The following is a 56,340-nucleotide window of genomic DNA, read 5'->3' as shown; positions in this document are numbered from 1 at the left end:
GCGCTGATCGCAGGCGCGGCAATGGTGTCCTGGCCGTTCATCCGTTTGGGCGTTCCTCTCGCGCCGGCCCTTCTGCACCGGCTTAGGGGGAGCCTGGACCCGATCGCACACTGGCCCAAGGTCGGGATTGGCGGCCTGCCCAAACCAGAGGTTAGACTTACCGCGATGGCCGAGCGCCTTCCGCCCCTCCCTGCCCTGCACGCCTTCGTCCTGGTGGCGGAGACGGGCAGCCTGTCGGCCGCCGCGGCGCGCCTGAACGTGACGCAGCCCGCCGTGGGCAAGCGCATCCGCGCGCTGGAAGCGGCCCTGGGCCGCCGGCTTCTGCTGCGCGGCGCCAACAGCGCGACGCTGACCGAAGACGGGGCGCGCTACGCCGAGGCCCTCCGCGCCGCCTTCGCCCGCATGGAAGAGGCAACGGCGGAACTGCGTCAGCCCAGCGGGCCGTTGCGCGTGCGCGCCTACACCACCTGGGCGATGCGCTGGCTAATCCCCCGGCTTCCCCGTTTTCGCGTCCTTCATCCCGGCGTGGAGATCGAGGTGAGCGCCTCGACCGCGCCGGTGGACTTCGCCCGGGATGCGGTGGACGCCGCCATCCGGACCGGCCGTCAGTTGCCAGGCGCGATCCGCCTCCAGCCCCTCGCGATCCAGCCTTTCGCGGCGCCCGCACTCGCCCGCGCCGTGCGACGCGTCGGGCTGGCGCCGCACTCGCTCCTCGGCAGCCGGGTCCGACCGAGGGACTGGGCCACCTGGGCGGACACGGCCGGGATCACGCTCCCGGGGACGCCGCTGCTGTTCGAAAGCACCTCCCTTGCCGTGCAGGCGGCGCTGGAGGGGCTGGGGATCGTGATCGTCTCGCCGGAACTCGTCGCGGAGGATGTGCGGCGCCGCCGCCTCCTCGCCATCTCAGGGCCGGCAGTCGGGACGGGCGATCACTACTGGCTCCTGATGCCGAGCGGCATCCAGCACCCTGGCGCGTCGGCCTTCCGCGACTGGCTGCTGGAGGAGATGAGGGGCGACGGCGCAGCTTTCGCGCCGTCTTCTGTTCTGGCCTAGCGGCCCTTGAGGAGGTCGCGCGCGATCAGCCAGCGATGCACCTCGCTGGGTCCCTCGACGATGCGCCAGACCCGCACCACCCGCGCCATGTACTCGAGCGGAAGCAGCTTCGAGAGCCCCATCCCGCCGAAGAGCTGGATGGCCCGGTCCACCACCCGTGTCGCCATCTCCGTGCACTGCACCTTGGCCATGGCCCCCTCGCGCCGGATCTCCAGGCTGTCCTCCTCGCGGCCGCGGTCCATCCGCCACGCCAGGCGGTGGACCACGAGCCGGCACATCTCCAGCTCCTGCCAGCTGTCGGAGATCCAGAACTGCACCGCCTGGCGATCCGCGAGCACGGTGCCGAAGGTCGAGCGCTGCTTCGCCTGCTCCAGCATCATCTCGATGCATCGCCCAGCCACGCCCAGGCAGCGCGCCGCGATCTCCATCCGCCGCACGCCCAGGCGGCGGGAAATGGGCACGAAGGCCTGCCCGACCTCGCCCAGCACCTGCTCGTCATCCAGCTCGACGTCGTCGAGGTTGACGGCATAGGGCGCGTACTCGCCGATCATCGGGTAGCAGGTCGGAACCGACAGGCCGCGCATCCCCTTGTCCACGAGGAAGGCCGTCATCCCGCCGCGCGTGCCCTGGGACGCATCGGTGACGGCCATGACGATGATAAAATCGGCATGCGCGGCGTTGCTGATCCAAATCTTCTGGCCGTTCAGCACCCACCTGCCGTTGCGGCGCTCGGCGCGCGTGCGGATGCCGCCCGCATCGGAGCCGGCCCCCGGCTCGCTGATCGCGATGCAGGATCGCTTCTCGCCCCTCGCGTAGGGAAGCAGGTAGCGATCGATCTGGGATCCCTTGCAGGTCTCGGCGAGCAGATGGAGGTTCGGGCTTTCGGGCGGCAGGACAAAGGGCACGATGCTGCGGCGCATCTGCTCGAAGACGATGGCCTTGGTCACGAGGCCGAGATCCTGCCCGCCGAAGCGCTCCGGCACGTCGATCCCGTAAAGGCCGGCCTCCTTGGCCGCCGCGCGAAGCCGGTCCTCCGCCTCGGGCGGGATCAAGGGGGCGTCGGTGAAGCCGCGCTCCGCCTCGCGCCGTATGACCGTCGGCTCGAGGGGAATCATTTCACGTTCCACGAAGCGGCGGGCGGTCTCCTGGACCGCGCGATATTCCTCGCCGATGTCGAAATCCATCCTTGCACTCCCGATTGGCGACCGTGGGCGTGGTGCGGCTACATGGACCCGGTGAAGTTCCTGGTCACCGGCACCCATTTCTCGCGCTCCGCGTCCATGAACCGCGCGAACTCGTCGATCGTCGTCGCCTGGACCTGAAGCGTCTGGTCGCGCATGCGGGCCACGAAATCCTCGTTGGTGAGGGCCAGCCGCAGCGCCTCGTTGAGGCGTTGCACGGCGGCGTCCGGCATGCTCGCCGGCGCGACCAGCCCATACCAGGCGGTGGCGACGAAGCCGGGAAAGCCCTGCTCCACCATCGTCGGGACGTTGGGCAGGACCGGGATGCGGGTCGCACCCGTCACCCCGACGGCATTCAGCCGGCCCTCGCGCACCGTGCTCGCACCAGATCCCGTCGTGACCAGCAGGCTCAGGCGCCCGCCCAGCATGTCCTGCAGCGCCGGCGCGCCGCCGCGATAGGGAATGTGGGTCATGCGGATGCCGGCCATCGCCTGGAGCATCTCACCGACAAGGTGCTGGGTGGTGCCGATGCCGGCGCTTCCGTAGGTCAGCTCGTCCGGCCGGGCGCGCGCCGCTGCCACCACGTCGCCGATCGTCGTCCATCCGGAATCGCTGCGGGTCGCGAAGATGTTCGGGGAATGCGCGACGAATCCGATCGGACGGAGCTGACGCTGCGCGTCGTAGGAGAGCGAGCGGAACAGGACCTGATGGTAGATCATGGGCCCCGTGCTTGCGAGGAGCACCGTATGGCCATCGGTGGAACGGGCCACGGAGTCCGTGCCGATATTGCCCGAGGCGCCGGTGCGGTTCTCCACCAGGACCGTCTGGCCGAGGTGCGGCCCCATCAGGGCCGCGATCCCGCGCGCCAGCTGATCCGCCGCCCCGCCAGGCTCGAAGGTGGAGACGATGCGGATGGGCCGGCTGGGCCATTCCTGGCCCCAGGCCCGACCCGGCAACAGGACGGCCGGTGCGGCCAGCATGGCGCGGCGACGAATGTGCATGCCCGTTTCCTCCCTTGATTTCAGCTCACGACGAGGCTCAGGACCTCGGCGACGCGCGCGTCCGGTTGCCGGAGCGCTGCCAGCAGGGCCTCGCCGGTCCCCGGCGGGGCGCCGCCGTGACGGAGGCAGCCTTCCGCCTTTTCAAGCAATTCCGCTTCGCTCAACGGTTCGTCCGCGGCGCCCCTCAGCGCGTCCTGCCTCCGCGAAAGCACCCGGCCATCCTGCAGCCGCAGCGTCACCTCCGCCCATCGCGGCAGAAGCTCGCCTCCCGCCTCGCTGGCGCTGACGCGGGGAAGGAAGCGCTGGACTTCTTCGCGCAGCACCGCGTCGTCCTCGAAGCTCGACAGGCGCACCGCCCCGTCCAACAGGGCCGCCGCCACCGCGTATTCCATGGAGAACTTAGCATCGAGCCCGGTTTGCGGCCGGTGATGGATCAGCGGCGCCAGGGAAGCGGCCGACGCCCTCACCTCCACCGACCGCACGTCGGAGAGCGAAAGCCCCTCCTCCCGCCGCAGCGCCAGCAGCGCGTCCAGCGCGCGGTGGGTGGCGTAGCACATCGGGTACTTCTTGACCTCCAGCCCGTGCCGTTCCAGCGCCCCGCCGAAGGGCGGAAGTTCATGCGCGTCTCCAGCGTGATAGAGGGCCAGGAAACCCATGGGTCCGCCGATGCCGTCGGGCGCGGCATCGAAGCCGATCTGCGCGAGCCGCGCGCTCCGCAGGCCGACGAGGTTGGCCTGGCCCGCCTGGAACGACTTGGCCATGGTGCCGAAGCTTGCCCGCGTCCCTGCTGCCTGGGCCGCAGCCAGCCCCAGCGCATGCGCCATTCGTGTCGCGTCCAGCCGCAGCAGCCACCCGCAGGCCGCTGCCGCACCGATCGCGCCGATGGTGGCCGTGCTGTGCCATCCGGCCACGTAGTGCGGCTGCGCCATGGCGACCGACAAGGCACAGATCACCTCGAAGCCGACGACATAGGCGGCTGTCGCCTCGCCGACGGTCCTTCCTTCCGTTTCCGACAAGGCCAGGACGCCCGGCAGCAAGGCGATGGACGGATGCCCGCGCATCGCGGAGGTGACGTCGTCGAAGTCCAGCACGTGGCCGATGACACCATTCGCCCAGGCCGCCCCTTCTTCCCCCACCCCGGGCGACGCTTGGGCCTTCCACAGCCGGCACGGCCCGGATCCGAGGGCGACCGCCCGCTTCTCCGCGAGGATCGCGGCTGGCTCCTTCCGCGCCGCGACCGCGACTGCGACGGTGTCGAGCATCGCTCGGAGCGTGAGGTCCCGCTCCGTCCCGCCGACCGAGCGCGCATCGAAGCCCGCGGCGAACTCGGCGATGCGCCGGGTCATGGTCATCGCAGCACGCCCGCCGCGGCCAGCTCGTCCACCTCGCTCGGGGCCAGTCCCAGCATGTTCTCCAGCACCTCCCGCGTGTGCTGGCCAAGCAGGGGCGCGGCGCGGGAGGGGTGGCGGGGCAGGCCGTCCATCACGATGGGAGACGCGTTGTAAACGGTCGGTCCTACCTCCTCGTGCGGCAGGCGCGCCCAATGGTCGCGCGCCGCCAACTGCGGATCCTCAAGAACGCCGCGCGCATCCAGCACCGGTCCCGCCGGCACGCCCTGTGCCTGCAGCGCCTCGGCCAGCGCGACCGCGTCCCAGTGCTGCGTGGCCCGCGCCAGGGCCTCAGCGGAAGCCTCGCTCAGGCCGAGCAGTGCTGCCGCCCTGGCTGCCTCGGCAGCGTCGCGGAGCGAGATCGCGATCCAGCGATCCGCGCCTTTGCACGGGAACACGCCTTGCAGCACCATGTCCGGATGGCTGTTGCCGCGCGGCAGCGGCCCGCCCCCGTTCACGGCGTGATCCAGCAGCAGAGGCGAGAGCAGCGCGATCGTTGGTTCGGTCTGGGCGATGTCGATGGCCTGGCCTTCCCCGGTCCGCCGGCGGTGCCGCAGCGCCGCCAGGACGGCGAAGGCCGCGTGCGACGGGTTGGGGATATGGTCTGGGTAGTTCGTCCCCGTCCCAGCCGGCAGCCGCCCCGGCAGGGAGGTGAAGTGCTGCACGCCCGTGAGCGCGCCGATGGTGAGCCCGTATCCGCGGCTGTCGCGCTCGGGACCGGTGGCGCCCTTCATCGACATGGCAAGGTAGATCGCGTCCGGGCGGAGCGCGCGGACGACGTCGTGGCCCAGGCCCAGCCTGTCCATGACGCCGGGAGCGAAGTTGTTGGCGACGATATCGCTCGCGGCGATGATCCGCTTCGCCAAGTCCAGGCCCTGCGGGTGCTTCAGATCCAGCGTGACGCTGCGCTTGCCGCAGTTCCGGTCCGCGAAGTAGCCGCTGCGGTTGAGGCCGGGAATGCCGTCCTTGAACGGCCTCGCGTCGCGCAGCGTGTCGAAGCGCGTGGCGCTCTCGATCTTGATGACCTCCGCACCGAGGTCGGCCAGCATTCGGGTGGTGTAGGCGCCGGCGCCGATCCAGGTGAAGTCGGCGATGCGGACGCCCGCGAGCGGGGCGCTCATGCCGCCTCCAGCAGGCGCAGGATGTCGTCACGATCCGCGTCGAGCCTCGGCGCGGGGTTCGGTGCCCGCCAGGGTGTCGCGGAGAGCTGATAGGGCGCACCCGCGAAGGGCAGGACCCGGCCATCGTCGATGGCCCGGTTCACGAAGAAGCCACGTGCCGCCAATTGCGCGGAGGCGAGGATGTCGCTGGCGGTGGAGATGGGCGCGAGCGGGATGCGCCGCGCTGAAGTCGCCGCGACCAGTTGCGCCTTGGTCCGGCGCTTGGCGAAGGGCTCGAAAATCTCCGCAAAGATCCGCTTCGCTTCCTCCTGGTTCAGCCACTTGCTGTCCAGCCACCGGGGATCCCGCAGCCCTTCCGAGCCATCGAGCCCCTCCTCAACGAGCCAGTCCACTGTCGCGCCCCAGAAGCGGTTGGAGGCGATCCCGCCGGCCATGAGGTAGACATGTCCGTCCCGGCAGGGGAACACGCCGGTCCCGGCCTGGCGCTGCCGCCCGCCGTCGCGCTTCCGGACGATGCCTTCCAGGTCCAGGAACTGGATGGCGTTCTCCTGGCCCATGGCCACGCATTCCTGCATGGAAACGTCGATGAACGCGCCCTCCCCGCCCGCCTCCGCGCGCAGGATGGCGGCGAGGGCAGCCGTCGCACCGAACAGGCTGGCGGCCGCAACCGCCTGTTCCCCGCAGGCGGCAAGCGGCGGTCCATCTGGATATCCCGCCAGGGTCAGCATGCCGCCCATGGCCAGCGCCGTGATGTCCTCGGCGAGCCACCCTGAGCGGGGCCCCTTCGACCCGAACGGGGACAAGGCAAGAGTGACCAGCCTGCTCGCCTGGCCAGCAAGGGCCTCATGCGCGAGGGCGGGCGGAAGGCTGCCCCCGGCGATCACGAGGTCCGCGCGCTCCGCCAGGACCTGGGCGCGCTCAATGTCGTCGCGATCCGACAGGTCGAGCGTGATGCTGCGCTTTCCGGCGTTGAAAGCCGCATGCAGAAGGCTGGCCTCCGCGTCGCGCCGCGACCCGATCCATGGCCCGCGGCGCCGCAACGGCCCGCCACCGGGTGGCTCAACGAGGATGACCTCTGCCCCAAGGCCGCCAAACAAAAGGCCGGCATAGGCGCCAAGTGGCGCCGCGAACTCGACCACGCGCAGCCCGGCCAAGGCTTGCCTGCCTGAATTATCTTGACTGATCATTCCGTATTCTGGACTTCGTTTCCGCCCCTTCGGACAGCGTGCCGCCCGATCCGAAGGGAGGCAACGGGATTGAGGCTCAGAGAGTCCACATTGTGAAAATCCATACCGAGCGGCCTCGGACGGCGTCAGGCACCCAGACCTTGGCCCGGGCCTTCAGCCTGCTTCGCGCCACTGCGTCACAACCGCGCGTGGGCCGTCGCCTTGTTGAGCTGGCGGAGGAATGCGGCCTTGAGCGGCCAACGGCCCATCGCATCCTGCAAGGGCTCGTCGCAGAGGGGGTCGTGGTCCAGGACCGCGAGACGCGGCGCTATAGGCTCGGGCCGCTGCTGCAGGAGCTTGGCTTGGCTGCCAAGCCGCAGACACCGGTCCTGGAAGCCTGGCGTCCCCTACTTGAGGGGGTCGCCCGCGACACCGGGCAGACCGCCTTCCTCACCGTCCGGTCCGGCTTCGATGGGGTCTGCCTGGATCGCCAAGAGGGGGCCTTTCCCGTGAAGGTTCTCGTGCTGGAACCGGGCCGGCGGAGGCCGCTCGGGATCGGCGCCGGCGGCATGGCCCTTTTTGCCTTCGAAGGTGCACCAGAGCGGGAACGCATCCTTGCCGCCAATGCGGACCGGCTCGCTCTCGACTGGCCCGGCTATTCGCCGGAGGAGATCGCACGACGCGCCAGGACCACGAGACGTCTCGGCCATGCCCTGCACGAGGTGCAGGAGATGCGTGGCATTCGCTCGGTCGCTGTGCCGATCCTCGCCCCCTCCCATCGGCCGCTTGGGGCCTTCTCCGTTTCCGCTCTTTCGAGCGTCCTCAAAGGCGAGCGTCTCGCCGCCACGATCGACATTCTGCGCCGTGCGGCAGAAAAGGCGGCGTTGATCGCGGTGGAGTCGTGAGGGCGGACGAGGAGGCTCGCGTGCCATCAGGACCATTCGGACTAGGCTCGATGGGACGCCCGATGGACCAAAACACGCCGGCCGCATCCGCCAGTCACCGGCACTGCGCGCCAAGTATCGGATCGCGTTCAGCACCTCACGGCAGCGGCTTGATGCGTGCCTATTCCTTGTCCATCAGGTCAGAGGGATAGCGCTTCGTCGTCCGGCTAAGCTCGGCCACCCGTCTTCGGGTCTCTTGGGGCCACATCCCTAGCGCGAACCACCCCCGGCCGCGCCGCACCAAGCCTTTCTCAAACGGCCCCTCAAGCTGAAAACGGCCCGCCCCGACTGGAACCACTTGTCGCGACGGTTCAAGAATTCCCGCGACGCGAGAACAGAGCCAGCCAGCGTGCAGCGCAATCGGGCACCGAGATACGGCCAAGTCGTCGATTTCAACGAAAGCAGGAAAGATCCGTGTGGCCGTTTGAGGGTCAGTGGACGACATCAACCAGCGCTAGCGTGAGGATGACATCGGCGTTCGGCCGATCGGGCGTCCCGCAGCGCCTTGGCAAGCTCTTCCACCCGAAAGGGCTTCCGCAGAACCGTCAGCCCTGCCAAGACGCCCGGATCGAACTCCGCAGCGGCGGCATAGCCGGTGGCGAGGACAATCGGCAGGCCGGGGCGCAGGCGCCGCGCCGCGGCGGCAACCTCGGTGCCGGTCAGGCCAGGCATCGCGTAATCCACAAGCATGGCATCGGGGGTCAAGTGCTTCAGCGCGGCAAGACCGGCGCGCCCGTCCGCAGCCTCGGCGACGCGGTAGCCGAGCGCGTCGAGCCAGGCGACCATCGCTCTCCGCACGTCAGGGTCGTCATCCACGACCAGCACGAGGGATCCGGCTCCCAGCTTCGACAGGTCTTCCTTTGGAATGCCGGTGGGCTGCCGCCCGAGCGTCCGCGCTGCAGCCTCGCTCTCGGCGGCCGGCAACAGAATGGTCACGGTCGTGCCACGCCCCAAGACGCTTTCGATCCTTGCCATGCCGCCCGATTGGCGCGCGATGCCATAGACCTGGCTCAGGCCCAGCCCGGTGCCTTTGCCTACCCCCTTGGTGGTGAAGAAAGGGTCGAACGCGCGCGCCGCCACCTCCGGTGACATGCCCTCGCCAGTGTCGGACACGGAGACCGCCACATACCGCCCGGCCGGTAGGTCGGCGTTGACCCCAAACTCGGCCATGCGCACCGCGACCGTGAGGCGGCCCCCCTCGCGCATGGCGTCGCGCGCATTGATCGCAAGGTTGAGCAGCGCGAGTTCGAGCTGCGTGGCATCGGCCAGCGCCATCCCGACGGCCTCATCCATGGCGTAGTGCAGCTGGATCTCGGGGCCAAGGGCGCGCGCCAGCAGGTCCCGCATGCCCTCCGCCAACTCGATGACCGCCACCGCAGCGAGATCGAGCTTCTGCTCACGCGAGAAGGCCAGAAGCTGGGCGGTCAGCCGGGCACCGCGCCGCGCGGCGTCAGCGCCAGCGGCTGCGAGCCGCTCGACCTGCGCCGGATCTCCGGAACGGCGGCGGATCAGATCGAGGCTGGCCAGCACGGCCTGCAGAAGGTTGTTGAAGTCGTGTGCGAGCCCCCCGGTGAGCTGGCCGACGGCCTCCATCTTCTGTGCCTGGAGCAGCGCCGCCTCGGCGTGGTCCCGCTCCTCTGCCGCGGCACGCAGCTGTTGGTTTGCGGCTTCGAGGGCCCGGGTCCGCTCCGCGACCAGGTCCTCCAGCCGCTCGCGGTGCTGGCGCAGCTCTTCCGCTGCGGCTTGACGGGCCGTGGTGTCGAGCGACACACCGGCCATGATTGGCCGCCCGTCACTGTCCCAAACCGCGCGACCGCGGACCTCGGCCCAGTGGATCGATCCATCGGGCCAGACCGTGCGGTATTCGATGTCGTAGTCACCGCTGCCCGCCAGTGCGGCCGCGACCGCCTCTTGCATACGGCCCAAATCATCGGGGTGGATGGCCGCGAGCAACTCCGCATAGCTGAAGGGTTCATCCGGCTTGCGGCCGAACACCGCCTTGCAGGCGTCGGAGGCTCGAAGCTCGCCGGTGTCGCCATCGAATTCCCAGGAGCCAAGCCGACCCGCACGGAGCGCGAAACGCAAGCGGTCGGCCGCCTTGGCCTCGGCGACGAGCGCGTCGCGCGCCTGAAGCTGCCGCCGGCGGGCCGCAAGCGCGCTGCGCGCCGCGCTGACCAAGGTCGTCGGGTGGAACGGGCGCTCGAGCACCGCGATGTTGCCGAGCAATCCGACCAAGCGGGTGGCCTCAGGATTCCGATCCGGGCCGCCACGATGCGCAAGTAGCAAAAAGGGAAAGTCCGACCAGGCTGGCTGCGCCCGGACCCAGGCGGCAAGGTCGCCAAGATCCGCCCGGGACAGCGCCTCCTCCGTCACCACGGCCACGTCGGCGCGGTCGAGCTCTTGGCGCAGCGCCGTCAGGTCCGGGCAGGCTCTGGCGGCGAAGCCCGCCTCGCGCAGGATCGCAGTGGCCACCGCGGCATCGCGCCCCCCGGGCGCCAGCACCAGCACCTCGCCTCCCCGAAGCGCTGGGCTGTCTGCGCCGTCCCTCACGCCGGCCGGTCCCGCAACAGCGGATCGCCCTTTCCGGTGTAGGTTGGAACGCCACGCAGCACGCCATGAAACTCTTCCAGCGGCGCGCCGACGCGGATCCCGCTGGCATCGATGCGGAACTCGCGGATGGTCGTCTCATGTCCGCCGATGCGCTTCTTGACCACGGAGATCGCACGACGGACGCGGCCCATAGCCTCGAAGTAGCGCAGCAGCACCACCGTGTCTGCGAGGTAGGTCACGTCCACGGGGGATCTCATGTCGCCCACAAGCCCGTGCTGCGCGACGATCAGGAAGGTGGAGACGCTCTGGCGGTTGAGGTACTGCAGCAGCTCATGCATGTGCAGCACAAGGAACTGCTCGTCGGGCATTGCCGACTGATAGCCATTCAAGCTGTCGATCACGACCGTGCGCACGCCGGCTTCCACATGGGCGCGGACGCCTTGCGCAAAGGCACCCGGGGAAGTCTCCGCGGCATCGATCTGCTCGAGGACGAGTCTGCCGTCAGCGCGTATTGCATCCAGGTCGAGACCCATGTCCCTGGACCGATCAATGAGAAGGGGCACCTCCTCGTCGAAGATGCAGGCAAGCACCTTCTCGCCGCGCCGCACCGCGGCCGCGGCAAAGTTCATGGCGAGCAGCGACTTGCCCGTGCCGGCCGGCCCCAGCACCAGCGTGCTGGTGCCGCGTTCGAGTCCGCCGCCGAACAGCGTGTCGAGCTCCGCGATGCCGGTGCCGAGCCGGTTGCGTGCGAAGCCGGTGTGGTGCTCGGCGGAAACCAGGCGCGGAAACACCCGCACGCCGCCCGGCGCGATGGTGAAGTCATGATGGCCGCCACGGAAGCTGGTGCCGCGGTACTTCACGACCCGCAGGCGCCGTCGCTCGGCGCCGTATTCCGGTGCCAGCTCCTCCATCCGCAGCACACCGTGCGCCACGCTGTGCACCGTCCTGTCCCCCGGCTCGGCCGTCATGTCGTCAAGCAAGAGGACGGTCGCGCCCCGCCGGGCGAACTGGTGTTTGAGGGTCAGGACCTGACGGCGATAGCGGAGCGAACTCTGCGCCAGCAACCGGAACTCGGAAAGGCTGTCCAGCACGACGCGGTGCGGCCGGATGCGCTCCACCGCGTCGAGCAGCGCCTGGGTGGCCTCGCCGAGCTCGAGGTCGGAGGAGTAGATCAGGCTCTGCTGCTGGTCGGGATCGAGAAGGCTTTCGGGCGGAACCAGTTCGAAGATCTCGATGCCGTCGAGCGACCAGCCATGCGAGGCGGCTCCATCGCGCAGCTCCGCTGCGGTCTCCGAGAGGGTCACATAAAGGCCGCGCTCGCCCGCGCGGGCGCCCTCCAGCAGGAATTGCAGGCCGAGCGTGGTCTTTCCGGTGCCTGGGTTGCCCTCGATCAGGTAGAGGCGCTCGCGGATGAAGCCTCCAGCAAGGACATCGTCCAGCCCGAGGACCCCGGTAGCGGCTCGCGCGGGCGCGGGTGGCTGGGGATTGGGAGCGTCAGTCACGTGCGGCAGCCCCGATCTCCTCTCGAATGGCGGGAGGCAGGATATGAGCCAGTTTTCGCTCCGGATGCCAGAGGTCGTGCATCTGCGGCCGAGGGGGCCAGTGACGGGCCGAGACACCGCTCAGGCGCTGTAATGGGGCCGGCGCCATCCCGGGTGTAATGGCTGTGTCCTCGGCAAGCCTGCGATGGAGCGTGGTGCGGGCGATGGCCGACGCCCGCGCTCCGCGGCCGATCACCAGACCAGGTTGGGACAATACGCAGTCTCGCAGGAAGCGACCGGGAAGTACTGGCCGGAGGACAAAGGATTCCGCCTGATTGGGGCGTTGCATGAAATTTCCTGATCTGCAGCCAGACCGTATCGTGGCGTGCGACGGGTGCCAAGGCAGCGGCGACCTTCTAGGAGCGGCCGCAACCCATCTGCGGCCCGGACTGGATCTCTGGAGCCATGCTTGCAAGGTGCCCGGACGCGCGCTCGAACCCCGCATTCTCGAGCAGCGCGAGAAGATAGGAACGGTCCTGGTTCGCGAAGAGCCCCGTCCCATTCGTCGGTTTCTTTTACAGTTTAGGAGCGACGTTGCGCAGGTGCACAGAAAGATCATTCTGGAGCATACACTTAGTCCACCGGCACAACTTTTGCATTGTAGAGATGGACAGGCCAATGCCTGTCACGCGACCTCAAAGGGCACGTTTCCAGTTCCAATAAGGTACGGAAGCAAGAACCGCACCTGGTCTCAGGAGGACCAAAATGAGGAAGCTAGCATTACTGGCGACAACGGCAGCTTTTGTCGGTCTGAGCGCCATCGCTCAGGCGGCGCCGCTCACCATCATCACCTTCGCGCAGAACGCGACGGCGAATACCATTACGGCCAATTCCATCGGCGGCACGACGACGGAGCTGATCGGGACCAACGTGGCAGTGACCGTGTCGGGCTATGCGGACAGCACCCCGACCCCATTCGCTGCCTTCCTGAACCTGAACGCGACCAGCACCGGCGACGCGACGCTTGTCGGCGGCGACGATGTCCGTCAGGCCTTTGCCGGCACCTTCACCATCACCTCCGGCATGGGCGGCGCGGGCACCAACTACCTGTCCGGCAGCTTCTCCGACATCGCGCTCGCCGGCTCGCGCCTTGCAGGGCCGCAAGGAGGATTCCAGGCTGGGCTGATCGCGACCCAGCCGACCGGCATCGTCAACTTCACGTCCGACCAGATCCCTGCTGCCAACCTGCAGGATCCCTCCGCAATCGGTCTTGTCTTCACGGCGCTTTCGCAGGCGCTTGACATCTGCGGCACGACGATCTGCCACTTCACGGCGAGCGTCAGCGGTGACGCCAGCGCCTCGGTTGCAGTGCCGGCCCCGGCTGGCCTGGCCTTCCTCGGCATCGGCCTGCTGGGCCTCGCCGTGGTTCGCCGCAAGGCCGCAGCCTAGCATAGGCCGCATCTCGGAGCGGCACGAGGACATAGGGGCGGCCCCGGTTCGCAAGAGCCGGGGCCGTTTCCGTGTGCAAGCAAGGACTCACGATCCCTTGCCTCGGAATTGCGACATCCATGGATGTGTCCACGCGCCAAGCAGAAGCCTTGGCTGGCTTGAGTGTTGGGCCGAGCGGCGTTGCCTCCACTCCGTGCCACCAACGCAGGCATGGGCAGGCGCCCTAAGCCATGTCCTCGGCGGTGGCGAAGCTCGGGCCCCTGCCAGAACCTGCCTCTGGGTTCCGGCACCACGTGTCAGGCACGCATTTCGATCTTGTGGCGTGAGGCGGACCGGCACCCGGCCTGCCGGCGCCGAAGCAGCTTTCCACGCTTCGATCGCCTCGAAGCATCAGGTTACGAGTCCGCGCCCGCCAGGTGCGAGGACGGACCCCGCATATAGTGGCGCTCGGGACGGTAGCGGCCCGCTGCACCAAACCGGGAAACCAGGGCTCTCCAGAGCCGCACCAGAACTCTCGCACCCATCCTCTTGGACCACCTGAGCCTAGGAAACCGCGCCCCAGGACGGAGCGTGATCGTGGCGATCGTGCCCTGGGCTCAAGCCCCGAGCCTTCGCTTCCACGAGGCCTGCGCCTACCCCGGCCGCAACGCCTCTGCAATCTCAGGGACTCTACGGTCGTGTCGCGCAGGGATGTCCCGCACGGAAGCGATCCACCTCACCTATTTCCACCTCCCATGGTTCAGTCAGCGCCGTTCGGAGAGTGCGCTCGGCCGTGGCGTCCTTCACGCAGCGTCGAAGCTGACCGGGCAACAGACCCAGACGGACACTGCTGAAATTGCGCAGGCAAACAGGAGCGCGTGCCACGAGAGGTTTCGGACGCGCTGAAGCCCTGCCCGGCGCGCACCTGCGCCGCGCCCGTGCTGTCGAAACTTGCCGTCGACGGGATCATGGCTCCGGCAAAATCCATGGGGAGTTCGGCAGGAACAGGTGCGCCGGCTTCATGAGGTTGAATGCGTCACCCACCGCCGTGGGTGACGGCAAAGCTCGCTCCTACACCCTCAGGACGGCCTTCTCGTCCCGTTCCTCCCGAGGCATCGAGGCGATTTCCGCCAGGGTCACCGGCTTCACTGGCGAGCGCAGCCGGTAGTATCCGACCTCGGCCGGCGAAACCCCGCGCTCGGCGGCGATGACCTCGGCGACGGTCAACCCGCAAAGCCGTCCCTGGCACGGACCCATGCCGCAGCGAAGCATGGACTTCATCTGGTTCGGACCCGGCACGCCGAGCGCAGCCACCTCTCGCAGATGGCGGCCGGTGACCTCCTCGCATCGGCAGGCCAGGGCTTCGTCGTGCGGAAGGCGGAAATGGTCGGCCGGACGATAAAGCAGGTCGAGGAAGTGGCGGCCCCGGTCATAGGCCGCAATCCTGGCGCGGACCGACGCCGCGAGCCCGTCCCGCACTTCCGGCGCCATGCGGCCGAGTTCGCAGGCAGCATCGATCCCCGCCAGCTGCCCGCGCAGTGCTGCGATCTCGGCGCCGCCGATGCCGGAACCATCGCCCGTGATCGCGATGCCAGCGACGCTGGACCGCCCCCACGCGTCGGTCCGAGGCCGGAAGCAAGCCTGCGTCTCGTTCCATTCAAGGGCGCAGCCAGCGGCACTTGCCAGGTTCACATTGGGCGTCACGCCCTGGTGCAGCAGCACGTGATCCGCTGCCATGCGCTCCATGGGCCGATCCCCACGGCGAAAGGCGATCTCGGTGGCACTGCCATCGCCCGCCTCGATCGAAAGCTCGATGACGCCGGAAACCACCCGCACGGCCCGCCGCACCCGCAGCAGGAGGCGCAGCCCCTTCGCGACGTAAGGGGAGCGGAGGAAGGCCGGAAGCGCTCCGACCGCGCGTCGCCAATTGCCGGTCGCCGTGGTGTCCAGGATCGCGGCGGGCGGGTGGCCGGCGGCGACATACTGACTCGCGAGCAGCCACAGCAGTGGCCCGGTGCCGGCGAGCACCACGCGCCCTTGTGGCACGAGGCCCGACGCCTTCAGCAAGGTCTGCGCGGCGCCAGCGCTCATCACGCCGGGCAGGGTCCAGCCCTTGACGGGAAAGGGCCGCTCGAGGGCACCCGTCGCCAGCACGGCGCGACGCGCCGTCACCGCGGCGGCGCGCCCCTCCACCGAAAGCCCGAATTGCAGCACCGGGTCGAGGTGCCAGACCGTTGCGCCGGGCAGGTAGTGCACCCCGCTCGCAAGCAGGGTTTCCGCGGCCGCCCTGCCCTTCCAGTAGTCCTCGCCCAGAACGCGTCGGTCGTGCAGCGGCGTCTCGGTAATCGCGCGAAAGATCTGCCCGCCCGGCGACGCCGCCTCATCCACCAGCAGCACCTCCAGACCATGCGCTGAGGCTTCGGTGGCGGCAGCCATCCCAGCAGGCCCCGCGCCAACCACGACGACATCGTAGATCGGCTTGAGGTCATTCAGCTGATCGAGACGGGTCATCGCCCGACCTCCCGCTTCCCCGCCTGGGTTTCCACCACCATGCCCTCGCGCAGCCGGACCAGGCAGCCTTGCCGATTGCCGACGCCGTCGATCACCACCAGGCAGTCGAAGCACACGCCCATCATGCAGTAGGGGCCGCGCGGCGAGCCGGAGATCGCGGTCTGGCGGCAGGTGTCACGGCCCAGCGCCAGCAACGCCGCGGCCACCGTGTCACCGGCGAAGCCCTGGGCAGGCAGGCCATCCAGGGTGAACCGGATGCCTGTCCTGCGTGCCGCGTCATCGGCGTCAGGAAGCCGCTGGAACATGGAATCTCCTGGGGTGGAAGGCATCGAGCGCGTCGGTCAGCCCTTCTCCGGCAATCATCGGCGCGACGGCGAGGGCGTGGGCCGCAGCCAGGGTGACGCCGCTGTGGCAGGTTGTCAGGAACGCACCTGGCGCCGCTTCCGAGTGCTGGTAGATCGGGAAGCCGTCCTTGGTCATGACGCGCAGCGCAGACCAGGTGCGGACGATGTTGACCTGTCCCAGCTTCGGGAACATCCGCGCCGCACGGTCCGCCATGGCGCCGAGGATGCCGAGGCCTGTGGCTTCATCGAACCCGGCTTCCTCCTGGCTGTCGCCCATCATCACGCCGCCCTCATCCGTTTGGCGCAGGGTGACGATGGGATGACTCAGGAAGGGCGCCACCTTCTCGGTGACCAGGGCTTGGCCACGAAGCGGACGCACCGGCGCGTCCAGCCCGACCATCGGTGCCAGCCGCGCATTGCCGATGCCCGCCGCCAGGACCACCTGTCCCGCCTCGATGCAGCGTTCACCCGAAAGGATGCGGAACCCGCCTCCTGGCAAGCGGCTGATCTCCTGCACCTGGAAGTTCGGAAGGTACGCGCCGCCGCGGCGCGCGAAGACGACGTGCTGCGCCCGGAACAGCCGCAGCGAGTTCACATGCCCGTCCAGCCGGCAGAAGATCGCGCCCGCCACTTCCGGCCCGATCTCCGGAAAGACCTGACGAAGCTGGGATCGGTCCCAGACTTCGTAGTCCAGGTGCTCGAAGCCCGGCTGCGCGTTCAGCCGCGCCATGTTCGCGGCGCGCCGCTCCAGCTCCCCTTCGCTCAGGGCGAGGGTGAAGCCGCCCGGCTGGTGGAGCGATACGTCGATCCCCGACTCCTCGCGCAGGGACGCGGCGTAGTCGGGCCAGAGCCGCACGGACTCGCGCGTCCACGACGAGTAGCGCGGCATGCCCATGCCTTTGCTCTGCACCCAGACCAAGGCGAAATTTCCGCGGCTGGCGCGGTGCGCCACGTCCCCCTCGTCCAGGATGGCGGTCCTGAGCCCCTGCCCGGCCAGTCCGAGCCCGATGGCGGTGCCGACCAGGCCGCCGCCCAGGACCGCCACGTCATATGTTTCGACCATTCCTCGTCCTCGGCCCGCGCGCCCTTCTGGCACGGCAGGGTCGAGTGTGGCAGAGCCCAGGTCAATCCGGCCGCGTTGCGCTGGCCCCGGGATGCGCAAACACTGGCACGTCGCCCTGCCCGGTGCTTTGCTCGCCGCGGCGTCGGCCGCTCCGTGCATGGCACGAACCGCGCGATCCGCGCCCCGGGGGAGAGAAGCTCGATGATGCATCCGTGGAAGCCCATCCTGGCCGCGGCGCTGCTGTTGGCGGCAGGCTTGGCCAATGCGCCCGCCGCCGGCGCCCAGGAAGCCTGGCCCCAGCGCCCCATTCGCATGATCGTGCCCTTCCCGCCCGGCGGCGGCACCGACACGCTGGCGCGGATCGTGGCGACCCGGCTGCAGACGGTCCTTGGCCAGCCCGTCGCCGTCGAGAACCGCAGCGGCGGCTCCGGCGTCATCGGGACGGAGGCCGTGGCGCGCGCCGCGCCGGATGGCTACACCCTGGCCATGACGGCGAGCGGCCCGATGACCATCCTGCCGCAGATGATGCCCAATCCGCCCTACGACCCGGTGCGCTCCTTCGAGCATGTTGCCCTGCCCTCGGCGACGCCGCTGTTCATGGTGGTCCAGCCTGCCTTCCCGGCGCGCAGCGCGTCCGAGTTCGTCACCTGGGCCCGGCAGAATCGCGGCCGCGTGAACTACTGCTCGATCGGCGTCGCCTCTCCTTCGCACTTGGTGGCGGAGATCTTCCGGCAGCGCTTCGATCTGGAGATGGAACACATACCCCATCGCGGCAGCGCACCGGCCCTGACGGACGCGATGGCGGGGAATTGCCATGTGTTGTTCGACAGCGGCACATCCGCGTCGCCCCTCGTTCGGCAGGGGTCGCTGCGTGCGCTTGGCGTCAGCGCGGCGCGGCGAATGCCGAGCTTCCCCGATCTTCCGACCATCGCCGAACAGAGTGCGCCCGGCTTCGAGGCCAGCACTTGGTCAGCCGTGATCGCCCCCGCCGGAACCCCAGCCCCCATCGTGGAGCGGCTGAACACCGAGATCCGCCGCCTCATCGCCACCCCAGCCGAGCAGGAGCGGATCGCAGCCCAGGGCGGCCTGCCCCTGGACCTCACGCCGGCGCAATTCACCGCCTTCCTTGAACGTGAAATCCGGGCCTGGGGGCAGGTCATCCGCGCGGGGAACATCCGGATCGACTAGACCAAATGTTCGTTTCTCCGACGCGTCAACACCGCTTCACGCAGCGCAAGCCGAGCAGCCGGGATCCACGTCTTGAGATCCCGCGACGCATGCACGAGATCGCGGCGACCCGGATCAGGACCCGAATGACAAAAGCCCCTCGTCTCTTGCGAGCGAGAGGCTTTTGTTGAATGCGGCGAAGTGGGATGCGGGGACACGAAGCCACAGACACTTGCTTGTCCGAGTTCGGGCTTGAAGCAAGCTTCTTGAGGTTTCTCTCAATGAGTCCGGGCTCGACCCATAGCGGGCTCTACCGATGTCATTGCGGACAACCGAATGGGGTACCGGCCGCCAGCGCCAGATACGGCGTTGCGCTGCCCGTCTGGCCCCGCCTACGCTCTGCGCTGGCAGGATCAGCGCGCCGATCCGCGGGCTCGGTCACAGCACGGAGCCATCACCATGACCTGCGGTCGTAGAAACTGCCCGACGCTGAGCCGAAGCTAGGACGGTGCCGCCGCGGTCATCCGCTCCCGCGCCGCCCGCCGGAACAGCCAGGCCGAGGCGAGCCACAGCAGGACGAAGACCCCAGTGAAGAGCACGACAACGCCCGGCCAGTTCGCACCACCCGAGCCCAGACCAGCGATCAGGGCGATGATGCCCGCCGCAGCCTGAGCGACCGCCGTCACTCCCAGCACATGGGCCATGCCGCCGGGCCGGAACCGCACCATGAATGCGCCGAGGAGCCCGAGGGCCAGCACACCGAAATACATCAAATTCGCCGGATCATCCTCCGACCCGATGATGCCGACAGCGAGGGTAATCCAGCTGAGGCCGAGCGCCGTCACGAGGGCGGTGGCAAGGGCGGCCCGGTAAGTGGCGTTCCCGGTCAGCCTCGCTCCCAGTTCATAGGCGCCGCAGGCACCAAACAGCATGGCGCCGAGCAGGGCGAAATCGCCCCCGCTCCAGGCCACCTCATCCGTGACCTGCATCGCGGCGAGGGGCAGCAGCAGGGCGAGCGCCGCCGCGATCCAAGGCGCGATTCGCCAACCGCTCTTGTGCCGACCGCCGCTGTCTTCCGAGACTTTCCGCATGTCTCGCCTCCGGGAATGCTCGACCCCATCGTCGCAGGCTAAGCCTCGTTGGGCGGCCCAGACGAGTTCCCGAAAAGGCCCGCGGCGGGACCTGCCACCACAGCGCGACCCTCGGCCCCGATCCCTCAAACGTTGGCAGATCGGGTGCGGCCACCGGGCTTGCCAGCCCAGCAAGGGGCCCTAGGGTGCGGCGCCACAGGTTCCCCGACCATGCAACGCTCCGCCATCGGCATCGATTTCGGCACGACGAACAGCGTCGTCGCCCTGCTCCGTCCGGACGGGCGCTGCGAGACGCTGCGCCACGCGACCGACGAGGTGTTCCGCTCCGTGCTCTGCTTCTGGTCGGGCGCCGACGGTCGGCCACGCCACGACGCGGGACCGGCGGCCATCGAGGCCTATCTCGACGACCCGCTCGGGAGCCGGCTCATCATGTCGATGAAGAGCTACCTGGCGCAGCGCAGCTTCACCGAGACGCGCATCTTCGGCCGCGCCTGGCGGCTCGAGGACCTAGTGGCGCTGTTCCTCCGCGAGTTGCTGGCGCCCTTCCGGGCCGAACTCGACGGGGCCCGCGTCGTGATCGGCCGGCCGGTGCGGTTCGTCGGCGAAGCGGCGGAGGATCCCGGCCTCGGCGAACGCCGGCTGCGCGGGGCCTTCGCGGCCGCAGGCATGGCGGATGTGGAGGTGGCGCTGGAGCCCGCCGGGGCGGGCCATCGCTTCGCGGCCGGGCTCGACAAGGCAGCGACCGTGCTCGTGGCCGACTTCGGCGGCGGCACGAGCGACTTCTCCGTCCTGCGCTTCGATCCCGGTCCGCCACGCCGCGTTTCGGCGCTCGGCCATGCCGGCGTCGGCGTCGCAGGCGATGCCTTTGACTACCGCATCATCGACCACGTCGTATCGCCCGCGCTTGGCAAGGGCAGCAGCTACACCGTGATGGACCAAGCATTGCCGGTGCCGCCCGGCTGGTTCACCGGCTTCGCGCGCTGGCACCAGCTGTCGCTCATGCGGGCGCCGAAGACGCTCCGCGACATCGCGGAGGTCGCGCGGAGCGCGGAGCACCCGGACCGGCTGCGGCGGCTGATCCAGCTGATCGAGGACGAGGCCGGCTACGCGCTCTACCGCGCCGTGTCGGAGGCCAAGGCCGCGCTTTCGCGCGCGGAAGGAACGGTGCTGCGCTTCGCCCACGCAGATTTCGCGATCGAGGCGCGGATCGAGCGCGCGATGTTCGAGAGCTGGATCGCCCCGGAACTGGCCCGGATCGCTTCCGCGATGGACGCCGCCCTGGCCGATGCCGGACTGGCGCCCGAGGGGGTGGACCGGGTCTTCCTGACGGGCGGCACGTCGCTGGTGCCGGCCGTGCGCCGCCTGTTCGAGGAGCGCTTTGGGCCGCACCGCGTCGTCGCCGGCGGCGAGTTCGTTTCCGTCGCGGAGGGTCTCGCGCTGATCGCTGGTGAAGCGGGGGATGCTCCATGACGCGCTGGGAGCCGGCCCTTTCTTGGGTGGCAGCCGGCCAGGCCGGGCCACCGCCGGGACCGAGCGTCACACCCTCTTCAGCCGCTTCGGTCACCCTACAGGCATCGAAAACGGTCCGGGCCATGTCCGTGTCGGTGAGGCCGATGGCGAGAGCGTTGGCGCGGATCCCGTGCCGCGCCTCCTCCTTCGCCGCGACGCGGATCAGCGCCTCGACCCCCACCCGGCGCGTTTCGCCCGGATGGGCGAGACCCGCCTGCATGACCTCGGCCCGCCGCCCTTCGGCGCGGATCGCGGCCAGGACCGCATCCGCCTCGTCGCGGCGGCTGCGAAACAGGATCGCGACATCGGCGCCGCGCCGCTTCCTGGGCAATCGGCGCGTCCGACGCCGCGGCTGCCGCCCACCACCAGCATCCGGCCTTGCTCAAGCCTCATCATCCGCCCCCAACTTGCGCAAAGGAAGCCGACCACCTCTGCCTCCGCCGCCTCTCCGGCCGCGACGTCGCGCAGGCGCCAGCGCCGCAGCGCCAGCATAACCGGCAGAAAGGTCGCGATATCCGCCGCGAGGGGGCCGGCGCCGGGCAAGCGCATTCCCGCCCCACGTGCCTCCTCGATCAGGCGCGCGAAGAACTCGATGAAGGAGTGGGTCTGCGCCAGCACGGCCCGCTTCGAGTCCGGCTCCAGCGCGTGCGTCTCCTGGTAGATCAGTGCGATGTCGCCATGGCGTTCGCGCATCGCACGGACGAAGGCGGCAGGGCGGTGCGCAGCCTCGCGCGCGGCTCGGTCAGCCCGGCGATCGCCGCCTCGACGTCGCGCGCGTAGCCGGAGGTCAGGTCCTGGTGGACGAGGTAGAGAATGTCGTCCTTGCTGCGGACGTAGTTGTAGAGACTGCCCTGGGAGAGCCCTGCCTCGATGGCGACGTCACGGATGGTGGCGTTGTGGAAGCCCCGCTCCCGGGACACGCGCACCGCCGCCTTGGCGATATGGGCATGGCGCTCCGAAACCAGCTCGGCATCCTTCACTTGGGCCGCGATCTTGCGCGGTCTCGTCATGACGTCCTCCTGCCTTGCGAAGGAGGCTGGGATCGGTGCCCGCATCACTCAAGAAGAAGGAGTGAGCGCTCAGTCAGCATCGGGGAAAGCATCGGCATTTCAGGACCAGAATAAGATTTCGCTTTTTCGGACGTCGCCCTGCGCCGTGTGGAGCCCGCCTCTACGTTTGGCGCGCTAGCCTGCCCTGGCAGGAAAAGCATCTGCAACCGCTAGGGACGACGAGCCGCATCGCGCGCCGTTCATTCGGCCAAAAGAATTTTCTTCTTCAGAAAGAATAAACGCTTGCATGCGAGCGCAGCCACGCCCTAGCCTCGCCGCCACGAGGGAGGAGGCGCTGCCCATGATGGCGCGGCAAGGACCGAAGCTGGCATCCGGGGATTGCGCGTGACGGCGGGCCTTTCCGTCACCTCCGGCCTGCGCCGAGCGGCGAGGAACCGGCGTGCCGCCGTGGCCGTGGTGGATCGCGGCCACAGCTTCACCTGGGAGGAGCATGCGGCGCGCGTGGCGCGCCTCGCTGCCGTGTTCCGTTCCCTCGGGCTGAAGGCGGGGGACCGCGTGGCGATCCTGGCCGATAGCGGGCATCTCTACCTCGAAACCTATCAGGCCGTACCCTGGGCGGGCGGGATCCTCGCACCGGTCAACAGCCGCTTCGCCTTTCCCGAGATGCGGGAGATGCTGGAGGACGCGCTGCCCGGCCTGCTTCTGGTGGACGCGGCCCACGCCGCCATCGCCGCCGAGCTCGTCGGGAGCCTGCCGGTCCGTCCGATCCTGCTGACGGCGGAGGAAGCGGAGCAGAGAATGACCGCCCTCCCCCCCATGCCCGATACCGGGCGCGGCGGCGACGACGTGGCCTGCCTCTTCTACACCGGCGGCACCACGGGTCGCGCCAAGGGCGTGGCGCTGACCCATGCCGGGCTGGTGCTGAACGCGCTGAACACGACGGCGCCCCTCGGGATGGGGGAAGGGATGGCGCATCTCCATTGCGGCCCACTCTTTCACATGGGGGCCGGCGCCCGTGTATTCTCCACCACGCTTCATGGCGGGCGGCATGTGGTCCTGCCGCGCTTCGACGCGGGCGAGGTGCTACGCGCCATCGAGGGCGAGGGCGTGACTCATGCCGTGATGGTGCCCGCCATGGTCACCGCGCTGCTCGACCATCCGGATCTCGGCCAGCGCGACCTGTCGAGCCTGCGCGTGGTCAGCTACGGCGCCTCGCCCATGCCGGTCGCGCTGGTCGAAAGGCTGATCCGATGCCTTCCGCAGGTGGGGTTGGTGCAGTCCTACGGCCAGACCGAACTCTCGCCGGTCGCCACCATGCTTCCGGCGCGCGACCACGTCCCTGGCTCGCCGCGGCTTCGCTCCGCCGGGCAGGTCCTGCCCAATGTCGAGCTCCGCATCGCCGACCCGGAGGATCGAGAGGTGCCGGCGGGCACGGTGGGCGAGGTCCAGGTGCGCGGCCCCACGGTGATGAAGGGATACTGGAACCGCCCCGAGGAAACGGCGCGGGCCCTGCGCGGCGGATGGATGCACACGGGGGATGCCGGCTACCTCGACGAGGAAGGATACCTCTACGTCGTCGACCGGCTGAAGGACATGATCATCAGCGGCGGCGAGAACGTCTATTCCGCCGAGGTCGAGAACGCGATCCACGACCATCCCGCGGTGCTGGAATGCGCGGTCTTCGGCGTGCCGCACCCGCGCTGGGGCGAGGCGGTGCATGCGACGGTCGTCACGCGGCCCGGCCACCAGCTGACGGAAGACGCGCTGCTAGCGCATTGCCGCGCCCGAATCGCCGGCTACAAATGCCCCAAGAGCGTGGAGATCAGCTCCGAGCCGCTGCCACGCAGCCCCACCGGCAAGATCCGCAAGACCGAGCTGCGCGACGCACGCCACGTGGAGCCGGCGGCCGGATGAGCGGCCCGCTTGCGGGGCTGCGCATCCTCGAGATGCCTGCGATCGGGCCGGCCCCCATGGCGGCTATGGTCCTGGCCGGCATGGGCGCGGAGGTGCTGCGCATCGCGCGTCCCGGCCCCGCCGATCTCGGCTCCGGACAGGCCGCCGAGCGGAACCTGCTGAATCGCGGCCGCCCTGCCGTCGCGCTCGACCTGAAGAGCGCGGAGGGGCAGGCCCTCGCCCTCCGCCTCGCGGCGCAGGCCGATGCGCTGGTGGAGGGGTTCCGTCCCGGCGTGATGGAACGGCTCGGCCTCGGGCCGGCGAAGTGCCACGGCGTGAATCCGCGTCTCGTCTATGGCCGCGTCACCGGGTGGGGGCAGGAGGGGCCGCTGGCCCGGTCCGCGGGGCACGACCTCAACTACATCGCGGTGACCGGCGCGCTGCACGCGATCGGACGGCGCGGCGAGCTTCCCGCCCCGCCTCTCGCGCTGCTAGGCGATTTCGCCGGCGGGGCGCTTCACCTCGTCGTCGGCATCCTTGCGGCGTTGCTGGAGCGTGGCGTCTCGGGACGCGGGCAGGTGGTGGATGCCGCCGTGACCGATGGCACCGCCGCGCTGATGACGATGTTTCACGGCCTGCTCGCTACCGGGCGCCACGTGGAGGAGCGCGGCGCCAACCTGCTCGACAGCGGCGCCTTCTTCTACGACGTCTATCCCTGCGCCGACGGCAAGCTGGTCGCCGTCGCGCCGATCGAGCAGCGCTTCTTCGAGGAGCTCCTCGGGCGCATCGGCCTGCCGCCCGACGCCTTCCCGCGCCGCCTCGACCCCTCGACCTGGCCCGCCGCGCGCGAGGTGCTCGCGGCCCATCTCCGCACGCGCAGCCGCAACGAATGGTGCGCTCTGCTGGAGGGAAGCGACTCCTGCTTCGCGCCCGTGCTGACCATGGAAGAAGCCCCGCACCACCCGCACGCACGAGCGCGCGATGCGTATCTGGAGGTGGGCGGCGTCGTGCAGCCCGCACCTGCGCCGCGCTTCGACCGGACACCCTCGCCGGCTCCAGTGCCCCCTGCGCCCGATCGCGGAAACCCCGCCGCGCTGTCGCGCTGGGGCGTGGAGCCGGAAGAGATCGAGAGGCTCGCCGCGCGGGGCGTGGTGGCTTGAAGCGAGAAGACAGAGGAGGTCGCCCATGCATCATCTGACTCGTCGCCTTGCCGTCGCCCTCGCGGGCTCGGGCCTGGCCGCGCGGGCCCGGGCCAGCGAATGGCGGCCCTCGCGTCCCATGCGCATCATCGTCCCGGCCCCGCCGGGCGGGATCACCGATATCGGCGGCCGGCTCGTCGGCGCGCAGCTCCAGGCCGCCTGGGGCCAGCCCGTTGTGGTCGAGAACCGCTCGGGCGGCGGCGGCGTGACCGGCACCGTGGAGTTCCTGCGCGCGGCGCCGGACGGGCATACGCTGCTGGTGGGCAATATCGGCCCGCAATCCATCGCCTACACGCTGTTCCGCGAACTGCCCTACACTCCCGCCTCCTTCGCGCCGGTCTCGGGCCTCATCCGCGGCCCGAACGTGCTGGTGGTGCATCCTTCCGTGCCGGCGACGACCGTGCCGGAATTCATCGCGCTGCTGCGGGCGCGCCGCGGGCAGCTGAACTACGCCTCCTCCGGGATCGGGCAGTCGCCGCATCTGTCGGGCGTCTGGTTCCTGCAGCTGGCGCGGGCCGAGGCGGCGCACGTGCCATTCCGCGGCTCGGCCCCCGCGCTGGTGGAGCTGCTGGCGGGCAACGTGCAGTTCATGTTCGAGAACTTGATCGCCGCGAGCCAGCACGTGCAGGCCGGGCGGCTGCGCGCCCTCGCCGTGACGTCGGCCGAGCGCAGCCCGCTCCTGCCCGACGTGCCGGCGCTGCGCGAAACGGCGCCGGAACTCGCCGAGTACGACGTGTCCACCTGGGTCGGGCTGTTCGGCCTTGCCGCCTCGCCGCCAGAGGCGGCGGCCGCCTGCAACGCGGAGGTGGGCAAGGTTCTCGCCCAGCCGGACACGCGGACGCGCTTCGCGCAGGCGGGCTCGGCCCCGCATCCCACGACGGTCGAGCAGTTCGGCGACTTCGTCGCGCGTGAGATCGCAAAGTGGCGGGACGTGATCCGCCGCGAAGGCCTCGTGCTCGAGCTCGGGTGAGGGAGGAACCGATGACGCATGTCACGCGCCGCGCCGCGGCGCTTTCGGTCCCGGCCCTCGCGCTTGCAACGGCTGCCCGCGCGCAGGCCTGGCCGGAACGGCCGGTCACGCTGGTGATCCCCTTCGCGCCGGGCGCCTTCACCGACGCGGTCGGGCGCTTCACGGCGGCGGGGCTGACGCAGCGCCTGGGCCAGTCCGTCGTCGCGGAGAACCGCCCCGGCGCGGGCGGTTCCGTCGCCGCGCGCACCGTCGCCCGCAGCGCGCCCGATGGCTACACGCTGATGATCGGCACCCAGGGCACCAAGGCGTCCAACGCCTCGCTGTTGCGCAATCCGGGCTACGACCCGGAAAGCGACTTCACGCCGGTCCATGGCCTCGCGAAGATCGTCGGCACCCTTGTCTGCCGGCCGGATGCGCCCTGGCGCAACGTGGCGGAGCTGGTGGCCGACGCGAAGCGGCGGCCGGGCCAGATCACCTATGGCTCCGCCGGCATCGGCACGGTGCAGCACCTGCTGGGCGAGATGTTCAAGCTCTCGACGGGGGCGGACCTCGCACACGTGCCCTATCGCGGCGGTGCCCCGGCCCTGGCGGATCTGCTGGCCGGCAACGTGCAACTGATGTTCGAGTATCCGAACCCGGGCATCGAGATGATCCGCGCCGGGCGCATCCGCCCTCTCGCCGTGGCGGCCCCGGAGCGCCTGCCGGGCCTCCCCGATGTCCCGACCATGAGCGAGGAAGGCGTACGGAATGTCGAGGCCGAGACCTGGTTCGCCCTGTTCGGCCCGCGTGACCTTCCGCCGGCCGTGACGGCAAGGCTGGAACGCGAAACCGCGGAGATCATGGCCAGCGAGGGGTTCCGGGATTTCCTGGCCCGGCAGGGCGCGCTGCCTCTCGCGCTGCGCGGCGAGGCGTTCCGCCGCTTCGTTTCCGCCGAGGTGGCGAAGTGGCGCGCCTTCGCGAACGCAACCAATTTCCGCATCGACTGACCGAGGAGGCGGGCATGGCGACGAGGGATCACACCGCATGACGGAGCGCACGCTGCGCGGCAAGGCGGCCATCGCCGGGATCGGCGAGACGACCTACTACAAGCATGGCCAGTCCCCGGATGCCGAGTTCAAGCTCGCGCTGAAGGCGGTGCTGGCCGCCTGCGCCGATGCCGGCATCGACCCGCGCGAGGTGGACGGCTTCGCCACCTACGGCAATGACCGGTCGGAGGCGACGCGCCTCGCCGCCGCGCTCGGCATCCACGAGCTGCGCTTCTCCAACATGCATTGGGGCGGCGGGGGCGGGGGCGTCGCGGCCGCGGTGGCGAATGCGGCGGCCGCCGTGCATTCCGGCATGGCGAACTGCGTCATCGCCTTCCGCTCGCTCGCACAGGGGCAGTTCGCGCGCTACGGCAAGGGCGCGCAGGCGCCAATGGCGATGGGGGAAGATGCCTTCCTTTGGCCCTACGGGCTGATGTCGCCCGCGCAGCGCTTCGCCATGAAGATCACGCGCTTCTTGACGGAGAACGGCATCCGCCACGAGGCGCTCCGCTCCATCGCCCTCGCCTCCTATCACCACGCGCAGTCCAATCCGCGCGCGGTGATGCAGGGCCGCCCCCTGGACGAGGCGAAGTACGACGCCTCGCGCTGGATCATCGAACCCTTCCACCGCCTCTTCGATTGCTGCCAGGAGAATGACGGCGCGGCGGCGGTGCTGGTGGTGCCGGCCGACCGGGCCAAGGACCTCCCGCATCCACCGGTCTACCTGCTGGGCGCGGCGCAGGGCGGCCATCACCGCAGCGCGGCGCCGGTGCACAATGCGCCGCACTACGCCTCCGCCCATTTTCCTACCGTGGCGCGAAACCTCTACGAAATGGCGAAATGCGGGCCGGGCGATATCGACGTCCTCCAGGCCTACGAGAACTTCACGGGCGGCGTGCTGCTCGGCCTCGTGGAGCACGGGCTGGTGAAGCCGGAGGAGGCGAACGAGTTCCTGGTGAAGGAGAACCTGCTGGCGCCGACCGGGCGCATGCCGCTGAACACCAGCGGCGGGAACCTGGCGGAGTGCTACATGCACGGGCTGGAGTTGGTGAACGAGGCCGTGCGGCAGCTTCGCCGCACCGCCATCAACCAAGTGCCCGATCCCGAAATCGCGATGGTCATCGGCGGCCCGATGGTGACGCCGGTCAGCAGCCTCATCCTCGGCACGGAGGGAACCCTGTGAGCACGACGAACCACGCTCTGCCGCCGGGGCTTCCCGCCCCCTCGACGGAGGAGCCGCTTTCCGCCCCCTACTGGAAGGCGGCGCGCGAAGGCCGCCTGCTGGTGCAGAAATGCGGGGGCTGCGGGGGCCACCAATGGGGCCCGGAGTGGATCTGCCACCGCTGCCATTCCTTCGATCTGGACTGGGCCGAGGTGAAGCCGCGCGGACGCATCTATTCCTGGGAAACGCCGCACCACCCGGTGCACCCCGCGCTCAATGGGCACGGTCCCTACACCATCGTCCTGGTGGAGCTGCCCGAGGCGGACAACATCCGCATGATCGGCAACCTCGTCGGCGCACCGGGTGCGGAACCGCGGATCGAGGCGGAGGTGGAAGCGGTCTTTGAGCCGAATGACGAGGCCAGCCCGCCCTACACGCTGGTGCAATGGCGGCTCGTGGGCTGAGGAGAAGCAGGATGGCGATCAACTACGACGCGCTGCGCGCGCGCCCCTTTCCTGACGTGGTGCAGGATTACCGCTTCAAGGACACGATCCTCTACGCGCTCGGCCTCGGCCTCGGGCAGGATCCGATGGATCGCGGCCAGCTTCGCCACGTGTACGAGGAAGGGCTGATGGCCCTGCCGACCATGGGCGTCGTGCTGGCCGGACCCGGCTTCTGGCTGCGCGAGCCCGACACCGGCGTGGACTGGCCCAAGGTGCTGCATGGCGAGCAAGGCCTGACGATCCACCGGCCCCTTCCGGCCGAAGGCCGCGTCGTGGGCCGGCTGCGCATCGACGAGATCATCGACAAGGGGCCGGGGCGGGGGGCGCTGCTCTACACCACGCGCGAGGTGCGCGACGCGGCGACGGAGGAGCTGCTCTGCTCCATCACCAGCACCTCCTTCCTGCGCGGCGATGGCGGCTTCGGCGGCCCGGCCGGCCCCATCCGCCAGCCGCATCCCGTCCCGGAGGGCGAGCCCGAGGCCCATTTCGACTGGACGCTCGGGCCGCACGCGGCGCTGCTCTACCGGCTGAGCGGCGACTTCAACCCGGTCCACGCGGATCCGGACGTGGCGGCGCAAGCGGGGTTCAAGCAGCCCATCCTACACGGCCTCGCCTCCTACGGCGTCGCCGGGTGGTCCATCGCCCAGCTTCTGTGCGGCGGACACGCGGAAAGGCTGCGCCGGCTGGACCTCCGCTTCACCTCGCCGGTCTATCCCGGGGAAACGCTGCGCACGGAGATCTGGCGCCTCGGCCCGGGGGCGGCGGCCTTCCGCGTGCGGGTGCCGGCGCGCGACGTGGTGGTGCTGAACAACGGGCGAGCCGAGTTCGAGGCATGACGGAGGAGGGCGCGCTGCTTTCCGGAAAGCGGCGGCTGGAGCGTGCGGCGCTGCTGTCCCGTGCGCGTCGCGCCGCGACGGGGCTGCGCGCCCTGGGCGTCGGTCCGGGGGACAGCGTCGCCCTTCTGATGCGCAACGACTTCCCCTTCGTCGAGGCGAGCCAGGCGGCGACGATCCTGGGCGGCTACGCCGTGCCGGTGAACTGGCACTGGAAGCCGGAGGAGGTGGCGTATCTCCTCGGCGATTGCGACGCGAAGGTCGTGGTCGCGCACGAAGACCTGCTGCCCCTTCTTTCGGAGGCGCCGGCCGGCATCGCGGTGCTGACCGTCCGGACGCCGCCGGAACTTGCCGAGGCCTATGGGCTCGCCCCGGGCGGCGCGGCCCCGTCCGGCGAGGAGTGGGAGGATTTCCTCGCGCGGCACGGGGAGTGGGACAAGGCTCCTGAGCCGACCCGCGAGAGCATGATCTACACCTCGGGCACCACCGGGCGGCCCAAGGGCGTGCGCCGCCAGCCACCCACGCCGGAGCAGGTGGCCGGCATGGGGCGCAACCGCGCCCAGCTCTACGGGCTGGTGCCTGGCATCCGTGCCCTTCTGCCCGGGCCGCTCTATCACAGCGCGCCCAACAGCTTCGGGCTCCGCTCGGCCCATCTGGCGGAGATCCTGGTACTGATGCCACGCTTCGACCCGGAGGAGTTCCTGGGGCTGGTCGAGCGGCACCGCATCGACACCACCTTCGTGGTCCCGACCATGATGGTGCGGCTGCTCCAGCTGCCAGAGGCGGTGCGGCGCCGATATGACCTGTCCTCGCTGCGCCACGTCACCCATGCTGCCGCGCCATGCCCGCCTGAGGTGAAGCGAGCCATCATTGAGTGGTGGGGACCGGTGCTGCACGAATTCTATGGCGCGACCGACCTTGGCGCGGTCACCGCCTGCACCAGCGCCGAATGGCTGGAGCGTCCGGGCACGGTCGGGCGGCTGGTGGAGGGAGCGACGATGCGCATCCTCGACGAGGCGGGACGCGACTGCGGCATCGGCGAACCAGGCGAGATCTTCGCTGGCCTCGCCTGCATGCCGGACTTCACCTACCACAAGCGCGATTCCGACCGGCGGGGCGTGGAGTGGGACGGGCTGATCTCGGTCGGCGATGTCGGCTACCGGGACGAGGAGGGCTACCTGTTCCTGTGCGACCGGAAGCGCGACATGATCATCTCCGGCGGCGTCAACATCTACCCGGCCGAGATCGAGGCCGCGCTGATCGGCGTCGAGGGCGTGCTGGATTGCGCCGTCTTCGGCATTCCCGACGCCGAGTTCGGCGAGGCCATCTGCGCCGCCGTGCGCGCCTCGCCCGGGCTGACGGAGCAAGGGCTGCGCGCGGCGCTGCGGGGGCACCTCGCCAACTTCAAGATCCCGCGCCGCTTCGAGTTCCACGAGAGCTTCCCGCGCGACGATTCCGGCAAGCTGCTGAAACGCGTGCTGCGGGAGCCGCACTGGGCGGGAGCCGGACGCCGCATCTAGAAAGCGGTGCCATTTCTTCTTCAGGAGGAATGCTCTTCCTTCAGTCGAACGAAAGCGCCCGGCGGATGTCCTTGGCCAGCATGGCGAGGTCGGCGCCGATCACGTCACTTCCGGAAGCGGCGTGCTGCGCCCCGAACATGGTCGCGCTGACCACGCAAAGCCCGCTGCCGTCATCCAGCAAAACGGGGGCGGACAGGGTGGTGACGCCCGCGACGTAATGCCCCTCATCCAGGGCCCAGCCGCGCTCCCGCGCCACTTCCACCTGCCGGAGGAACTCCTCGAAGCCAAGGGGCTGGTCCCAGCGCAGCGCCTCGAAGCGGCGGCGCAGCTCCGCCTCGCCCAGCCCGCCAAAGGCGCCGGCGATGCGGCCCATGGCGCCGATCAGCAAAGGCAGGCGCTGGCCGACGCCCATACGGATGCGCATCACCTGGTCGCTTTCCGCGACCTGAGTGAGCACCATCCGGTCCGGCCCCGCCGGGCGCCAGAAGGTCACGGTCACGCCCCGCCGCATCGCCAGCTGCCGCATCATCGGCAGGATGCGCGCCTGCTCCGCGCCCTTCGCGAAAGCCGCCCGCGCAAGGTCCACGAGGCCCAGGTCGAGCGCGTAGGTCTTGCTGTCCGGGTCGAAGCGGACGAGCTCGCCCTGCGCCAGGGTGCGCAGGATGTTGAAGCAGGTCGAAGGATTGAGGCCGAGGGCACGCGCCAGCGGCGTCACGCCGAGCGGGGCCTGCGCCGCAGCGAGGTGGCGAAGGATGCGGATCGCCGCCGCCACGGCCGGGACCTCCCCCTTGCTTCGTCCGCTTTCCTCCAGCGCGATTCCGTCCGCCACGGGCGACCTCCAAGTTTTCGCTTGCCAAAATACTATTCGCCAAAAAGAATGACCACAACGAAGTGGAGGAGCGCCCCATGATCCCGCGAACCGTCTTCACGGCGGAGCATGAAATGTTCCGGGGGCAGGTCCGGCGCTTCGTCGAACGCGAGATCATGCCCCATCACGCCGCTTGGGAGGAGGCGGGCGTCGTCCCGCGCGAGGCGTGGCACAAGGCCGGCGCGGCCGGGCTGCTTCTCTGTAACATCCCCGAGGAATACGGCGGCATGGGCGGGGACTTCCTCCACAGCGCGGTCGTGATCGAGGAGATGTCGCGCGCCGGCGCCACAGGGCCGGCCTTCTCGCTCCATTCCGACATCGTCGCGCCTTATCTCCTGCACTACGGCACGGAGGAGCAGAAGCGGCATTGGCTTCCCCGCATGGCACGCGGCGAGGCGCTTGCCGCCGTCGCGATGACGGAGCCCCAGGGCGGAAGCGACCTCCAATCCATCCGCACCACGGCGATCCGCGAGGGCGACGAGTACGTCCTGAACGGGCAGAAGATCTACATCACCAACGCGCAGGGTGCGGATGTCATCGTGGTGGCCGCGAAGACCGACCCGACGGCGCGCGCCCGCGGCGTCAGCCTGATCCTCGTCGAGACGGATCGTCCGGGCTTCGCGCGGGGCAAGCCGCTGAAGAAGGTCGGCTGCAAGGCGATGGACACGTCGGAGCTGTTCCTGGACGGCGTGCGCGTCCCCGTCTCGAACCTGCTCGGCGAGGAGGGGCGAGGCTTCACCCAGCTGATGACGGAACTGGCGCAGGAGCGCCTGGTCCAGGCCGTGCGCGCAGCCGCCGGCGCGGAGGCGGCGCTGGAGCAAACCATCGCCTATGTCACCGGGCGCCCCGCCTTCGGCCAGACCCTGGCCGATTTCCAGAACACGCAGTTCCGCTTGGCCGAGATGCGCGCGGAGATCACCCTGTTGCGCACCTACGTGGATCGCTGCCTGGAAGTGCATCTCCAGGGGAAGCTCGATTCCGTGGATGCCGCCATCGCCAAGATGCAGGCCACGGAGATCCAGGGCCGAGTGCTCGATCAATGCGTCCAGCTTCATGGCGGCGCTGGCTACATGTGGGAATATCCGATCGCCCGCGCCTGGGCCGATGCTCGCATGTCGCGCATCGCCGGCGGCTCGGTCGAGGTGATGAAGCAGATCATCGCCCGCTCCCTCTTGCCCCGGCAGGAAAAGCGTCCGGCCGCGCGGGCCGCGGAATGAGCGCGGCGTCGCAACGGCCCCGGCCGCTTCCCACCCCCGAGACGCAGCATTTCTGGGACGGGCTCCGGCGCGGAGAGCTTCTGCTCCAGCGCTGCGGCGACACGGGCCGTGCCTATTTTCCGCCACGCCCCTTCAGCCCCTTCACCGGCACGCGCGACGTGCAGGTCTTCCGCGCCTCGGGCCGAGCGACGCTCTACTCCTACGTCATCCATCACCGCTCCGCACCCGGCTTCACGCCGCCCTACGCCATTGCCGTCGTCACGTTGGAGGAGGGGCCGCGCTTGATGACCAACATCGTGGACTGCCCGCAAACACCCGAGGCGCTGCTGCTCGACATGGAATTGGAGCTGGCGCCGACGCCGCTGGACGAGGAGATCACGCTGCCGCTCTTCCGGCCCGCTGGGGGAGGCGCGCCATGATCGCGCCCGGCAGCGTCGCGGTCGTCGGCGCGGCGGAAACGACGGAACTCGGCATCGTGCCGCAGCTTTCGGAGATCGGGCTCGCTGCCGACGCGGCGCTCAACGCCCTGGCCGATGCGGGGCTGAAGCCCGCCGACGTGGACGGGCTGGCCTGCGTCGGCAATTTCCGCCCGCAGGCGCTGGCGCACTACCTCGGCCTGACGCCACGCTGGGTGGACGGCACGGGGGTGGGCGGCTGCTCCTTCATGCTGCATGTCCGCCACGCCGCGGCGGCGATCATGGCGGGCTATTGCAACACCGTACTCATCGCCCATGGCGAGAGCGGGCGGTCCCGCGTGGCGGGCGCGCCGCGCCCACCCGAACCCGGCTCGTTGCCCGGCCAGTTCGAGGCGCCCTTCGGTCCAGTCGGGCCACCCACGCTGTTTCCGATTCCCGTGCTGCGCTGGATGAAGACCTTCGGCGTCACGGAGGAGGAGATCGCGATGGTCTCGGTCGTCCAGCGCGAATGGGCCTCTCGCAATCCGCGCGCGCTCTACCGCGACCCGATCACCGTGGCGGATGTGCTGAACAGCCGCATGATCGCCTATCCCTTCCGCATCCTGCAGTGCTGCGTCGTGACGGATGGCGGCGGCGCGCTGGTCATGACCTCCGCCGACCGCGCCCGCAACTTTCCGCAGCCGCCCGCCTATCTGCTCGGCAGCGGCGAAAGTGTCGAGGCGCAGATGATCAGCCAGATGGAGGATTTCACTACCTCCCGCGCCTTTCGCGTCGCCGGCCCCGAGGCCTTCCGCAGCGCCGGCGTCACCCATGCCGACGTGGACCACCTCATGCTCTACGACGCCTTCGCGCACCTGCCGCTCTTCGGCCTGGAGGATCTGGGCTTCGTGCCGCGCGGGGAGTCGGCGCGCTTCGTCGCCGAGCGCCACACCGCGCCGGGCGGCAGGCTGCCCGTGAACACCAATGGCGGCGGCCTTTCCTACACCCACACCGGCATGTACGGGATGTTCGCCATCCAGGAGAGCATCCGTCAGGTGCGAGGCACGGCGCCCGCGCAGGTCGGGAAGGTGGAGATTGCCGTGTGCCACGGCGTCGGCGGCATGTTCGCGGCCAGCGGGACGCTGGTCCTCGGCCGCGAGCGCCCCTCGTGACGGAGCATGACGCATGACGGCGTTTTCCCGCCGGTCCCTCCTGGCCGCGCCGCTGCTCGCCGACGTCCCGGCGGCAGCCCAGGCTTCCTTTCCAGGCGCGCGGCCGGTGACGCTCGTGATGCCCTACACCGCGGGCGGGCTGCCGACGGTACTGGGCAACATCATCACCCAGGGCCTCGCGCAGCGGCTCGGCGGCAGCTTCGTCACCGATTTCCGCCCGGGCGCCGCGACCGCCATCGCCGCGCGGCAAGTGGCCCGGGCGCAGCCGGACGGCCATACGCTGCTCTTCGGGAGCGTGACGACCTTCGCCGCCGTCCCACATGCGCAGCGCAACCCCGGCTACGACCCGCTTGCCGACTTCCATCACCTGACCATGATCGGCAACACGCTGTTCATGCTGGTGGGGCATCCGCGCTGGCCGAGCTTGGCTGCCGTACTGGAGGAGGCGCGGCGTCGTCCGGGCCAGTTGAGCTATGCCAGCTTCGGCATCGGCTCCACGGCCCATCTGGTGATGGTCGATTTCCTGCGTCGCGCCGGAGTGGAGATGCTTCACATCCCCTTCGGCGGCTCGGGCCCCGCGATCACCGAGATCCTCGCGGGCCGCGTGGACCTGATGTTTCCCACCTTCGCTTCGGCGAAGCCGCATGTGGAAGCGGGCCGGCTCCAGGGCTTCGGCGTGCCCGCGCGCAACCGCATCCCCTCGATGCCGGCCGTGCCGACGCTGAGCGAGTTGGGCTTCACCGACTTCCACTTCGACGCATGGCTTGGCGTCTCGGCGCCTGCAGGCACGCCGCCCGCCGTGGCTGAGGCGCTGGAAGCCGCGCTTGTCGCCACCTTCGCGGAAGCCACGACCCGCGCGCGGCTGGAGGAGCTTGGCCTTGAGCCCGCGCCCCCGGGCCGCGCGGCCATGGTCGCGAGCATCCGCCGGAATCTCGACGCCAATCGCGAGTTGATGGCACGCGCCGGCATCACGCCCGAGTGACGCGGCATGGGTTCCGGGCCTGCTCCTGACCCGGTTGCCTCACCCTTTGTGGACGCCCCAGAAGAACGGCACGGGCGCGGTGACGAAGCCCCTGCAGATTGCGGCGATAGGCAGTCGACTGCTTCATCTGGCCGGGCGGGACGAAGGGCATCGACCGGAAGGCTTGCGCCTGCAGCCCTGTCGCGATGTCTTGCTGTTGGGCCAGTTCGGGGGCCTCAAACCAATCTGTGCGCAGTTCCTCGAGTGCTGGGCCGGTGGGCCAGCCGGACCATGCCTGACCGCCGTTCGCACGCACCAAGGTGTTCACCGCAGGGGTCAGGATATCGGCACCGTTCCAAAGTGTATGGAAGATGCTCCAACCGCCTCGCGGCTGTTGCGGCGCTGGAGCATGGAGTTCCAGTCCGTGGCGACATGCTGGATACTCATGCCCATCCGCCGCAGCAGATCGGCCGTCACCTCGCTGACCGTGGTTGTGGGCCCGTTGTCGGTCGCCAGAATGATGACGAACTTTTCGCCCTTTATCCGCAGGCCTGCAGCGCAGCCTTCGCGCGATCCACGTTCCTTATCTTGAGCACGTCGCTGCCAGGCTCACTCCCGATGGGGCCGCAGCAAGCAAAGAAGCCCTCACAGGTGCCCCAGGTCCCCCCGCAGCACTTGCCAGGGCACGGGCACGAGGCTGTGCCAGTCGAGTGGGCAGCCGATCCTTATCCCCACGGCGGAATGCACGAGATCGGTCCCGTCCCAGATCCAATCGCGCATCTCGCGCGCCAGCATCTTTGCGCCCTCCTGCCCGACCGACCTTCGCTTGGCGGCTGTTGCAGCAAGAGCGCAACCAGTTCCTGTTCAATCTGGTCGTAGTCGAGCACCCACTTCACCGCCCCGCGGCCGCGCGCGGCCGAGCGGAAAGCGCGCATGCGCTCCTCCGACCCCGAGACGCTCAGGCGATTGTAGACCCGATACGGATGCCGGCAGCGCACCCCCCTGCCCTACCCTGCCCCGGCGCTCACAGGCCGAGCTTGCCCGCGACCGAGCCTGAGACGATCTTCGCGCGGCGGACGTGGCGGCGCATGGTGCTCACGTCCTTGCGCCGCGAGTGGCCCATGATGCTCTCGTCGTCGATGCCTTGCTTGCAGGCCTCGGTGATGAACCCCGCGCCCAAGCCGTGGGCCGAGATCGGCTCCAGCGACGTGCTCTCGATCCCTGCTTCCCCCGCAACGTGCCTGATCATCTTGCGCACGGCCTCGCCCGAGAGGGCGCGGGGTTCGGGGATCCCTTTCGCCGAGACTGGCACGAACAACGGCCCGCACCGGCCAGGTGTCCCTCCCCTTCCCGCGCGGGATGCCGAGCTCGGTCGGGCGCTCGCGCTCGCCCTTGGAGCCGATGATCCGGACCACCAGCCCCTCCCCGCGCAGCGCGATGTGGTTCCAGGACTCGTCGGCGCGGCGCAAGAGGTCAGCGCGCAGCGAGACGATCTCCAGTGCCGGAGCGTCCCGGCCCAGCCGAGCAGGATGATCGCTTGGTTGCGCAGGCCTGTGATGCCTGACCCGGCCTTCTTCAGCATCTCTTGGATGTCGACCAGAAGGAGCGCCGAGGCTTGGTGCTGGGGCTGGGCTTCCTCAGTCACCCCGCGCACCGCGCCGGTCCCGTTTTTCCATCGTCATCACCTATCGCCTTCTTCGGCGCAATCGACTTCAGCGATGACGTGGCGTCGGTAGGATGGCCTCACTCCCGCAGGACGGGAGGCATCGAAAGCCAAGGACCCAGACCATGACCGCCATCTCCTCCACCGCCCCCGCTTCCCTCGCCCTTTCCGACGCTCAGCTGGACGGCATCGCAGGCGGCATGAGCCTGGGCGGTGCCATCGGCCTGGGCGTGGGCATCCTGGCCGGCGGCGCGCTGGTCGCTGCCACGGGTGGCCTCGCCGGCGGCATGATCGCGGGCATCATGGCCGGCATGACCGAGGCCACCTTCGCCACCATGGCGGCCGCCCCCACCGTCGGCGCCGTGGTCGGCGGGATCGTCGGCGCGGGCGCCGGTGGCGTGGTGGGCCAGCAGATCGGCTCCTCCCTCGGCTGAGGCGCTGCCGCTCCCCCTCCTCACAAGCCTCCTCCGCAACCCTTCCCTCACGCCCCTTTCCACAGGAACCACGATCATGACGCAGATCACCTGCACCGCCCCCGGCCTCGCCCTGTCCGACGCGCAGCTCGACGACATCTCCGGCGGCCTCGGCGCCGGCACCTGGATCGGCGCGGGCGTCGGGCTCGTGGCCGGGGTGGCGCTCACCATCGCCACCGCAGGCGCCGCCGCGCCCCTGCTGGCCGGCTCGGCCGCAGCCCTCTTCGCCGAGGCCGGCGTCACCATGGGCGGCATCATCGCCACAGGCGCCACCGCCACCGCAGGCCTCACCGCCTCCGGCGCACTCGTGGGAACCGCCGCCGGAGCACTCTGAACTAAAGGCGAAGAGCCGCTTCAAAGCGCCGCGCGGGTGAGGTGCCCGCGCGGTTTTCGCGTTGTCCATCCGGGAATTCCCGGCCTTGCGGCTTGCTTCATGATGGTCTGAAGACTGCCGGAGAATGCTTTCCTTCCCCGACTTGCACCGCAGCTCCGCCCGTCTCGCATGTCCTTTCTTGGGGCGGTGGCGGTGAGCGCGCCCGCCCTGTTCCGCGAGAAGGCGCTGGCGCGTCTCTCCGCGCCGGAGGAGCTGGAGCAGCGCAGCCGGATCGTGCCGCCCCTGGGCTGGGCAGCGCTGTTGACCTGCGCGGGGCTGCTGGCGGCCGCCCTAGCCTGGGGCATCTTCGGTACTTACCGCATGACAGCGGCTGGGCAGGGCGTGCTTGTCCAAGCCAATGGCATGTTCGTAGGCATCAACGCCCCCAAGTCGGGCTGGCTGGAGCACTTGGCCGGCACGGGCGAGCGTGTCGAGCCGGGCGGGCTGATCGCCCGATTGCGCGCGCCGGAGGAGGATGCGCGCGTGACCGGGACAGAGGAGCGGCTTCGGGAATTGCACGCCCAAGGTGAGGCGGTGCGCGCCCGTTACGCCGAACGGCTGTCGCAGGAGGAGCAGGCAGCTGCCACGCGTCGGCGAGGCCTGGAAGAAACGGCGGGACTGACCGCGCGCCGCATCACCGAATTGGAGACCCTACTTCGGACGCGCGAGGGGCTGGCTGGCAGCGGCCTCGTCACCACGGAACGCGTGGTTGACGTGCGCGAGCGTCTCTTCGCAGCGCGCGAGGCGCTCTCGCGCACCCGGACCGATCTGGATTCTCTGGAAACGGGTCTGCTTTCCCTCCGCGCCCAGCGTGATGCCGAGGTCGAGGGCCTCGCGCGGCAGGAAGTGGATGTGCAGGGGCAGCTGGACCAGGCGCGGCTGTCGCGCAGCCTCGCCACCGAGATCCGCGCCAGCGTGGCCGGGGAGGTGGTGATGACGCCGGTCACGCGCTTCTCTCTGGTTTCTGCAGGGCAGCGCCTGCTGGTGGTCGAGACCGGGGAGGAGACGCTGGAGGCGCTGCTCTTTGTCCCCGCGGATGCAGGCAAGCAGGTTCGTCCTGGCATGGAGGTACGCCTTTCGCCCAGCACGGCGCGGCGCGAGGAGTACGGCGCTCTGGTCGGCACCGTCACCAACGTCTCGCCTGTTCCAGTGTCGCAGCAGGGGGTGGCGGACCTCCTCGCCAACCCGGACCTCGCGCGGCAGCTGGCCGGGGACCGCGCGCCTCTGCTGGTGCGCGTCGCGCTGCGGCCCGACCCGGCGCAGGGCAGCGCCAATCCCTACGCCTGGACCTCCCGCAAGGGGCGCGAGGTGGCGGTGGAGAACGGCATGCTGGTCGCAGGTGACGTCACCGTGCGAGCTGCGTCGCCGATCGAACTGGTCATTCCCGCGCTGCGACGGTGGACGGGACTGTGACACCCACCATCCTTCAGATGGAGGCGACGGAATGCGGCGCCGCCTCCTTGGCCATGGTGCTGGCCCATCACGGGCGCTGGGTGAGGCTGGAGGAGATGCGCGTCGCCTGCGGCGTGTCGCGTGACGGCAGCCGTGCCAGCCACCTGCTGCGCGCTGCGCGACGCTATGGGCTCGAAGCGAAGGGCTGGCGCGTCGAGCCCGAAGGCATCGCCGCGCACCGCCTGCCGGCCATCGCGTTCTGGGAGTTCAACCATTTCGTCGTGGTGGAGCGGATGGAGAAGAAAGGGGTGCGAATCATCGACCCCGCTTCAGGCCCGCGCCTCGTGCCCCATGTCGAATTCGACAGCGCCTTCACCGGCGTGCTTCTGGTCTTCGAGCCAGGGCCGGATTTCAATCGAGGCGGCACGAAGCCGCGCCCGCTCGCCGCCGCCCTGTCCCGCCTCGCCGCGGCTCGCGAAGGGCTCGCCTATCTCGCCATCGCCGCAACGCTGGCCTTGTTGCCCGTGGTGGCGGTGCCCGCCGCGTCCAAGATCTTCGTGGACGACGTGCTGGTGCGCGGCTTCGAGGGGTGGGTGAGGCCGCTGCTGCTCGGCCTTGCCTTCGCGGCGCTGCTGCGCGGCCTGCTGACATGGCTGCAGGAACACGCGATGGCGCGGCAGGAGTTGGCGCTGGGCGCCGGATTTGGTCTGCGCTTCTTCCGCCACATGCTGCGCCTGCCGACCGGGTTCTTTGCCCAGCGCTATGCGGGCGATCTCGCCTCCCGCGCCTCGGCCGCCTCGGAAACCGGCCATCGCGTGGGGGCGGAGGCGACCGCACTGCTCGCCGCTGGACTGGCTGTGGCTTTCCATCTCGGCCTCATGCTGCTCTACGATCCGGTGCTGACGCTGGTGGGGCTCTCGGTGGCGCTGCTGAACGCGCTCGTGGTGCAGGGCGTGGTGGCGACACAGCGCGAGGCGGCGCGGCAGGTAGCGCGCGAGGGAGCGCGCATGGCCGCCGTGTCAGTCGGCGGCATCCAGGCCATCGAGACGCTGAAAGCCGGCGGTCTTGAAGCGGACTTCTTCGGCCGGTGGGCCGGCATGCAGGCGCGACTGCTCAATGCGCGGCTGCGGCTGCAGCTGCCCGCGCTGGCGCTGGACCTCCTGCCCACGCTGCTCGCAGGCCTGGGAATGGCGGCCGTGCTGGGGCTCGGAGCGTTGCGCGCCATGGACGGCGCGATCACCATCGGGACGCTGGTGGCCTTCCAGGCCTTGCTTTCCGGCTTTTTCGGCCCGGTGCAGGCTCTTGCAGGCGCGACCGCACGGCTGCGCGCCTTGCAGGGCGAAGTGGAGCGCGTGGACGACGTGGCGGCAGCACAAGCCGATCCGCGTCTCGTGCCCGGAGATGCGCCTTCCGGCCCGGCGACACGGCTGTCTGGCCAGGTGGAGATGCGCGACCTCGCCTTTGGCTATTCGCCGCTGGAGGCGCCGCTGATCCAGGGTTTCAGCCTACGGCTGGTGCCTGGAGCGCGTGTTGCCCTGGTGGGCGCGTCGGGAAGCGGAAAATCCACCGTCGCGCGGCTCCTCGCTGGACTCTATGACCCCTGGGGGGGTGAGATCCTGATGGATGGCCGCCCGGCCGCCTCCTGGCCGCGCGAAGCGGTAGCGGCGTCGCTGGGCTTCGTGGACCAGCAAGTGGCTCTGTTCCGCGGCACGGTGCGGGAGAACCTGACGCTCTGGGACGACACTATCCCCGAGGCGGACATCCTGGCCGCCGCGCGCGATGCCTGCCTGCACGAGGTCATTCTGGCGCGGCCCGGCGGCTATGACGGACCCGTCGCGGAAGGCGGCGCGGATTTCTCAGGCGGACAGGCGCAGCGCCTGGAGATTGCCCGCGCCCTGGTGCATCAGCCGAGCCTCCTGATCCTCGACGAGGCGACCTCCGCCCTCGATCCGGTGGTAGAGGCGCAGCTGCTGGCGAACCTGCGCCGGCGGGGCTGCACCACGCTGGTGGTCGCGCATCGACTTTCCACCATTCGCGACTGCGACGAAATCCTCGTGGTGGAGCGTGGGCAGGTCGTGCAGCGGGGCGCCCACGCGACGCTGTTCGCACAGCCTGGCCCCTATGCCGAACTGGTGCGCTTGGCATGAGCGGGATCGCACCCGAGGCGTCGCTTCATCCGGCCAGCGCCAATCCCTTCGTCCCAACCGGACCGCTGGTGATGGATGGCGGCGGGCTGTGGTTCGTCGTGGAAGCTGGCGCGCTGGAATTGCGGCTAAGTCCGTCGAGCCATGCTGGGCTTTCCGTGCCGCTGCTGCGCGTCGCGGCGGGTAGCGTCGCGCCCTGCCTGGGCAATGCGGAACATCCCGTGCGCGCTTGGCCAGAGCCGGGAACGAGGCTGCGCCCCGTGGCGCCGGAGGACGTGCAGGCGGCGCTGTTGCCCGCCCTGGAGGCATGGCTCATCGCGTTGTCGCGCGGGGCCTTTCACGGCCCTTCGCCCGAGCCCGCGCTTCCGGCGGAGGGCGAGGCACTGTCCGAGGCGACCTTGCTGCGCCCGCGCGAGGGGGTGGTTTGGGCGCTGGTCGAAGCAGGCCGGCTGGAAGAAGCGGACGGTGTGGTCCCTGGCGCCGGTCCGGGCGAAATCGTGCCCCTGCCCGCAGCCGGGCCGGGGTTGCTTGGCCTTCCCGGCACGCGGCTGCGCTACCTCGGCTGGGCTTCGCTTCTGGACAAGGGGCAGCTTCCGGCAGCGCTGGAGCGGTTCCACGCCGCTTGCCTCGCACGCCTCGCCGCTGCTTCGCAGCGGGCGCAGGAAAGCCTCAGCGGCCGCATTGCCGAGCGGGCAAGCAGCGGCGATGCCCGCGCCGCCGAAGCGATAGCCTCGCTGGCCGGGAAAGGGGGCAAGACCCACGACGAAAGCGAAGGCGAGGGGCTGCAGGGTGCGCTGCGGCGCATCGCCCATGCCTTGGGCGTCCAGACCGCAGGCGAAGGCGTCGCATCCTCCGCAGGACACACGGAAGACCGGCACCGTGCCGTCTTGGCCGCCGCCGAGGGCTTTCGCCTTCGCGCCCGCCGCGTTCGCCTGGAGCCTGGTTGGCAGCACCGGGCGGAGGAACCCTTTCTGGGCTTCCTGGCCCCCGATGGCCACCCGGTTGCACTGCTGCCCGGAACCAGTAAGCCGGTCGAAGCGGATCTCGAACCCTTTGGCTACAGCTTTTCGCCCATGCTGCCGGACACGAAGCTGGGCGCGCAGGCTTTGCTGCGCCTGGGGCTGCTCGGTGGGCGGCGGGAACTGACGACGATCCTTCTCGTCTCGCTACTCGCGGGTCTTCTCGGGCTGGCCACCCCCTATGCCACCGGACTGCTCTTTGAGAGCATCATCCCAGCCAGCGCGCGCGGCGAGCTGGCGCAGATCCTGGCCGGGCTGGCGGCCGCAGCGGTGGGTGCCAGCGTGTTCGCCCTCGTGCGCGGCTTTGCGCTGCTGCGCCTCGCAACCACGGTGAATGCGCGGCTGGAGGCCGCGATCTGGGACCGCCTCCTGCGCCTGCCGGTTTCCTTCTTCCGGGGGCAGCAGGCGGCAGACCTCGCCATGCGCGCCGATGCGGTGAACCAGATGCGCGAGGCAGCGAGCGGTACGGTGGTCGGCACCGCCTTGGCGGCGTTGTTCGGTGCGCTGAACTTTGTGCTGCTGCTGCACTATAGCTGGCGCCTGGCTTTGGTCGCGCTCGGCCTCGCACTGGTGCAGGCGTTGGTGATGGTGGCGGCTGCCTTGCTGCAACTTCGGCTCCGGCGGCGCCTGCTGGCTGCATCGGGCCGTGTCCGCTCCTTCGCCCTGGAACTGGTCGAGGGGATCGCCAAGCTGCGCGTCGCAGCAGCCGAGGATCGGGGCTTCGCCCGCTTCGCGCTGGCTTTTGTGGAGGAGGCGAGGCTCTCGCTTCGCAGCCGGCTGGTGTCGGGCGGTGTCTCGGCCTTCGGTGCGCTCTGGGGAACCCTGTCCACCGGCGTGTTGATAGCAGCGGTCGGGCTGGGCTGGGCGCAGGTGGGAATTGGCGACTTCGTCGCATTCAGCGCGGCCTTCGGCCAGTTCAACTCTGCGCTGCTGTCGCTGGCTGGGGTGATGCCCTCTGTGCTGGCGCTCGTGCCGCTGTATGAGCGTGCCCGCCCCATCCTGGAGGCGGTTCCTGAGGATGCGGGGCTGCGGAGAGACCCCGGAACGCTGCGCGGCATGGTCGAGCTTCAGGGTATCACCTTCCGCTACGCGCCGAGCCTCCCTTCCGCCCTGGACCAAGTGACCCTGCGCGCCGCGCCAGGCGAGACGGTGGCGCTGGTCGGCCCCTCGGGCTCTGGTAAGTCCACCGTGCTCCGCCTCTTGTTGGGTTTCGAGGCGCCAGAAGCCGGGGCCGTGTTCATGGATGGACGCGACCTCGCCGGGCTCGACCCGCGCGCGGTGCGACGGCAGATGGGTGTGGTGCTTCAGCGCGGGCGGGTGCTGGCGGGCTCGTTGCTGGAGAATATCGCAGGCGGCGTGCCGATGAGCGTGGAGGAGGCGATGGCGGCGGCCCGCGCAGCCGGACTGGAACCTGACATCGCTGCCATGCCGATGGGGTTGCACACTATGCTTGCCGAGGGCGGCGGCACCTTGTCGGGCGGGCAGCGGCAGCGGCTGATGATCGCCCGCGCCCTCGCGCACCGCCCGCGCATCCTTCTCTTGGACGAGGCGACCAGCGCCCTCGACAACCGAACGCAGGAGGTGGTGACACGCAATCTGGAGGCAATGGGCGTCACCACCCTCGTCGTTGCACATCGCCTATCCACCGTGCAGCGTGCCGCGCGCATCTATGTGATGGACGGGGGAAGGGTCGTGGAGGAAGGGCGGTTCGAGGAGCTGATCGAGGCAGGTGGTCTGTTTGCGCGCCTCGCAGTTCGGCAGCTGGCATAAGATCGCGAAGCATCACAATGGAGTGGTCATTCGATAAGTATGGCGCCGGCGCCCTGTCGGGATCCTCGGTGTCGCCCTGGGATGCTTGCGCCCGATACGGGAGGGACACATGAATCTCGCGGGCCTGTCGCTGCGCGACCTCGAATATGTGAGCGCGGTCGCCGAGCATCGGCATTTCGGCCGGGCCGCGGCCGCTTGCGGCGTGTCCCAGCCCACCTTGTCGGGCCAGCTCCGCAAGCTGGAAGAGTTCCTGAGCCTCGAGATCTTCGAGCGTTCGCCGCGCGGCGTGCTCGTCACCGCGCGCGGCGAGGAGGTGGTGGCCCAGGCGCGCCGCATCCTCAGCGAGGCGCGACGTCTCTTCGAGGTCGTCCGCACCGGTGCGGAGCCGCTGACAGGCGTGGTCAGGCTCGGGGTGATCTCGACGCTCGGTCCCTATCTCGTGCCCTTCCTGCTGCGGCCGCTGCGCGCCCGCTTCCCGCGCCTGCGCCTGCTGCTGATCGAGGGCAACACGCGCCCGCTGATCCGCCAGCTGGAGCAAGGGGAGCTGGACGCCGTGCTCGCCGCAGGCCCGCTGGGCGAAAGCGACCTTGCCGAGCTCCCGCTGTTCCGCGAGGAGCTGGCGCTGGCCGTGCCGCGCGACCATGCCCTTGCTCAGGTGGACGAGGTGCGGCCCGGGGACATCCCGGCCAGCGAGCTGATCCTGCTCAGCGAGGGCCACTGCCTGCGCGACCAGGCCCTCGCCTTTTGCCCGGACCGCCTGCGCGAGGGCGACCACGTGCTTCAGGCCGCGAGCCTCGAATCGCTGCGGCAGATGATCGCGGCCGGAAGCGGCGTCTCGCTGTTTCCCCAGTTGGCGATCCAGGTGGGCGCGCTGCTGGACGACATGGTTGCCTACCGGCGCATCGCGGGCGGGGCGTTCGGACGCGACGTGGCGCTGTTCCACCGCCCCAGCTTCGGCCGCATCCGCGACATCCGCATGCTCCGGCAGGCGATCGGCGAGATCCTGGCCGAGCAGAGCGCCGTGCGGGTGCACCGGCCCGGGATCCGGCTGGCGAGCTAGGCCGGCGGTCTCTTCAAGGCCGGATGCTTCAACTTGAATCGGCGGCAGTCACAGGTGGCAGGCGAAAAGATATCCTTCCGACCTATCGAGCAAGGAGTGGCACAGTTCGAACCTCGTTTCGTGGCCGCCCCGGCGGAAGCGGGAGTTCCAAGTGATCTGCACCTTGTGCCCACCACAACGCCGCACGGTCATCGCAAGCGGTTGCAGGACGCTTCCGCAGCATCTCCGCGATATTCCGATCCGGCCCTATCTGCTCCGCCTGTGAGGGCAGTCGCGCCGCTTATACATCGCGCAGCGCAGCCCGACTTGGCCGCAGGAGGCGGTGCCAAAGCGCGGCGGGAGGGTCGATCACAGCACTCATGGCGCGGGCGTAGTCGAGCACGAGCCCGGGCGTCCAGGCCATGCTTTCCGCGCGCTGGCGTATGAGCCCCGCTGCCCAGAGTTCCGGGTTGGTCAGGGCGCCCAGCACCGAAATGACGGGCCACCGCTTCGAGACGAAGGCACCTTCCAGCGCTGCATCAAGTGCGCCAGCGACGGCGCTGGAGCAGTTGCGGCTTGTGAGGTTGTAGGTCTGGTCCTGTCTGTACGCTTCCCAGAAGGCGCGCAGCCGAAGGGCGTTGAAGTCGTAGAACACAACCTGCGCAGTCGGGGCACACCACCCAGCGACCTCCTCGGCATGGCCTGGGAGGAACCGTCCGGGGACATCGTTGTCGGTCGTCGCGCGCAGAAGGGCTGCGAAGGCATTGCGCGACCGGTCAATCTCCACGGCGGGGTAGTGGCTGATGTAGAGGTCGGGCGCCAGCTCGAGGGCGGCATGGCCGGTCGAGATTGTGCCGCTGCCGTCGACCGCCGCGATGTAGCGGCTGACGGCCCGTTGATGCAGGGGGGTGCTGACCGTGCCGGTGGGCGTCCAAACATGCACAATCAGGCTGCTCTTCCCGCCCGTCCGCTCAGGCTGGACCGGAGGCAGCAGGACATTGGCGATCGGGTTCTGCGACAGCGCGATGGAGACGGGCGTGCCGGGTGGCAGGCGGCGGATCCGCATGGCGGCGTGGATGATGCCGGTCCCGCTCAGCGCCAGGAGCAGGCCAACCATGCAGCCGACGGTTCCGGCATACCAGGTCGGCAAGGGCTGCAGCATCGCGACGGCGAAGAGGATCTCGAGCACGCCACCCGCAACTGCGCCTCTCCATCCGAGGAAGCGGATCAGGTGCGCGCTGGCGATGCGGAGGACACCGTCGACCAGGAAGCCCAGGGCAAGCAGCAAGGCCAGGATGAAACTCGTGCGCGGCGAGGCGCTGAGGATCAGCCCCGCGGCGACCAGCAGCGCGACGCTCTTGGCGAGCCTGAGCCGCCGGGCCGCACCTTTGCTGCCCGCGGCCGCGATCAGGCTGAGGGCCGCCTCGGGCAGCATGAAATAGCCGAAGACGTGCGGCGGGATCAGCGTCCAGCCGTCGATGGCATCGACAAAGATGAAGGCGCCCAGTCCAAGCCATGCGAGTCCTGCCGCCAGAAGTACGGGCCAGCGGCGCTGGATCACCTCGTGACCCAGAAGCAGGAGCATGATGCGGATCATGCGGGCGCGGTCCTCCGGCGAGAAAGCGCCGGTGAGAGGAGAAGGGCCAGGGTGAAGCTGCCACAGGCCAGGGCCACGAACAGCGGAAGGCCGTGTCGGGCCATGTCGAGGGCCGCGCCCGTGAGACTGGGCCCGACGAGCGCACCGCCGCCCCAAAGCAGGCCCATAGCCGCGTAGACGCCGACGAGATCCGTGCCGCGAAACCGGGACCCGACGATGGCCAGCATCGTGGTGTAGATCCCGACAAACAGGCCTCCCCAGAGGAAAAGTGCAGGATAGGCGACCCACGGCGTCTGCAGGAGAATGGGCCAGGCGAGAGCACCAAGCGTGCACAGACCACCCAGCCAAAGCATCAGCGTCCGGCGGTCCATCTTGTCGCAGAGCCATCCAATCGGCAGTTGCAGCAGGATCGCCCCCACCATCAGCGTCGTGATCAGTTGCGTACCAGCCTGCTCTTCCCAGCCGAGACGGGCAGCGTAGATGACCATGAACGACAGTCCGGCCGTCTCGACGGCGGCGTTCAGCGCCGTCGTCGACATGGCCACGGGCGCCAGGCGCATGAATCGAAGAAGATTGCTCTGGCCATGTGCTTGCATGGCTGGACGGGTGACACCGGGATGGACCAGCAGGAGCAGGGCCAGCAGCGCCGCCCCCGAGCCCACGGCGAAGGGAAGTATCCCGTCCGTCCCGGTGACGGAGAGGATGAGTGGGCCACCTGCGAAGCCGAGCGAGAGCATGGCCGTGTAGGTCGCCATGACCCTGCCGCGCGTCCTATCGCTGCTGAGTTCGTTTGCCCAGCTTTCCGTCAGAACGAATAGGATCTCCGCGCCCGCGCCCAGCCCGATCCGCAGCACGAACCACATCCAGACGATCGGGATCGCGGGGAAGAGCAGCAGCAAGGCCGCGGTCGACAGCAGCGCCACAAGGAGTAGCGGCCGGACTCCGAAGCGGCCGGCGAGCCGCGGCAGGAGTGGCGCCACCATCAGCACGCCCACGGCGTGCATGGCGGCGTTGAGGCCGATCCAGGTCTCCCCCAACCCACGTTCCGCCAAGTTCAATGCGACGAGCGGCGCGGTGAGGCTGTAGGTGAGTCCGAATATGGTGGCAGCACCGATGACCGCGACAAGCGACAGCAGCGGCGTGCCCCCGCCGGCTTGGCCACATATCGGGGTCTGGGCGGGCTGGCGCCCCTCAGCGCTCATGTCTGTAATCCGTACATGGAGCACGAGCACTCCAGGCTTGAATCTGGATCGGGCCTCGTGGACCAATTGCTCTCTGAATGGTTTGATCATGACCGCCTGGTTTCGGCATCATCGCGCAACCACCATTTGGAAGACGAGGGGAAGTCCGGCGCCGGTCAACGGACGGACCTAGTCGAAGGGTCGTTCAAGCCGTCCAGCGAGCATCTGAACGCAGCGAGATTCCCTGCGGGCGCAGCTTCCCGGCTGAAGCTCAGCAAGGGACCTCAAAGCCAAGTGCAGCGTCGCTCCGGCAGTCATTTCCGGCTCACTCAACGGCGCTGGATGTGGGCGCCCGGTTCCAGTCCGATTGCGGTTCGATCGGCACCTGTACCCTTTGCGGAAGCGACGCAGCGGCCGGTGGCTGCGAACGAGACGGCCGGCACTCCGCATTCCCGAAACGATTCAGGCAGGCCGAGATTCTGCAGGCATCGATTGCCGCTTGGCGCTGAGGTCGGTTCAGATCTTCCTGCACCCATTCGGTGTACGGAACGCTTTCCAAGCGCGTCACCGGTGTGCAGTTTGTCGTCGTCTGGTTGCCAGATCCTGTAGTCCGGCAGTTCATGCCCCCGGTCGGGACCGAAGTCATCCGTGTCCGCGTCACGGGCCGGGTGTGGAAGTCCGGTGGGATTTCCCGGAGAAGAACGGCGGTGCAAGCGTCATTCTCCTGGTGCCACTCCGTGCTCGCGCAAGCGCCAAGCGCAAGGACGGCCGCCACAGCCACATGAAGTCGAAGCCGCACTTCCTCTCTCCCAACAGACGCGCTCAACCGCGTGGTAGGTGCAATTGCATCGATCTTGGGCGCCCGTGAATAGGAACATTACTGAGCCGCGCTGCCACAGCGCCTCAGATCTGTTGGTCATTGAAAGGGGGCTGATTTCCGATGCGGCCTGCGTGCTTGCCTGACCCGGCCCCCGCCGCACGGTCCATCACCACGGCCGTCCCCGCATCGGCTTCGCACCGAAGGGCTCACGCCATCACGTCGGTCACCCGCGTCATCAGGCAGTCCGGCGGCGTCGCGCGCCCATCGCGCAGGCAAGGTCAAAGGCGGCCTGCAGCGCGCCGACGCGGGCGGCGCCCTTGCCCCTGATGTCGAAGCCCGTGCCATGCGCGCAGGTCGCAATCGGCACGGGGAGCCCGCCCGCCACCGTGACGCCGCGCCAGAAGCCCATGAGCTTCATCGCAATCTGCCCTTGGTCGTGGTACATCGTGACGATCGCGTCCACGTCGCGCGTGCCGTCGCTCCTCGGTTGCGCGCGCAGGAAGATGGTGTCGGCAGGATAGGGACCTTCGCAGGACAGGCCTCGGCGACGAGCCTCCTCCAGCGCGGGGCCGATGACCTCGATCTCCTCGCGCCCGAAGGCGCCGTTGTCGCCATTGTGCGGATTGAGCCCGCAAACCGCGATGCGCGGCTCGGCGACGCCGGCCTGGATCAGCGCATCGCGGATCAGCGCCACGGCGCCGATCACCTTCTCCGGCGTGACGAGGCCAGCCACCTCGCGCAGCGCAACGTGGCTCGTCACACGGCAGGTCCAGAGGCCGTCGAGCACGTTGAACTCGCTATGCGGCCCCTTGTGACCCAGCACCTCCGCAAACCAGTGAAGCTCGTCCGGGTGGCCCATGCCCGCCATGTGCAGCGCGCTCTTGTTGAGCGGAGCAAAGCAGATGCTGTCCACTATGCCGGCCTGGGCGAGCGCCAGGCACTCGCGCAACGTGTCCATCGCATGCGCCCCGCCCTCGGCGCTCGGCCGGCCCCGCGGGATCGCCGCGCGGCGCCGCACCTCGTGGAGCGCGACGTGGCCCGGCGCGAGCGCGGCTGGGTCGTTCACGCGCGCGAGCGGCACCTCCACACCCGCAATCCGCATCCCCTCCGCCAGCTCCTCCGGGTCGGCGACAAGAAGAAGGGCGGCCTTGTCGCGGTTCGCCGGCTCAGCCAGCAGCTTGGCCATGATCTCGGGCCCGATCCCGGCGGGATCACCGAGTACGAGGGCAAGGCGGGGCGTCATGCGGCCGTCCTCCGGCTGGGTTGCGCACCGCCGCGAGGCGGCCGTGCCAGGGTCTGCACGACGCTGGCGCGTTACGTCAACAAGCCTATCTCCCGACCTGTGGACGTGCAGGGCTGCACGCTGGACGACCCGGCCGCGGGGTGTACGCTCGGCACCCAGGCGGGCCATCCGGCAATGGGCGATGGTGCCGCCGAGAACCTAACGGGGGAAACGTTAATGCAGCTCGATCGCCGCTCGACCCTGGCCCTCGCGCTGGGCGGCCTCGCGATGCCCGCGCTGGCGCGGGCCCAGCGCGGTTCTGGCTGGCGGCCCACGCGGCCGATACGCCTCATCGTCGCTGCCGCGCCTGGCGGCTCCAACGACATCCTCGCCCGCATCATCGCCGAGCCGGCCGGGCAGGTCCTCGGCCAGCCGGTCGTCATCGAGAACCGCGCCGGCGCCGGCAGCGTCATCGGCAGCGAGGCGGCGGCGCGCGCACCGGCCGACGGCTACACGGTCCTGATGAATAGCTCGCTCGCCACCATCCCAGCGGTGGTGGCGAACGTGCCCTACGACACTCTCGGCGATTTCGACGGCGTGGCGGTGGCCGGCTTCTCGCCGCACCTGCTCGTGATCCATCCCGCCGTCCCGGCGCGCACGGCGCAGGAGTTCCTCGCACTGCTCCGCGCCAGCCCCGGTCGGCTCAACTACTCTTCGGCCGGCCCGGGCAGCGGCCCGCACATCGGCGGCCTGCTGCTGATGGCGCGGATGAACGTGCAGGCGGAGACGGTGCACTACCGCGGCGGCGGGCCGAGCGTCGCGGCGCTGGTCTCGGGGGAGGCGCAATTCGGCACGCCCACCATGGCGTCCGCGATTGGGCAGGTGCGCGGCGGCAACCTGCGTGCGCTTGCGGTGCTGGCGGAGCAACGGAGCCCGGCCCTGCCGGACGTGCCGAGCGCCCCACAGGCGGGCATGCCGGGCGTGATCCATGAGGAGTTCTTCCCGATCGTCGCACCGAAGCGCACGCCGCCCGCTGCGTTGGAGGCTCTCGGCGATGCCTTCCGGCAGGCCATCCAGCAGACTGCTGCGCGGGTGAACGAGATGACCGGGGTGGCCGCGCGCACTGGCTTCGAGACGAGCGCGCAGGTAATGGCGCTGGTCCGGGAGGGCATCGAGGCCAACACGCGCCTCCTGCGTGCCGCGGGCGTGCAGCCGGAGTGACGCGGCCGGACTGCGAGCGATGCGGTCGTCCGCCGGGACATGCTGGCAGAGCCGAGATATCGCCTTCTCGGCCAGGCGGCGCATGCCCTCCTGCTCCCACGCAGCGTTCGCGCCGCTCCGGTCCAGGCCGGCCACGAGGAGACAATCAAGGGGCCTGCCCCGCCGGCTACCTGATCGAGATTGGCTGGGTCGATGAGATCGGGAACGGCGAGGGCCAACCTGATCCGGCCTACCTACGGATGGACGTCCCGGTCGAAAGCCGCAGAAGCGGTGCACGGGATCAGCCGGGAAAAGCTGGTAAAGGATGGCCGCGACCATGCCTGGGTGGCGCGGCATACTCACGAGGCACTCAGCAAGGCCGACATATTTCGTTCCGGTGCCGCGGAGTGGGGCCAGGAGTGGCTCGGCCGTCTCACAGGCGCGGCCGGCCTTCGGTGTTGGAGCTGCGGGGCGACTTGGCCGCGCTGTTGCACCTCGGCTCGCAGGCCTCGCAACGCAAAACGGCCGCTCCCTTGGTGGGGAACGGCCGTTCTGGAGAAGTGTTGGAAACGTGGGATGCGGGGACACGCAACCGACGGTCCCAATACGTACCGGTTACAATCTGAAGACATTTGAAGAGATATCTCCGAACAGGTCCACGGGGCCCGTCGCCGACAAGCGGCAATTGTTGCGCTCACCTCTCGAGCCTTCGTGTCAGCCTACGCTCCTGTACTGCAGGCTGGACTCTCCCCCTGTTGACCGAGCAGGGGCCGGTCGTCTTGGTCTTTCCCCGCCACGCCTATGTGCCCCGGGGATGTTCCAGGAAGAAGCGCATCATCTCGCGCGATGCATCGGGGCCCCGTGGGTCGGTGTAGGATCCGGCGGAACTGCCACCGGACCAGGCATGGCCGCCGCCGTGGACGAGCCACTGCTCGAGGACCGATTGGCCGGCTGCGTCCTTATGGATGGTCCGGCTGTAGGCATGGCCCCCGGGCACGTGCCCGCGCTGCACCTCCGTCCGCAGGCCGCCCGCTCCCGCGGACTGTGCGATGACCTGATCACCGTTGCGCGGATGCACCGTGTTGTCCTTGTCCGCATGGAACACGATGGCCGGGACGATGCGTCGGATTCCTGCGCCCAAGCCTGTGCGGTCAGGCTGCGGCGGGAGGGTGGCACCCTGCCGCATGGCGGCGAAGGCCGAGGGAATATCGCGAGCTGCGCCACACGCCAGGCCGGAATGCACTCCGGCCGCGGCGTAGAGATCGGGATAAGCCTGCGCCATGATGGCTGCGGCCGCGCCACCAGCGGACAGCCCGGCGACATAGACCCGCCGTGGGTCAACCGCATGGTCGCGCATGACCTGGCGCGTGATGCCAGAGATCAGCGCAGGCTCGCCCTGGTCGCGCCGCTGGTCGCCAGGGCTGAACCAGTTCCAGCACTTCTGGGCATTGGCCGCCTGCGTCTGGCCGGGATAGACGATCAAGCAGCCGTGCTCCTCGGCGAGCGCGTTCATCCGCGTACCGGCGGCGAAGTCGTCGGGGGACTGGGTGCATCCGTGCAGCATGACGACCAGCGGCATCGCCTCGCCGCGATAGTTGCTGGGGATATAAAGCTTGTAGCCGCGGCTTCCGGCGTCGTTGCTGAACGACCCGGCCACGAATTGTGCACCGTCGGGCAGCGGCTCCGCCGGCCGCGCCATCGGGCCCTGCGCCAGCCCTCCCAGACCCTGTGGCAATCCGCCCTGGCTGATCTGATCGAGGAAGCCACGCAGCGCTTCAGGCATCTGCGGCATCGTTGCCGCATCCACGCCCCCGGCGGGCCATCGATGGGCCGCATTCATGGGCGGTTCCGGAGCGGGCGCAGGATCCGATGGCTCGCCGGTCACGGGATCCACATCGATGATGCGCGGCGGGCGTCCAGCCGGCGGCTTGGTGGCGCCCGGCGGTGTGGCCGCAGTCGTGTCAGCTGGTGCTTGGCCGCGGAGCAGGCCCTGCAGCAATGCAGAGGCTTCGGTCAGCTTGCCTTCGCGGGTGAGGCGGGTAGCCTCGAGCATGGGGTTCGGTCGGATCGCGTTCATAAGGGATCTTTCGGTGCGCGGGCGCAGGCCAGCCTTCCTTACAGGGAGGCTCGCGCTGCATTCCGCCGTGGAAGGCAGATGTTGGACGTGGTTGACGCTGACCCGTCGTTGTGGCGACGGTCAGCGGATGCGGTCGGCGAGCGCGGCCTTCACCGCGGTGCTGGCCTGGAGCGCGCCGAGGACGGAGATCGAGGCGATGGTCGCCTGAGCGAGTTCCGGCGTGACATCGGCTGCGATGCTGACAAGACCCAGCACGCGGATGTCGAGCCGCTCTCCTGCTGCCCGAACCGCTTCGAGATCGGCGCGGGTGAAGTGCCTCAGACCAAGGTCAAGGCTTTTCCTGACGATCGACTGTTTCGCCGTCTCGGCATGCCGTTCGATCTGATTGCGGATCGCGGTGCGGATGAAGTCGGTCCGGTTTGAGTAGAAGCCCTCCTGCACCAGCAGGTCGACATGGCCTAGATCGACGTAACCAAGGTTGATCGTGATCTTTTCGGTGTCGCCGCCGGGCTTTGGCCGCAGTTCGTGCACGTTCGCAGCCATCCTGATAACATCCTCTTACCATCTGTGTGGATGGTAAATGGGAAGGGAATAGGTTGATGCAAGTAGTGGTGCTCAAGGCGAGCGGCTTGCGCCACGCATCGATGGCTACGAACGGCTGCGAGAGGTGAACTCTCTATGAGTCACTGGCGCGCCGCGCCGATCGTCCAGGTCATCATTGTCGGTCGCTCTGCGGAATCACAGCAGCAGAACGTGGTTGAAATTCCATCTTTTAAACGATTAAAGTGGCCCCGCTAATGGGCAGACAGCGAACCGAAGAACTCACGGAGGAAACATGAAAGCCACCCTTCAGATCCGCCCGGTCACCCCGTCCTTCGTGGCTGAGGTGAGCGGCATTGACCTGCGGAAGCCCGTCACACCGGATGTGGCGGCTGAGATTGACGCAGCCATGGACACCTACGCTGCTCTTGTGTTCCGGGATCAGGCGCTAGGCGACGCCGAGCAAAGGGCATTTGGCGAGGCGCTCGGAACGATCGAGGCCACTCGTGCCACCGTGGATGCGGAGAAGACCCGTCTCCAGGACAAGACGATCAACGACATCTCGAACTTGGCGCCGGACGGCACCATTCTGGCGGCTGATGCGCGTCGACGGATGTTCAACCTCGGCAACCAGCTCTGGCACAGCGACAGCAGCTTCAAGGCGATTCCCGCCAAGTATTCTATGCTGCATGCCCGCGTGATCCCGCCCAGCGGCGGCGCGACCGAGGTCGCCGACATGCGCGCGGCCTGGGATGCCCTGGATCCTGACATGCAGGAGAAGCTTCGGGACCTGATCTGCGAGCACAGCCTGCTCTTCTCGCGGCAGCTCCTCGGCTTCACCGAGTTCACCGAGGTGGAACGCGCCTCCTTCGCTCCGGTCCAGCAACGCTTGGTGCGCTACTTCCCCGCGACAGGACGGCGTAGCCTCTATCTGTCCGCGCATATCGGGCGCATCGTTGGATGGCCAGTTCCCGAGGCGCTGGCCCTGATCCGCGATCTGATGGAGCACGCGACGGAGCGCCGCTTCGTTTACAGCCACGCATGGCGGGTGAACGACCTGCTCATGTGGGACAACAGGACGACCATGCATCGCGGTCGGCCTTACGATGACAAGCGCTATCCGCGAGACATGCGGCGCGTGACGCTGATGGATGTCGCCTCGACGCTGCAGCAGGCGGCCTGAACGGCCGCCCTCGGCAAGGAACACTGCTTCAGCCGATGCTCGAGAGGGCACGTCTGAAGCAGCATCATCGAGGAAACAATCCAATGAACCAATCCAACGCGAGCCGCCGCAGGGCGCTAGCTGTCATCGGCGCATCTGCAGCTGTGCTGGCAACTCCGAGGCTCGCCTCGGCACAGGGGTCAGGCTTCCCGTCACGACCTATCCGTTTCATCGTGCCATGGACGCCCGGCGGACCGAGCGATGCGACGGCGCGTGCGCTGGCTGCAGCCGCCGGAAGGAAGCTGGGCGTCCCCATCGTGATCGACAACCGGCCGGGCGCGGCCGGGACGCTGGGTCCTTCCAGCATGGCGCGGGGCAGTCGGCCCGACGGATACACGATCTCCCAGATGCCGATCAACGTGTTCCGTTATCCGGCCATGGCATCCGTCGACTATGATCCGGTCGAGGACTTCTCGTGGATCATCATGACCTCTGGCTACACCTTTGCCAGCGGTGTCCGCGCCGATGCGCCCTGGGCCAACTGGGGTGAAATGGTGGCCGCCGCCAAAGCGCGGCCAGGATCGATCGCCTATGCCTCCAACGGCATCGGTGGCACGCCCCACGTCACGATGGCACAGATCGCCGCTCATGACGGGACAGACCTTCTCAACACCCCGTTCCGCGGGTGGGCAGACAGCTTGGCGTCGCTGCTCGGCGGGCAGGTTCAGCTCATGTCCGATGCTGGTCCATGGGCGCCGCTGGTCGAAGCCGGGCGCGTACGTGTGCTGGCGACCTGGGGCGCGGAGCGCAGCAGGCTTTTCTCTGTGTCGGGCGCCATGGAATGACCCTCCCTTGGCGACATGAAATCGCCCCCCTCTGGAGAGGGAGAGAGGGATGTCGATGGACGAGGCTGGAGTGATCCAGGCTTCCGCGCTGGACGAG

General features: G+C 69.2%; 48 protein-coding genes and 1 pseudogene (1 of these 49 only partly in view). 26 read left to right on the top strand and 23 right to left on the bottom strand.

Features of this window, described 5'->3' with window-relative positions; genetic code table 11:
• Nucleotides 1-41, bottom strand: the 5' portion of a protein-coding gene (locus OF850_RS08110; RefSeq protein WP_301589496.1) for a thiolase C-terminal domain-containing protein. It extends 1,120 nt beyond the left edge of the window; only the first 41 of its 1,161 coding nucleotides appear in the window; the start codon lies at nt 39-41; the stop codon falls past the left edge of the window.
• A gap of 124 nt (nt 42-165) precedes the next feature.
• Between OF850_RS08110 and OF850_RS08105 the strand changes: the two genes are divergently transcribed.
• A complete protein-coding gene (locus tag OF850_RS08105) occupies nt 166-1,053 on the top strand; it encodes a LysR substrate-binding domain-containing protein (RefSeq protein ID WP_301589495.1) in 888 nt (295 codons plus the stop codon).
• Here the strand turns inward: OF850_RS08105 and OF850_RS08100 are convergent.
• The 5 genes from OF850_RS08100 to OF850_RS08080 are packed head-to-tail and all read right to left on the bottom strand — an operon-like array spanning nt 1,050 to nt 6,898.
• Entirely contained in the window at nt 1,050-2,237 is a 1,188-nt protein-coding gene (locus OF850_RS08100; protein WP_301589494.1) for an acyl-CoA dehydrogenase family protein, read from the bottom strand. The genes OF850_RS08105 and OF850_RS08100 overlap by 4 nt on opposite strands.
• A 38-nt stretch (nt 2,238-2,275) precedes the next feature.
• Nucleotides 2,276-3,235, bottom strand: coding sequence for a Bug family tripartite tricarboxylate transporter substrate binding protein (locus OF850_RS08095; protein ID WP_301589493.1), 960 nt, complete (start codon nt 3,233-3,235; stop codon nt 2,276-2,278).
• Nucleotides 3,236-3,255: 20 nt separating this feature from the next.
• Nucleotides 3,256-4,587: an MmgE/PrpD family protein gene (locus OF850_RS08090; RefSeq protein WP_301589492.1), complete on the bottom strand. Its 1,332-nt coding sequence runs from the start codon at nt 4,585-4,587 to the stop codon at nt 3,256-3,258.
• Nucleotides 4,584-5,744: a CaiB/BaiF CoA transferase family protein gene (locus OF850_RS08085; RefSeq protein WP_301589491.1), complete on the bottom strand. Its 1,161-nt coding sequence runs from the start codon at nt 5,742-5,744 to the stop codon at nt 4,584-4,586. Before OF850_RS08085 ends, OF850_RS08090 begins: the two co-directional genes overlap by 4 nt.
• Nucleotides 5,741-6,898: a CaiB/BaiF CoA transferase family protein gene (locus OF850_RS08080; RefSeq protein ID WP_301589490.1), complete on the bottom strand. Its 1,158-nt coding sequence runs from the start codon at nt 6,896-6,898 to the stop codon at nt 5,741-5,743. The genes OF850_RS08085 and OF850_RS08080 overlap by 4 nt, the downstream gene beginning before the upstream one ends.
• 71 nt (nt 6,899-6,969) lie before the next feature.
• Here OF850_RS08080 and OF850_RS08075 point away from each other — a divergent pair, with 71 nt between their 5' ends.
• Nucleotides 6,970-7,815 (top strand): IclR family transcriptional regulator, encoded by an 846-nt coding sequence (locus tag OF850_RS08075; protein WP_368044679.1) that lies wholly within the window; start codon nt 6,970-6,972, stop codon nt 7,813-7,815.
• Between the two features lie 483 nt (nt 7,816-8,298).
• Here the strand turns inward: OF850_RS08075 and OF850_RS08070 are convergent, their stop codons facing one another.
• Nucleotides 8,299-10,362: a PAS domain-containing hybrid sensor histidine kinase/response regulator gene (locus OF850_RS08070; protein WP_301589488.1), complete on the bottom strand. Its 2,064-nt coding sequence runs from the start codon at nt 10,360-10,362 to the stop codon at nt 8,299-8,301.
• A gap of 38 nt (nt 10,363-10,400) precedes the next feature.
• Nucleotides 10,401-12,023, bottom strand: coding sequence for an ATPase domain-containing protein (locus OF850_RS08065; RefSeq protein WP_301589486.1), 1,623 nt, complete (start codon nt 12,021-12,023; stop codon nt 10,401-10,403).
• Between the two features lie 627 nt (nt 12,024-12,650).
• Between OF850_RS08065 and OF850_RS08060 the strand changes: the two genes are divergently transcribed.
• Nucleotides 12,651-13,334, top strand: a complete 684-nt coding sequence (locus OF850_RS08060) for a hypothetical protein (protein ID WP_301589485.1) — start codon at nt 12,651-12,653, stop codon at nt 13,332-13,334.
• Between the two features lie 1,050 nt (nt 13,335-14,384).
• On the opposite strand, the gene OF850_RS23430 is transcribed toward OF850_RS08060, so the two are convergent.
• The 3 genes from OF850_RS23430 to OF850_RS08040 are packed head-to-tail and all read right to left on the bottom strand — an operon-like array spanning nt 14,385 to nt 17,231.
• A complete protein-coding gene (locus OF850_RS23430) occupies nt 14,385-15,824 on the bottom strand; it encodes an FAD/NAD(P)-dependent oxidoreductase (RefSeq protein ID WP_302474218.1) in 1,440 nt (479 codons plus the stop codon).
• Nucleotides 15,821-16,129 (bottom strand): (2Fe-2S)-binding protein, encoded by a 309-nt coding sequence (locus OF850_RS08045; protein ID WP_301589483.1) that lies wholly within the window; start codon nt 16,127-16,129, stop codon nt 15,821-15,823. Before OF850_RS08045 ends, OF850_RS23430 begins: the two co-directional genes overlap by 4 nt.
• Entirely contained in the window at nt 16,110-17,231 is a 1,122-nt protein-coding gene (locus OF850_RS08040) for an NAD(P)/FAD-dependent oxidoreductase (protein ID WP_301589482.1), read from the bottom strand. The genes OF850_RS08045 and OF850_RS08040 overlap by 20 nt, the downstream gene beginning before the upstream one ends.
• A gap of 201 nt (nt 17,232-17,432) precedes the next feature.
• Here OF850_RS08040 and OF850_RS08035 point away from each other — a divergent pair, with 201 nt between their 5' ends.
• Nucleotides 17,433-18,419 (top strand): Bug family tripartite tricarboxylate transporter substrate binding protein, encoded by a 987-nt coding sequence (locus OF850_RS08035; protein ID WP_301589481.1) that lies wholly within the window; start codon nt 17,433-17,435, stop codon nt 18,417-18,419.
• Nucleotides 18,420-18,898: 479 nt separating this feature from the next.
• Here the strand turns inward: OF850_RS08035 and OF850_RS08030 are convergent, their stop codons facing one another.
• Nucleotides 18,899-19,489 carry a hypothetical protein gene (locus OF850_RS08030; protein WP_301589480.1) on the bottom strand — a complete coding sequence of 197 codons (591 nt, stop codon included), beginning with the start codon at nt 19,487-19,489 and terminating at the stop codon, nt 18,899-18,901.
• 210 nt (nt 19,490-19,699) lie between these two features.
• On the opposite strand from OF850_RS08030, the gene OF850_RS08025 reads away from it, so the two are divergent.
• The gene (locus OF850_RS08025) at nt 19,700-20,959 is read left to right on the top strand and encodes an Hsp70 family protein (RefSeq protein WP_301589479.1); all 1,260 of its coding nucleotides are present in this window, start codon (nt 19,700-19,702) and stop codon (nt 20,957-20,959) included.
• 118 nt (nt 20,960-21,077) lie between these two features.
• Here OF850_RS08025 and OF850_RS23660 read toward each other — a convergent pair.
• From OF850_RS23660 to OF850_RS08015, 3 genes and pseudogenes are all read right to left on the bottom strand, one after another.
• Nucleotides 21,078-21,218: pseudogene (locus OF850_RS23660) on the bottom strand (hypothetical protein); the annotation flags it as partial.
• On the bottom strand, nt 21,161-21,691 hold the full coding sequence (locus OF850_RS08020; RefSeq protein WP_301589478.1) for a hypothetical protein: 531 nt from the start codon (nt 21,689-21,691) through the stop codon (nt 21,161-21,163). The gene OF850_RS08020 and the pseudogene OF850_RS23660, both read right to left, overlap by 58 nt.
• Nucleotides 21,661-22,008, bottom strand: a complete 348-nt coding sequence (locus tag OF850_RS08015) for a TetR/AcrR family transcriptional regulator (protein ID WP_301589477.1) — start codon at nt 22,006-22,008, stop codon at nt 21,661-21,663. The genes OF850_RS08020 and OF850_RS08015 overlap by 31 nt, the downstream gene beginning before the upstream one ends.
• 384 nt (nt 22,009-22,392) lie before the next feature.
• Between OF850_RS08015 and OF850_RS08010 the strand changes: the two genes are divergently transcribed.
• The 8 genes from OF850_RS08010 to OF850_RS07975 are packed head-to-tail and all read left to right on the top strand — an operon-like array spanning nt 22,393 to nt 31,113.
• A complete protein-coding gene (locus OF850_RS08010; protein ID WP_301589476.1) occupies nt 22,393-23,922 on the top strand; it encodes an acyl-CoA synthetase in 1,530 nt (509 codons plus the stop codon).
• Nucleotides 23,919-25,061, top strand: coding sequence for a CaiB/BaiF CoA transferase family protein (locus OF850_RS08005; protein WP_301589475.1), 1,143 nt, complete (start codon nt 23,919-23,921; stop codon nt 25,059-25,061). The genes OF850_RS08010 and OF850_RS08005 overlap by 4 nt, the downstream gene beginning before the upstream one ends.
• Before the next feature lie 25 nt (nt 25,062-25,086).
• Nucleotides 25,087-26,070 carry a Bug family tripartite tricarboxylate transporter substrate binding protein gene (locus OF850_RS08000; protein ID WP_301589474.1) on the top strand — a complete coding sequence of 328 codons (984 nt, stop codon included), beginning with the start codon at nt 25,087-25,089 and terminating at the stop codon, nt 26,068-26,070.
• A gap of 11 nt (nt 26,071-26,081) precedes the next feature.
• Nucleotides 26,082-27,056, top strand: a complete 975-nt coding sequence (locus tag OF850_RS07995; RefSeq protein WP_301589473.1) for a Bug family tripartite tricarboxylate transporter substrate binding protein — start codon at nt 26,082-26,084, stop codon at nt 27,054-27,056.
• Between the two features lie 37 nt (nt 27,057-27,093).
• Nucleotides 27,094-28,278, top strand: a complete 1,185-nt coding sequence (locus tag OF850_RS07990) for a thiolase C-terminal domain-containing protein (RefSeq protein WP_301589471.1) — start codon at nt 27,094-27,096, stop codon at nt 28,276-28,278.
• Nucleotides 28,275-28,721, top strand: coding sequence for a Zn-ribbon domain-containing OB-fold protein (locus OF850_RS07985; protein ID WP_301589470.1), 447 nt, complete (start codon nt 28,275-28,277; stop codon nt 28,719-28,721). The genes OF850_RS07990 and OF850_RS07985 overlap by 4 nt, the downstream gene beginning before the upstream one ends.
• An 11-nt stretch (nt 28,722-28,732) precedes the next feature.
• Nucleotides 28,733-29,596 (top strand): MaoC/PaaZ C-terminal domain-containing protein, encoded by an 864-nt coding sequence (locus tag OF850_RS07980; protein WP_301589469.1) that lies wholly within the window; start codon nt 28,733-28,735, stop codon nt 29,594-29,596.
• Entirely contained in the window at nt 29,593-31,113 is a 1,521-nt protein-coding gene (locus OF850_RS07975; RefSeq protein ID WP_301589468.1) for an acyl-CoA synthetase, read from the top strand. Before OF850_RS07980 ends, OF850_RS07975 begins: the two co-directional genes overlap by 4 nt.
• Nucleotides 31,114-31,153: 40 nt before the next feature.
• Here the strand turns inward: OF850_RS07975 and OF850_RS07970 are convergent, their stop codons facing one another.
• Nucleotides 31,154-31,942 (bottom strand): IclR family transcriptional regulator, encoded by a 789-nt coding sequence (locus OF850_RS07970; RefSeq protein WP_301589467.1) that lies wholly within the window; start codon nt 31,940-31,942, stop codon nt 31,154-31,156.
• Between the two features lie 77 nt (nt 31,943-32,019).
• Between OF850_RS07970 and OF850_RS07965 the strand changes: the two genes are divergently transcribed.
• From OF850_RS07965 to OF850_RS07950, 4 genes are read left to right on the top strand one after another with little or no spacing between them, the layout of a single operon-like run.
• Nucleotides 32,020-33,198, top strand: coding sequence for an acyl-CoA dehydrogenase family protein (locus tag OF850_RS07965; protein ID WP_301589464.1), 1,179 nt, complete (start codon nt 32,020-32,022; stop codon nt 33,196-33,198).
• Nucleotides 33,195-33,617 (top strand): Zn-ribbon domain-containing OB-fold protein, encoded by a 423-nt coding sequence (locus OF850_RS07960; protein WP_301589463.1) that lies wholly within the window; start codon nt 33,195-33,197, stop codon nt 33,615-33,617. The genes OF850_RS07965 and OF850_RS07960 overlap by 4 nt, the downstream gene beginning before the upstream one ends.
• Nucleotides 33,614-34,765 carry a thiolase C-terminal domain-containing protein gene (locus tag OF850_RS07955; protein ID WP_301589462.1) on the top strand — a complete coding sequence of 384 codons (1,152 nt, stop codon included), beginning with the start codon at nt 33,614-33,616 and terminating at the stop codon, nt 34,763-34,765. Before OF850_RS07960 ends, OF850_RS07955 begins: the two co-directional genes overlap by 4 nt.
• A gap of 13 nt (nt 34,766-34,778) precedes the next feature.
• Complete coding sequence (locus OF850_RS07950) at nt 34,779-35,747, top strand: Bug family tripartite tricarboxylate transporter substrate binding protein (RefSeq protein WP_301589461.1); 969 nt, start codon at nt 34,779-34,781, stop codon at nt 35,745-35,747.
• Nucleotides 35,748-36,371: 624 nt separating this feature from the next.
• Here the strand turns inward: OF850_RS07950 and OF850_RS07945 are convergent.
• Complete coding sequence (locus tag OF850_RS07945; protein WP_301589460.1) at nt 36,372-36,506, bottom strand: hypothetical protein; 135 nt, start codon at nt 36,504-36,506, stop codon at nt 36,372-36,374.
• Nucleotides 36,507-36,750: 244 nt separating this feature from the next.
• Nucleotides 36,751-36,984, bottom strand: coding sequence for a site-specific integrase (locus OF850_RS07940; protein WP_301589459.1), 234 nt, complete (start codon nt 36,982-36,984; stop codon nt 36,751-36,753).
• A gap of 530 nt (nt 36,985-37,514) precedes the next feature.
• Here OF850_RS07940 and OF850_RS07935 point away from each other — a divergent pair.
• The 6 genes from OF850_RS07935 (at nt 37,515) to OF850_RS07910 (ending at nt 45,620) form a co-directional block, all read left to right on the top strand.
• A complete protein-coding gene (locus OF850_RS07935) occupies nt 37,515-37,823 on the top strand; it encodes a hypothetical protein (RefSeq protein WP_301589458.1) in 309 nt (102 codons plus the stop codon).
• A gap of 76 nt (nt 37,824-37,899) precedes the next feature.
• The gene (locus tag OF850_RS07930; RefSeq protein ID WP_301589457.1) at nt 37,900-38,196 is read left to right on the top strand and encodes a hypothetical protein; all 297 of its coding nucleotides are present in this window, start codon (nt 37,900-37,902) and stop codon (nt 38,194-38,196) included.
• 192 nt (nt 38,197-38,388) lie between these two features.
• Nucleotides 38,389-39,648: an NHLP bacteriocin system secretion protein gene (locus tag OF850_RS07925; protein ID WP_301589456.1), complete on the top strand. Its 1,260-nt coding sequence runs from the start codon at nt 38,389-38,391 to the stop codon at nt 39,646-39,648.
• Nucleotides 39,645-41,774, top strand: coding sequence for an NHLP family bacteriocin export ABC transporter peptidase/permease/ATPase subunit (locus OF850_RS07920; RefSeq protein WP_301589455.1), 2,130 nt, complete (start codon nt 39,645-39,647; stop codon nt 41,772-41,774). The genes OF850_RS07925 and OF850_RS07920 overlap by 4 nt, the downstream gene beginning before the upstream one ends.
• The gene (locus OF850_RS07915; RefSeq protein ID WP_301589454.1) at nt 41,771-44,560 is read left to right on the top strand and encodes an NHLP bacteriocin export ABC transporter permease/ATPase subunit; all 2,790 of its coding nucleotides are present in this window, start codon (nt 41,771-41,773) and stop codon (nt 44,558-44,560) included. Before OF850_RS07920 ends, OF850_RS07915 begins: the two co-directional genes overlap by 4 nt.
• A 109-nt stretch (nt 44,561-44,669) precedes the next feature.
• Nucleotides 44,670-45,620 carry a LysR substrate-binding domain-containing protein gene (locus OF850_RS07910; RefSeq protein WP_301589453.1) on the top strand — a complete coding sequence of 317 codons (951 nt, stop codon included), beginning with the start codon at nt 44,670-44,672 and terminating at the stop codon, nt 45,618-45,620.
• A gap of 280 nt (nt 45,621-45,900) precedes the next feature.
• On the opposite strand, the gene OF850_RS07905 is transcribed toward OF850_RS07910, so the two are convergent.
• The 3 genes from OF850_RS07905 to OF850_RS07895 form a co-directional block, all read right to left on the bottom strand.
• On the bottom strand, nt 45,901-47,196 hold the full coding sequence (locus tag OF850_RS07905; RefSeq protein WP_301589452.1) for an HdeD family acid-resistance protein: 1,296 nt from the start codon (nt 47,194-47,196) through the stop codon (nt 45,901-45,903).
• Entirely contained in the window at nt 47,193-48,398 is a 1,206-nt protein-coding gene (locus OF850_RS07900; RefSeq protein ID WP_301589451.1) for an MFS transporter, read from the bottom strand. Before OF850_RS07900 ends, OF850_RS07905 begins: the two co-directional genes overlap by 4 nt.
• 1,034 nt (nt 48,399-49,432) lie before the next feature.
• The gene (locus OF850_RS07895) at nt 49,433-50,440 is read right to left on the bottom strand and encodes a 4-hydroxythreonine-4-phosphate dehydrogenase PdxA (protein WP_301589450.1); all 1,008 of its coding nucleotides are present in this window, start codon (nt 50,438-50,440) and stop codon (nt 49,433-49,435) included.
• Between the two features lie 216 nt (nt 50,441-50,656).
• Here OF850_RS07895 and OF850_RS07890 point away from each other — a divergent pair, with 216 nt between their 5' ends.
• Nucleotides 50,657-51,640, top strand: a complete 984-nt coding sequence (locus OF850_RS07890) for a Bug family tripartite tricarboxylate transporter substrate binding protein (RefSeq protein WP_301589448.1) — start codon at nt 50,657-50,659, stop codon at nt 51,638-51,640.
• A 778-nt stretch (nt 51,641-52,418) separates the two neighbouring features.
• Here OF850_RS07890 and OF850_RS07885 read toward each other — a convergent pair.
• Together OF850_RS07885 and OF850_RS07880 are read right to left on the bottom strand one after the other, a co-directional pair.
• Complete coding sequence (locus tag OF850_RS07885) at nt 52,419-53,696, bottom strand: extracellular catalytic domain type 1 short-chain-length polyhydroxyalkanoate depolymerase (RefSeq protein WP_301589447.1); 1,278 nt, start codon at nt 53,694-53,696, stop codon at nt 52,419-52,421.
• 120 nt (nt 53,697-53,816) lie between these two features.
• Complete coding sequence (locus OF850_RS07880; RefSeq protein ID WP_301589446.1) at nt 53,817-54,239, bottom strand: CopG family transcriptional regulator; 423 nt, start codon at nt 54,237-54,239, stop codon at nt 53,817-53,819.
• 292 nt (nt 54,240-54,531) lie between these two features.
• Between OF850_RS07880 and OF850_RS07875 the strand changes: the two genes are divergently transcribed.
• Nucleotides 54,532-55,419 carry a TauD/TfdA dioxygenase family protein gene (locus OF850_RS07875; protein WP_301589445.1) on the top strand — a complete coding sequence of 296 codons (888 nt, stop codon included), beginning with the start codon at nt 54,532-54,534 and terminating at the stop codon, nt 55,417-55,419.
• A gap of 83 nt (nt 55,420-55,502) precedes the next feature.
• Nucleotides 55,503-56,243: a Bug family tripartite tricarboxylate transporter substrate binding protein gene (locus tag OF850_RS07870; RefSeq protein ID WP_301589444.1), complete on the top strand. Its 741-nt coding sequence runs from the start codon at nt 55,503-55,505 to the stop codon at nt 56,241-56,243.
• Nucleotides 56,244-56,340 lie beyond the last annotated feature (97 nt).

It is taken from the genome of Sabulicella glaciei, from assembly GCF_026183895.1.
Taxonomy (GTDB): Bacteria; Pseudomonadota; Alphaproteobacteria; order Acetobacterales; family Acetobacteraceae; genus Roseococcus; species Roseococcus glaciei.
This window is presented reverse-complemented; position numbering and strand designations above follow the sequence as displayed.

What these genes read in the sequence shown, in the direction of transcription:
- OF850_RS08105 (WP_301589495.1), top strand. Translation starts at nt 166, where the DNA reads ATGGCCGAGCGCCTTCCGCCCCTCCCTGCCCTGCACGCCTTCGTCCTG.
- OF850_RS08100 (WP_301589494.1), bottom strand. Translation starts at nt 2,237, where the DNA reads ATGGATTTCGACATCGGCGAGGAATATCGCGCGGTCCAGGAGACCGCC.
- OF850_RS08095 (WP_301589493.1), bottom strand. Translation starts at nt 3,235, where the DNA reads ATGCACATTCGTCGCCGCGCCATGCTGGCCGCACCGGCCGTCCTGTTG.
- OF850_RS08090 (WP_301589492.1), bottom strand. Translation starts at nt 4,587, where the DNA reads ATGACCATGACCCGGCGCATCGCCGAGTTCGCCGCGGGCTTCGATGCG.
- OF850_RS08085 (WP_301589491.1), bottom strand. Translation starts at nt 5,744, where the DNA reads ATGAGCGCCCCGCTCGCGGGCGTCCGCATCGCCGACTTCACCTGGATC.
- OF850_RS08060 (WP_301589485.1), top strand. Translation starts at nt 12,651, where the DNA reads ATGAGGAAGCTAGCATTACTGGCGACAACGGCAGCTTTTGTCGGTCTG.
- OF850_RS23430 (WP_302474218.1), bottom strand. Translation starts at nt 15,824, where the DNA reads ATGACCCGTCTCGATCAGCTGAATGACCTCAAGCCGATCTACGATGTC.
- OF850_RS08045 (WP_301589483.1), bottom strand. Translation starts at nt 16,129, where the DNA reads ATGTTCCAGCGGCTTCCTGACGCCGATGACGCGGCACGCAGGACAGGC.
- OF850_RS08040 (WP_301589482.1), bottom strand. Translation starts at nt 17,231, where the DNA reads ATGGTCGAAACATATGACGTGGCGGTCCTGGGCGGCGGCCTGGTCGGC.
- OF850_RS08035 (WP_301589481.1), top strand. Translation starts at nt 17,433, where the DNA reads ATGATGCATCCGTGGAAGCCCATCCTGGCCGCGGCGCTGCTGTTGGCG.
- OF850_RS08030 (WP_301589480.1), bottom strand. Translation starts at nt 19,489, where the DNA reads ATGCGGAAAGTCTCGGAAGACAGCGGCGGTCGGCACAAGAGCGGTTGG.
- OF850_RS08025 (WP_301589479.1), top strand. Translation starts at nt 19,700, where the DNA reads ATGCAACGCTCCGCCATCGGCATCGATTTCGGCACGACGAACAGCGTC.
- OF850_RS08020 (WP_301589478.1), bottom strand. Translation starts at nt 21,691, where the DNA reads ATGCGCGAACGCCATGGCGACATCGCACTGATCTACCAGGAGACGCAC.
- OF850_RS08015 (WP_301589477.1), bottom strand. Translation starts at nt 22,008, where the DNA reads ATGACGAGACCGCGCAAGATCGCGGCCCAAGTGAAGGATGCCGAGCTG.
- OF850_RS08005 (WP_301589475.1), top strand. Translation starts at nt 23,919, where the DNA reads ATGAGCGGCCCGCTTGCGGGGCTGCGCATCCTCGAGATGCCTGCGATC.
- OF850_RS08000 (WP_301589474.1), top strand. Translation starts at nt 25,087, where the DNA reads ATGCATCATCTGACTCGTCGCCTTGCCGTCGCCCTCGCGGGCTCGGGC.
- OF850_RS07995 (WP_301589473.1), top strand. Translation starts at nt 26,082, where the DNA reads ATGACGCATGTCACGCGCCGCGCCGCGGCGCTTTCGGTCCCGGCCCTC.
- OF850_RS07990 (WP_301589471.1), top strand. Translation starts at nt 27,094, where the DNA reads ATGACGGAGCGCACGCTGCGCGGCAAGGCGGCCATCGCCGGGATCGGC.
- OF850_RS07980 (WP_301589469.1), top strand. Translation starts at nt 28,733, where the DNA reads ATGGCGATCAACTACGACGCGCTGCGCGCGCGCCCCTTTCCTGACGTG.
- OF850_RS07975 (WP_301589468.1), top strand. Translation starts at nt 29,593, where the DNA reads ATGACGGAGGAGGGCGCGCTGCTTTCCGGAAAGCGGCGGCTGGAGCGT.
- OF850_RS07965 (WP_301589464.1), top strand. Translation starts at nt 32,020, where the DNA reads ATGATCCCGCGAACCGTCTTCACGGCGGAGCATGAAATGTTCCGGGGG.
- OF850_RS07960 (WP_301589463.1), top strand. Translation starts at nt 33,195, where the DNA reads ATGAGCGCGGCGTCGCAACGGCCCCGGCCGCTTCCCACCCCCGAGACG.
- OF850_RS07955 (WP_301589462.1), top strand. Translation starts at nt 33,614, where the DNA reads ATGATCGCGCCCGGCAGCGTCGCGGTCGTCGGCGCGGCGGAAACGACG.
- OF850_RS07950 (WP_301589461.1), top strand. Translation starts at nt 34,779, where the DNA reads ATGACGGCGTTTTCCCGCCGGTCCCTCCTGGCCGCGCCGCTGCTCGCC.
- OF850_RS07945 (WP_301589460.1), bottom strand. Translation starts at nt 36,506, where the DNA reads ATGCGCGATTGGATCTGGGACGGGACCGATCTCGTGCATTCCGCCGTG.
- OF850_RS07935 (WP_301589458.1), top strand. Translation starts at nt 37,515, where the DNA reads ATGACCGCCATCTCCTCCACCGCCCCCGCTTCCCTCGCCCTTTCCGAC.
- OF850_RS07930 (WP_301589457.1), top strand. Translation starts at nt 37,900, where the DNA reads ATGACGCAGATCACCTGCACCGCCCCCGGCCTCGCCCTGTCCGACGCG.
- OF850_RS07915 (WP_301589454.1), top strand. Translation starts at nt 41,771, where the DNA reads ATGAGCGGGATCGCACCCGAGGCGTCGCTTCATCCGGCCAGCGCCAAT.
- OF850_RS07910 (WP_301589453.1), top strand. Translation starts at nt 44,670, where the DNA reads ATGAATCTCGCGGGCCTGTCGCTGCGCGACCTCGAATATGTGAGCGCG.
- OF850_RS07905 (WP_301589452.1), bottom strand. Translation starts at nt 47,196, where the DNA reads ATGATCCGCATCATGCTCCTGCTTCTGGGTCACGAGGTGATCCAGCGC.
- OF850_RS07900 (WP_301589451.1), bottom strand. Translation starts at nt 48,398, where the DNA reads ATGAGCGCTGAGGGGCGCCAGCCCGCCCAGACCCCGATATGTGGCCAA.
- OF850_RS07895 (WP_301589450.1), bottom strand. Translation starts at nt 50,440, where the DNA reads ATGACGCCCCGCCTTGCCCTCGTACTCGGTGATCCCGCCGGGATCGGG.
- OF850_RS07890 (WP_301589448.1), top strand. Translation starts at nt 50,657, where the DNA reads ATGCAGCTCGATCGCCGCTCGACCCTGGCCCTCGCGCTGGGCGGCCTC.
- OF850_RS07885 (WP_301589447.1), bottom strand. Translation starts at nt 53,696, where the DNA reads ATGAACGCGATCCGACCGAACCCCATGCTCGAGGCTACCCGCCTCACC.
- OF850_RS07880 (WP_301589446.1), bottom strand. Translation starts at nt 54,239, where the DNA reads ATGGCTGCGAACGTGCACGAACTGCGGCCAAAGCCCGGCGGCGACACC.
- OF850_RS07875 (WP_301589445.1), top strand. Translation starts at nt 54,532, where the DNA reads ATGAAAGCCACCCTTCAGATCCGCCCGGTCACCCCGTCCTTCGTGGCT.
- OF850_RS07870 (WP_301589444.1), top strand. Translation starts at nt 55,503, where the DNA reads ATGAACCAATCCAACGCGAGCCGCCGCAGGGCGCTAGCTGTCATCGGC.